Annotated in this window: 51 protein-coding genes and 1 tRNA gene (1 of these 52 running past the window's edge); 39 read left to right on the forward strand and 13 right to left on the reverse strand. The window is 45.5% G+C overall.

Going from position 1 to position 57671, the window contains the following annotated elements:
- Positions 1-421: 421 nt before the first annotated feature.
- Together P364_RS0107395 and gyrA are read right to left on the reverse strand one after the other, a co-directional pair.
- A complete protein-coding gene (locus P364_RS0107395; RefSeq protein ID WP_024629506.1) occupies positions 422-1540 on the reverse strand; it encodes an HD-GYP domain-containing protein in 1119 nt (372 codons plus the stop codon).
- Between the two features lie 217 nt (positions 1541-1757).
- A complete protein-coding gene (gyrA, locus tag P364_RS0107400) occupies positions 1758-4313 on the reverse strand; it encodes a DNA gyrase subunit A (RefSeq protein ID WP_024629507.1) in 2556 nt (851 codons plus the stop codon).
- Positions 4314-4739: 426 nt separating this feature from the next.
- Between gyrA and P364_RS0107405 the strand changes: the two genes are divergently transcribed.
- Positions 4740-5681: a YheC/YheD family protein gene (locus P364_RS0107405; protein ID WP_024629508.1), complete on the forward strand. Its 942-nt coding sequence runs from the start codon at positions 4740-4742 to the stop codon at positions 5679-5681.
- A 91-nt stretch (positions 5682-5772) separates the two neighbouring features.
- On the opposite strand, the gene gyrB is transcribed toward P364_RS0107405, so the two are convergent.
- From gyrB to P364_RS0107450, 9 genes are all read right to left on the reverse strand, one after another.
- Entirely contained in the window at positions 5773-7683 is a 1911-nt protein-coding gene (gene gyrB, locus P364_RS0107410; RefSeq protein WP_024629509.1) for a DNA topoisomerase (ATP-hydrolyzing) subunit B, read from the reverse strand.
- Between the two features lie 146 nt (positions 7684-7829).
- Entirely contained in the window at positions 7830-8078 is a 249-nt protein-coding gene (gene remB, locus P364_RS0107415; RefSeq protein ID WP_017691405.1) for an extracellular matrix regulator RemB, read from the reverse strand.
- A 13-nt stretch (positions 8079-8091) separates the two neighbouring features.
- Positions 8092-9204: a DNA replication/repair protein RecF gene (gene recF, locus P364_RS0107420; RefSeq protein ID WP_024629510.1), complete on the reverse strand. Its 1113-nt coding sequence runs from the start codon at positions 9202-9204 to the stop codon at positions 8092-8094.
- Between the two features lie 57 nt (positions 9205-9261).
- Positions 9262-9477 carry a S4 domain-containing protein YaaA gene (yaaA, locus tag P364_RS0107425; RefSeq protein ID WP_024629511.1) on the reverse strand — a complete coding sequence of 72 codons (216 nt, stop codon included), beginning with the start codon at positions 9475-9477 and terminating at the stop codon, positions 9262-9264.
- A gap of 16 nt (positions 9478-9493) precedes the next feature.
- The gene (gene dnaN, locus P364_RS0107430) at positions 9494-10636 is read right to left on the reverse strand and encodes a DNA polymerase III subunit beta (RefSeq protein WP_024629512.1); all 1143 of its coding nucleotides are present in this window, start codon (positions 10634-10636) and stop codon (positions 9494-9496) included.
- A 221-nt stretch (positions 10637-10857) separates the two neighbouring features.
- A complete protein-coding gene (gene dnaA / locus P364_RS0107435; protein ID WP_024629513.1) occupies positions 10858-12204 on the reverse strand; it encodes a chromosomal replication initiator protein DnaA in 1347 nt (448 codons plus the stop codon).
- Between the two features lie 774 nt (positions 12205-12978).
- The gene (gene gntK / locus P364_RS0107440; protein WP_024629514.1) at positions 12979-14526 is read right to left on the reverse strand and encodes a gluconokinase; all 1548 of its coding nucleotides are present in this window, start codon (positions 14524-14526) and stop codon (positions 12979-12981) included.
- An 87-nt stretch (positions 14527-14613) separates the two neighbouring features.
- Positions 14614-15975: a GntP family permease gene (locus tag P364_RS0107445; RefSeq protein WP_024629515.1), complete on the reverse strand. Its 1362-nt coding sequence runs from the start codon at positions 15973-15975 to the stop codon at positions 14614-14616.
- A 247-nt stretch (positions 15976-16222) separates the two neighbouring features.
- Positions 16223-16897, reverse strand: coding sequence for a GntR family transcriptional regulator (locus P364_RS0107450; RefSeq protein ID WP_024629516.1), 675 nt, complete (start codon positions 16895-16897; stop codon positions 16223-16225).
- 794 nt (positions 16898-17691) lie between these two features.
- On the opposite strand from P364_RS0107450, the gene rpmH reads away from it, so the two are divergent.
- The 12 genes from rpmH to P364_RS0107510 all read left to right on the forward strand — a co-directional run bounded on the left by rpmH (position 17692) and on the right by P364_RS0107510 (position 29969).
- The gene (rpmH, locus tag P364_RS0107455) at positions 17692-17826 is read left to right on the forward strand and encodes a 50S ribosomal protein L34 (protein WP_024629517.1); all 135 of its coding nucleotides are present in this window, start codon (positions 17692-17694) and stop codon (positions 17824-17826) included.
- 267 nt (positions 17827-18093) lie between these two features.
- On the forward strand, positions 18094-18444 hold the full coding sequence (rnpA, locus tag P364_RS0107460) for a ribonuclease P protein component (RefSeq protein WP_024629518.1): 351 nt from the start codon (positions 18094-18096) through the stop codon (positions 18442-18444).
- Between the two features lie 74 nt (positions 18445-18518).
- A complete protein-coding gene (locus tag P364_RS0107465; RefSeq protein WP_024629519.1) occupies positions 18519-19400 on the forward strand; it encodes a YidC/Oxa1 family membrane protein insertase in 882 nt (293 codons plus the stop codon).
- Complete coding sequence (gene jag / locus P364_RS0107470; protein ID WP_024629520.1) at positions 19397-20098, forward strand: RNA-binding cell elongation regulator Jag/EloR; 702 nt, start codon at positions 19397-19399, stop codon at positions 20096-20098. The genes P364_RS0107465 and jag overlap by 4 nt, the downstream gene beginning before the upstream one ends.
- 212 nt (positions 20099-20310) lie before the next feature.
- On the forward strand, positions 20311-21687 hold the full coding sequence (gene mnmE / locus P364_RS0107475) for a tRNA uridine-5-carboxymethylaminomethyl(34) synthesis GTPase MnmE (RefSeq protein ID WP_024629521.1): 1377 nt from the start codon (positions 20311-20313) through the stop codon (positions 21685-21687).
- A 221-nt stretch (positions 21688-21908) separates the two neighbouring features.
- On the forward strand, positions 21909-23798 hold the full coding sequence (mnmG, locus tag P364_RS0107480; RefSeq protein WP_024629522.1) for a tRNA uridine-5-carboxymethylaminomethyl(34) synthesis enzyme MnmG: 1890 nt from the start codon (positions 21909-21911) through the stop codon (positions 23796-23798).
- Positions 23798-24520 (forward strand): 16S rRNA (guanine(527)-N(7))-methyltransferase RsmG, encoded by a 723-nt coding sequence (gene rsmG, locus P364_RS0107485; RefSeq protein ID WP_024629523.1) that lies wholly within the window; start codon positions 23798-23800, stop codon positions 24518-24520. The genes mnmG and rsmG overlap by 1 nt, the downstream gene beginning before the upstream one ends.
- A 785-nt stretch (positions 24521-25305) precedes the next feature.
- Positions 25306-26124, forward strand: coding sequence for a nucleoid occlusion protein (gene noc / locus P364_RS0107490; RefSeq protein WP_024629524.1), 819 nt, complete (start codon positions 25306-25308; stop codon positions 26122-26124).
- A 188-nt stretch (positions 26125-26312) separates the two neighbouring features.
- Positions 26313-27074, forward strand: a complete 762-nt coding sequence (locus P364_RS0107495) for a ParA family protein (RefSeq protein ID WP_024629525.1) — start codon at positions 26313-26315, stop codon at positions 27072-27074.
- Complete coding sequence (locus tag P364_RS0107500; protein WP_024629526.1) at positions 27067-27912, forward strand: ParB/RepB/Spo0J family partition protein; 846 nt, start codon at positions 27067-27069, stop codon at positions 27910-27912. The genes P364_RS0107495 and P364_RS0107500 overlap by 8 nt, the downstream gene beginning before the upstream one ends.
- A gap of 152 nt (positions 27913-28064) precedes the next feature.
- On the forward strand, positions 28065-29216 hold the full coding sequence (locus P364_RS0107505) for an aminotransferase class V-fold PLP-dependent enzyme (protein ID WP_024629527.1): 1152 nt from the start codon (positions 28065-28067) through the stop codon (positions 29214-29216).
- A gap of 252 nt (positions 29217-29468) precedes the next feature.
- Positions 29469-29969, forward strand: coding sequence for a DUF4446 family protein (locus P364_RS0107510; RefSeq protein WP_024629528.1), 501 nt, complete (start codon positions 29469-29471; stop codon positions 29967-29969).
- Here P364_RS0107510 and yyaC read toward each other — a convergent pair.
- On the reverse strand, positions 29944-30549 hold the full coding sequence (gene yyaC, locus P364_RS0107515; RefSeq protein ID WP_024629529.1) for a spore protease YyaC: 606 nt from the start codon (positions 30547-30549) through the stop codon (positions 29944-29946). The two genes, P364_RS0107510 and yyaC, sit on opposite strands and share 26 nt — an antisense overlap.
- 116 nt (positions 30550-30665) lie before the next feature.
- On the opposite strand from yyaC, the gene P364_RS0107520 reads away from it, so the two are divergent.
- The 4 genes from P364_RS0107520 to P364_RS0107535 all read left to right on the forward strand — a co-directional run bounded on the left by P364_RS0107520 (position 30666) and on the right by P364_RS0107535 (position 32287).
- Entirely contained in the window at positions 30666-30929 is a 264-nt protein-coding gene (locus tag P364_RS0107520) for a DUF3343 domain-containing protein (RefSeq protein ID WP_029880815.1), read from the forward strand.
- Between the two features lie 14 nt (positions 30930-30943).
- Positions 30944-31885 carry a mechanosensitive ion channel family protein gene (locus P364_RS0107525; RefSeq protein ID WP_024629531.1) on the forward strand — a complete coding sequence of 314 codons (942 nt, stop codon included), beginning with the start codon at positions 30944-30946 and terminating at the stop codon, positions 31883-31885.
- Positions 31875-32084: a DUF951 domain-containing protein gene (locus P364_RS0107530; protein ID WP_024629532.1), complete on the forward strand. Its 210-nt coding sequence runs from the start codon at positions 31875-31877 to the stop codon at positions 32082-32084. Before P364_RS0107525 ends, P364_RS0107530 begins: the two co-directional genes overlap by 11 nt.
- Before the next feature lie 112 nt (positions 32085-32196).
- Positions 32197-32287 (forward strand) — tRNA-Ser (locus tag P364_RS0107535).
- Positions 32288-32709: 422 nt separating this feature from the next.
- On the opposite strand, the gene P364_RS0107540 is transcribed toward P364_RS0107535, so the two are convergent.
- A complete protein-coding gene (locus P364_RS0107540) occupies positions 32710-32904 on the reverse strand; it encodes a YjzC family protein (protein ID WP_024629533.1) in 195 nt (64 codons plus the stop codon).
- Positions 32905-33105: 201 nt separating this feature from the next.
- On the opposite strand from P364_RS0107540, the gene rpsF reads away from it, so the two are divergent.
- The 22 genes from rpsF to P364_RS0107650 form a co-directional block, all read left to right on the forward strand.
- Entirely contained in the window at positions 33106-33399 is a 294-nt protein-coding gene (gene rpsF, locus P364_RS0107545; RefSeq protein WP_024629534.1) for a 30S ribosomal protein S6, read from the forward strand.
- Between the two features lie 48 nt (positions 33400-33447).
- The gene (ssb, locus tag P364_RS0107550; protein ID WP_024629535.1) at positions 33448-33933 is read left to right on the forward strand and encodes a single-stranded DNA-binding protein; all 486 of its coding nucleotides are present in this window, start codon (positions 33448-33450) and stop codon (positions 33931-33933) included.
- A gap of 55 nt (positions 33934-33988) precedes the next feature.
- Positions 33989-34261 (forward strand): 30S ribosomal protein S18, encoded by a 273-nt coding sequence (gene rpsR, locus P364_RS0107555; protein ID WP_017691433.1) that lies wholly within the window; start codon positions 33989-33991, stop codon positions 34259-34261.
- 220 nt (positions 34262-34481) lie between these two features.
- Positions 34482-35075 carry a M15 family metallopeptidase gene (locus P364_RS0107560; RefSeq protein WP_024629536.1) on the forward strand — a complete coding sequence of 198 codons (594 nt, stop codon included), beginning with the start codon at positions 34482-34484 and terminating at the stop codon, positions 35073-35075.
- A gap of 735 nt (positions 35076-35810) precedes the next feature.
- On the forward strand, positions 35811-36809 hold the full coding sequence (locus P364_RS0107565) for an ABC transporter ATP-binding protein (RefSeq protein ID WP_024629537.1): 999 nt from the start codon (positions 35811-35813) through the stop codon (positions 36807-36809).
- Positions 36810-36813: 4 nt separating this feature from the next.
- Positions 36814-37746: an ABC transporter ATP-binding protein gene (locus tag P364_RS0107570; RefSeq protein WP_024629538.1), complete on the forward strand. Its 933-nt coding sequence runs from the start codon at positions 36814-36816 to the stop codon at positions 37744-37746.
- A gap of 7 nt (positions 37747-37753) precedes the next feature.
- Positions 37754-38716 (forward strand): oligopeptide ABC transporter permease, encoded by a 963-nt coding sequence (opp4B, locus tag P364_RS0107575; RefSeq protein ID WP_024629539.1) that lies wholly within the window; start codon positions 37754-37756, stop codon positions 38714-38716.
- Positions 38717-38745: 29 nt separating this feature from the next.
- Positions 38746-39651 (forward strand): ABC transporter permease, encoded by a 906-nt coding sequence (locus P364_RS0107580; protein WP_024629540.1) that lies wholly within the window; start codon positions 38746-38748, stop codon positions 39649-39651.
- Positions 39652-39670: 19 nt separating this feature from the next.
- The gene (locus P364_RS0107585) at positions 39671-41497 is read left to right on the forward strand and encodes an oligopeptide ABC transporter substrate-binding protein (RefSeq protein ID WP_024629541.1); all 1827 of its coding nucleotides are present in this window, start codon (positions 39671-39673) and stop codon (positions 41495-41497) included.
- A 278-nt stretch (positions 41498-41775) separates the two neighbouring features.
- Complete coding sequence (locus P364_RS0107590) at positions 41776-42666, forward strand: D-alanyl-D-alanine carboxypeptidase family protein (RefSeq protein WP_036664650.1); 891 nt, start codon at positions 41776-41778, stop codon at positions 42664-42666.
- A 111-nt stretch (positions 42667-42777) separates the two neighbouring features.
- Positions 42778-45210, forward strand: coding sequence for a S9 family peptidase (locus P364_RS0107595; protein WP_024629543.1), 2433 nt, complete (start codon positions 42778-42780; stop codon positions 45208-45210).
- A 247-nt stretch (positions 45211-45457) separates the two neighbouring features.
- A complete protein-coding gene (locus P364_RS0107600; RefSeq protein WP_024629544.1) occupies positions 45458-47050 on the forward strand; it encodes an MFS transporter in 1593 nt (530 codons plus the stop codon).
- 319 nt (positions 47051-47369) lie between these two features.
- Positions 47370-48404: an LCP family protein gene (locus tag P364_RS0107605; RefSeq protein ID WP_024629545.1), complete on the forward strand. Its 1035-nt coding sequence runs from the start codon at positions 47370-47372 to the stop codon at positions 48402-48404.
- 188 nt (positions 48405-48592) lie between these two features.
- A complete protein-coding gene (locus tag P364_RS0107610; RefSeq protein WP_024629546.1) occupies positions 48593-49018 on the forward strand; it encodes a CBS domain-containing protein in 426 nt (141 codons plus the stop codon).
- A gap of 260 nt (positions 49019-49278) precedes the next feature.
- Positions 49279-49581: a MazG-like family protein gene (locus P364_RS0107615; protein WP_024629547.1), complete on the forward strand. Its 303-nt coding sequence runs from the start codon at positions 49279-49281 to the stop codon at positions 49579-49581.
- Complete coding sequence (locus P364_RS0107620) at positions 49578-50498, forward strand: DUF2232 domain-containing protein (protein WP_236642445.1); 921 nt, start codon at positions 49578-49580, stop codon at positions 50496-50498. The genes P364_RS0107615 and P364_RS0107620 overlap by 4 nt, the downstream gene beginning before the upstream one ends.
- Positions 50499-50509: 11 nt before the next feature.
- Complete coding sequence (locus P364_RS0107625) at positions 50510-52498, forward strand: DHH family phosphoesterase (protein ID WP_024629549.1); 1989 nt, start codon at positions 50510-50512, stop codon at positions 52496-52498.
- Positions 52495-52938: a 50S ribosomal protein L9 gene (gene rplI / locus P364_RS0107630; RefSeq protein WP_024629550.1), complete on the forward strand. Its 444-nt coding sequence runs from the start codon at positions 52495-52497 to the stop codon at positions 52936-52938. The genes P364_RS0107625 and rplI overlap by 4 nt, the downstream gene beginning before the upstream one ends.
- A gap of 1 nt (position 52939) precedes the next feature.
- Positions 52940-54301 (forward strand): replicative DNA helicase, encoded by a 1362-nt coding sequence (gene dnaB / locus P364_RS0107635; RefSeq protein ID WP_024629551.1) that lies wholly within the window; start codon positions 52940-52942, stop codon positions 54299-54301.
- A 445-nt stretch (positions 54302-54746) separates the two neighbouring features.
- Positions 54747-56033 (forward strand): adenylosuccinate synthase, encoded by a 1287-nt coding sequence (locus P364_RS0107640; protein WP_024629552.1) that lies wholly within the window; start codon positions 54747-54749, stop codon positions 56031-56033.
- 226 nt (positions 56034-56259) lie between these two features.
- A complete protein-coding gene (locus tag P364_RS0107645; protein WP_024629553.1) occupies positions 56260-57048 on the forward strand; it encodes a hypothetical protein in 789 nt (262 codons plus the stop codon).
- A 593-nt stretch (positions 57049-57641) separates the two neighbouring features.
- On the forward strand, positions 57642-57671 hold the start of the coding sequence (locus P364_RS0107650) for a peptidoglycan DD-metalloendopeptidase family protein (RefSeq protein WP_024629554.1). 1503 nt of this gene lie beyond the right edge of the window; the window shows 30 of its 1533 coding nt (coding positions 1-30); the start codon lies at positions 57642-57644; its stop codon lies off the right edge, out of view.

Genomic DNA, 57671 nt, shown 5'->3' on the forward strand with positions numbered 1-57671 from the left:
AGTTTTCAAAGATCAAACTTATTTCGCTACTAAGTTTCATTCAACTCAGCAACTTTTATATCTTATCACATCCGAACCAACTTTGCAAGCTCTTTTTTAAGTTTCTTTCGAAGCTTATTCGTTTCGCTTGCCGCACCGTGTTTCTCGTGTTTTCTTGGCCGGAATTAGAATATACCATGTACAGATTCGAAACGCAAGCTTTATTTTCAATTAATTTATCTCTTCTACGCTCTATTTAATATAGATGCCCCTAATTGGTTATTCATCTCTATATTAACTAGCTCTTTATATCAAGATTGAAAATCTTTCCCCTTCTAATTCCTGCTATCCGCTTGCTTCTCATCCTTTACTTATGGACATCCATTAAAAAAAGCCATTCCTATTCGGAAAGGCTTTTTCTCATATATGAGCTGATAATGGATTAGCCGATGACTTCCTGGATGTGGAGCTGTCTTTGCTGCATCAAATTAATAATCGTTCCCTCTACCGATACCATTGGCCTTGTAGGATGATCCCGATCCGAGAATATGATTTCACCAATTTGATTATTGCTGAGCTTCACTCGGATACCATTATGGATCTGTGTAGAACGCTGAATGAATACATTCACGATAGCAGGGTCCAATTTGCCAAATGCCTCACTCTGAATTTGTTCCAGAACCAGGTACGGTGACTGCGCCTTACGATAGATCTTCTCCAGAGTCATGGCGTGAAAGATATCAGCGATGGCTACAATCTTGGCATAGATATGAATTTGCGTACCGCTGAGCTGCAGCGGGTAACCTGATCCATCCACTTTTTCATGATGCTGCAACGCTGCGAGTCTGGCTCCTTCATTGATGGCCTTTGCCTGTTTCAGCACCTGATAGCCATATTTCGTATGCTGCCGGATCTCTGCCTGCTCTGAGGCCGTTAACGTTGATGGTTTATGGAGGATCTGTGGGTCTACTTTGCTATTACCGATATCATGGAACAATCCTGCAAAAGCTACCTGCATCCAGTCCTTAGACGGCAAATCCATCCACTGGGCCAATTGATAGGATGTCATGGCACTCAATACGGCATGGTGATATACATAATCATGTTCTTGAATAACTCGTGGACTAAAAGTAAGCACATTATATTGTTTGAGATGAACAAACAATGCCTCAAGCTGTGTACGCAGCTCATATACAGGTAATTCAGCCGCCAAGGAGGACAGGAAAGCCTTTTTGGTCAATCCAACCATCTTTTCATACTCTTCGTGCAGGGACGGTAATACCGGGGTTGAGACTGCGCTGCCGCCTTTGCCTGCCCGTTCTCCGTTCTTCTCATTACCTGCATGGCCTGAAGACGTGGATGAAGCCTTGGAACCTGTACTGCTTGTCCCCGTTCTCTCTTGCTCGATGTCTACTTGATGAATCATAAAAGCTCTGAGCACTTCCACATCTTTGGGCAAAATAACTTTGCCTTTCTGAAACAAAACATTTCCACGAAGCGTTTGCACGTCATTTCCCAGTTTAAGTCCTGGTTTGACTTCTGACAGGGTGATTAAGCCCATGTAAATTCCCCCCACTCCTCGTTCTTCTATGATGAAACAAGACCATAGTCCCGGTTTTTCACGTTAATTCCCATTATATTACTCAAGAATCAGGCTGTACATCCTATATTTCCAGGAGAGAGGTCCTGAAGCTGTGAAAATAACAAAGGGCCCCCATATGGGAGCCCTCCAACTTCATTGCAATCATGAAATGATTTTCGTTATAGAAAAATGGATCTTATTCTTCGGAACCTGAATCATCGCCCTCAACTTCAGCATCGGAAACCGAGCCCTCATCCAGAGTTGACTCTTGACCTTCAGAATCAGAGGATTCCTCACCTTCAATCCATTCTTCGTCTTCAGGTTCTTCCTCATTCTTGTCAATTCGGCTGACTGTAGCTACGGAATCTTCATCGCGAATATGAATCAGCTTCACACCTTGCGTGTATCGACCCATGGTGGATATGCCTTCCATACTCATCCGAATTAGCGTACCGCTGGAAGTGATGATCATCAGATCCTCTTCCGTCTTAACCATTTTCAGGCTGACTACTGCACCATTTTTATCTGTGACGTTAATGGTTTTAATCCCTTTACCGCCACGAGTCTGCATCCGATAATCGCTGACAGGGGTACGTTTACCGTAACCTTTGGCTGTAACAATCAGTACATCCAGCTCCTGATCCACAACGTCCATGCCGATTACGACATCCTGCTCATCCAACGTGATCCCTTTAACCCCGGTCGCACTCCGTCCCATGGAACGGACATTTCCTTCCGAGAATCGGATTGACATCCCGTGAGCTGTACCCATAATGATCTCTTGCTGTCCATCTGTCAGCTTAACATCAATAAGGGCATCATCATCACGCAGGGAAATCCCGATCAGACCGCCTTTGCGAATATTGGTGTAATCCTCAAGTGGCGTCTTCTTCACAACCCCTTGACGGGTAGCAAAGAACAGATACTTGTCACTTTCGAATTCCTGAACTGGAATCACGGCATTGACCGATTCACCCTGCTCGATCTGAATCAGGTTGATAATCGGCGTTCCCCGTGCTGTACGTCCTAGCTCTGGAATCTCATAAGCTTTGAGACGGTACACTTTACCTTTGTCGGTAAAGAACATGAGGTAATTGTGAGAGTTGGTCACAAACAGATGCTCAACAAAGTCGGTATCTTTGGTGTCCATACCCACTACCCCACGTCCGCCACGCTTCTGACTGCGGTATGTGGATACCGGCAGACGTTTCACATAGCCTGTATGGGTAATCGTGATGATCACCTCTTCACGTGGAATCAGATCCTCGTCCAGAATGCTCTCTTCACCTACAGTAATCTCGGTACGACGATCATCGCTGAAGCGATCACGGATTTCTTGCAGCTCCGTGCTGATAATTTCAAGCACCAGGTGCTCGTTGGCCAGAATTTCGCGATATTCCTTAATTTTGACCATCAGTTCGTTGTATTCATTTTCGATACGTTCGCGTTCCAAACCTGTAAGGCGTTGCAGACGCATATCGAGAATAGCTTGAGCCTGATCATGACTGAGTGAGAAACGCTCGATCAGACCTTCTCTGGCTGCATCGGTATTGCTGGAAGAACGAATCAACGCAATAATCTCGTCGATGTGATCCAGCGCGATACGCAAGCCTTCCAGAATGTGTGCGCGTGCTTCGGCTTTTTTCAGTTCAAACTGCGTACGTCTACGTATAACCTCAATCTGATGCTGCAAGTAGTGATACAACACTTCACGCAGGTTCAGAATTTTAGGTTCTTTATTTACAATCGCGAGCATGTTAATCCCAAAGGTGGACTGCATCGCTGTATGCTTGTACAGGTTGTTCAGCACAACACCCGGATTCACGTCTCTGCGAAGCTCAATCACAATCCGCATACCGTTACGGTCAGACTCATCACGAAGATCCGTAATGCCATCAATCTTTTTATCACGTACCAACTCAGCAATTTTCTCAACGAGTCTTGCCTTGTTCACCTGATAAGGAAGTTCCGTAACGATAATCCGTGCCTTGTTGTTGTTCTCTTCGATGTTGGTTTTGGCCCGCATCGTTACTGAACCACGTCCGGTTTGATACGCTTGGCGAATTCCGGAGCGTCCCAAAATGTAACCGGAGGTAGGGAAGTCTGGTCCTTGAATGTAATCCATCAATTCCATGGAAGTGATGTCCGGATTTTTGATCATGGCCTGTACGCCGTCAATGACCTCTCCCAAGTTATGAGGAGGAATATTCGTCGCCATACCTACCGCAATCCCGCCAACACCATTGACAAGCAAGTTAGGAAAACGAGCTGGAAGAACGATAGGTTCACTTTCTTCACCGTCATAGTTCGGCTGGAAGTCAATTGTATCCTTGTTGATGTCTCTGAGCATTTCCATTGCAATCTTGGACAACCGAGCTTCCGTATAACGCATGGCTGCTGCCATATCGCCATCCACCGATCCAAAGTTACCATGTCCATCTACGTGCATGTAGCGCAGGGAGAAATCCTGTGCCATCCGTACCATTGTTTCGTATACGGCAGAGTCACCGTGTGGGTGATACTTACCGATAACTTCGCCGACGATTCTGGCTGATTTTTTATGTGGTTTATCGGGTGTCATGCCTAGCTCGGACATTGCGTACAAAATACGCCGGTGAACCGGCTTCAATCCGTCACGCACGTCAGGTAAGGCACGGCTCACAATAATGCTCATCGCATAATCCATAAACGATTCACGCATCTCGACGCCAATATCCCGATCTTTAATCTGCGAGTTCATTTCTTCCGCCATGCTGGACCTCCTTCTTGTCCTTCAACAAACATTCCATTCGGTCATTCAAAAATCGATTATATGTGAAGAGCCTAACAAGGCTAAAACCGCACAAGGACGCTACTCTTTATTATATTACTTTCACAAAAGGTAAACAATTAAACGTCCGCTGGGCAATAGCCTTTCTTCCGGGAACTTCAGAGAGTCTGGGGGTTCGCCCTGCCTTCCTCTCCATTTGCACATACAATGCTAGAAAAAGCGGCAAATGTACTGTGTATATTCAGGCTGAAACTGTTCCCGTTCTACGATCAAACTACATCTGTGCAACAAAACCGCACAAAACGCCATATTTCTCTATTATACCACTGAAATCATCTCTTGTCCTTTGATTTCTCCGCGTCTGTCACTCTTAGAAACCCCATCATAACAGGAAAGGACTGATGGCTCTTGGGTATCCAGCGTGTCTCCAGCAAATGGACCAAGACAGCTGTGTTACAACGCAGCCGTAATGTGAATGGATATATACCGGTAACACGACAGTATAGCCGCCAAGCCCTGGAACGAATGACTGAACTATTTGAGTCAAACTATATCAAACCGGATCGGGGAACTTATGGCAATGGCGTCATGCGGGTAAAAAAAATCCGTAAATTTCCACAGTCAATCCCTTCAGCCGAATCCATCATCGAGGAAACACGATCCGAAAACGTTGACGAGCAATTATCTGCTTCCAGCGATGAAATTAGCGCTGAAATCTCTGCTGCGATCCCCACGACAACATATGAGCTTCGATATGGGACCGACGAGAGATACTTCCATTCCCTAGATGAACTGGACTTGGCGCTCACTAAACGTATTCAGAAGCGTGACTACATCATTCAACAAGGCATTCCACTGATGAAGCATGATGAATTGCCTTTTGACCTGCGGGTATTAACCCAGAAAAATCTACAGCGCAACTGGGAAACGACAGGCATTCTGGGAAGGATTGCTGCACCAGGCAAGATCATTACCAACATTCATGGCGGCGGACGATTGGCCACCTTTGATGAGTTGGTACGCCCTCATTTTGACAAGGATCGGTTTCAGCAACTGCGCATTGAGCTATATCGTTTAGGCATTCATACAGCGGTACAACTGCAGAAGTCATTTCCTAGGCTCAAAGAGATCGGGATTGATATTGCACTGGATGAAGATGGACGGCCATGGATTATTGAAGTCAACACCTTGCCAGGCATCTATGCTTTTGGCCTGTTGCCTGACAAGGAAACGTACCGGAAGATCAAACGTTACGCGAGGGCGTACGGCAGATTACCCTCCAAAAAAGGGAAAACATCTCGTACCTCTCCCAAAGCCCAGGCCCCCTCTGCCAAAAGCCGTATACACTGATAACAGCCACGCCAATGTCCAGACTAAGATTCTCTAGACTATGATCCCATAATGTAAAAAGGCGCCCTCGCAGGCGCCTCATCGAATATCGTTAGATGTCGAGGTTTTTCACGTATTTTGCATTTTCCTGAATGAAGTCACGACGAGGTTCAACATTATCTCCCATCAGGGTATCGAACATGGCATCGGCCAGCATCGCATCGCTGATGGATACTTGTAGCATCGTCCGGCTCTCAGGGTCCATCGTCGTTTCCCACAATTGTCCGGCATTCATCTCACCGAGACCTTTATAACGCTGGATGTTAAACTTCGCATTTTCGCCGAGCGTTGCAATGATTTCATCGCGTTCCTTCTCGGAGCCAGCATAACGAATCACTTTATTGCGCTCAATCTTGAACAATGGCGGTTGGGCAATGTATACATACCCCGCCTCAATGATTTTGCGCATATAACGATAGAGGAATGTCAGAAGCAATGTTCGGATGTGGGCGCCATCGACGTCGGCATCCGTCATCAAAATAATTTTGTGATAACGTGCTTTGGCAATATCGAAGTCATCACCAATTCCGGTACCCATTGCGGTAATGATCGCTCTGATCTCCGCATTGCCCAAAATCCGGTCAAGACGTGCTTTTTCCACGTTCAGAATCTTACCACGCAGCGGTAAAATCGCCTGGAAGTGACGATCTCGGCCTTGCTTCGCTGATCCACCGGCGGAGTCACCTTCGACGATGTACAATTCACTGATTGAAGCATCCTTGGATGAACAGTCGGCCAATTTACCTGGCAAAGAGCTGACTTCGAGTGCACCTTTACGACGTGTCAGTTCACGGGCTTTACGAGCTGCTTCACGTGCACGGGCAGCTTGCAGTCCTTTTTCCAAAATGCGACGGGATACGGAAGGGTTCTCTTCCAGGAATTCCTGCAGCTTCTCAGCAAACAGGGATTCGACAATTCCGCGCACTTCACTGTTACCCAACTTGGTCTTCGTCTGTCCCTCAAATTGCGGTTCAGGGATCTTGACTGAGATGATCGCTGTTAGACCTTCACGTACATCATCCCCGGACAGGTTGCCTGTGCTGTCTTTGATTACGCCCGCTTTGCGCGCATAATCATTGATAATCCGGGTAAGAGCGCTCTTGAAGCCAGATTCATGCGTTCCGCCCTCATGTGTGTTGATGTTGTTCGCAAAAGAATAAATATTCTCGGTGTAGCTGTCATTGTATTGCAGCGCCACTTCCACTTGAATGTTGTCTCTTGATCCTTCCACGTAAATCGGGTTTTCGTGCATCACTTCACGCTTCTGGTTCAGGAAGGAGACATACTCGATAATACCGCCCTCATACAGGAAAGAGTTGGTTACACCTGTACGTTCATCGGTTAAAGTCATGCCAATTCCCTTGTTCAGGAACGCGAGCTCACGAATACGAGTCAGCAAAATTTCATAGTCATACACTCTTGTTTCCGTGAAAATCTCCGGATCCGGATGGAACGTAACTGTTGTTCCCGTTTCCTCCGTTGTACCGATCGTTTTCAGATCGTACTGAGGAGCACCGCGACGGTATTCCTGTTGATACACATGGCCGTCAACCTTAACTGTAACAACAACTTTCGCAGATAGAGCATTGACGACGGATACACCTACCCCATGTAGACCACCGGATACTTTGTACCCGCCACCGCCAAATTTACCGCCCGCATGCAGAACAGTCATTACAACCTCAAGCGCAGGACGTTTCATTTTGGCATGTTCGCCGACAGGAATTCCCCGCCCATTATCGACTACAGTGACGCTGTTATCTTCATGAATAGTAACTTCGATATGATCACAATAACCTGCGAGTGCTTCGTCAATACTGTTGTCCACTACTTCCCAAACGAGATGATGCAGACCTTTGGCACTGGTGGAACCAATATACATCCCCGGTCGTTTACGTACGGCTTCCAGCCCTTCAAGTACCTGAATTTCATCTGCACCATATGACGGTTGATTCATAGACATGCCTTTCACCTACTTCTATAGATTCAATATCGTAAATATGCGTTAACTAAGAATGCATGCTGAAACGAACAAATCCCCTTAATTCCAGTAAGCAATCTAAATAAAAACAAGCAGCAAAAGGTACAATAACTCGTACCGCCGATAGGCTAGAGATCAGGAAAAATGTGAGCTCGCTTCTTGAGCGTAGCTGAGGAAATAGGCGAGTAGTACACAATGTTTTTGGTCACAACAATGGACTTGGCTTCCTCTTCACCAATATGCTCCACTGTTTTTTCCTGCTCGGCATGCGTGACATACTGCTTGGAGATTTTTGAGGATTTTTCAATCGATATATCAAAAATAGCAACCAATTCGGAAGAACGGATGATCTTCTCACCGCCCAGATGAATGTACATAAGCCCTCACTCCTTAGCGTTCAACCTGTCCGGCATGAACGTGATAAATACTGGCATCTTTGAGTTTGTCAACGTTCAGACTCTCGATACCGGTAGCCGTAATAAAGGTTTGCACCTTGCTCTGGAACGTTTCGATCAGCTGCGTCTGACGAAAAGGATCCAGTTCAGACAGTACATCGTCCAGCAGCAGGACCGGATATTCTCCGATTTCTTCGTGAATCAGTTCAATTTCCGCAAGTTTAAGGGACAACGCCGTTGTGCGCTGCTGCCCCTGCGAGCCATACGTTTGTACTTCCCGATCGTTAATGAAAAAGGACAGGTCATCCCGATGCGGCCCACTAAGCGTTGTGCCTCGGCGAATCTCCTGCTCTTTCATTTGTGATAATTTTATCATAAATTGGTCCATTAAGACAGCTTCATCTTCCTCAGCGGCTTCGCTGAAGGAAGGAAGGTAGGCCAGGCGCAGGACTTCTCCGCCTCCGGTGATGCCCTGATGAATCGTTTCGGCCCACTTTTGAAGTTTCTTTATGAATTGTTTCCTTTTTTTGACGATTTTAACACCGTGCTCCACCAGCTGTTCATTCCACACCTCAAGCATGGTCTGGGCTGAAGCATTCTGTCCCCATAATTGCTTGAGCAGATTGTTACGCTGGACGAGCACTTTTTGATATTGCTGCAAATGATACAGGTAGCCCGGAGCCACCTGGCCAATCTCCATGTCAAGAAACCGACGGCGGACCCCCGGTGTGCCTTTGACAATCTCAAGATCTTCCGGTGCAAACATCACCACATTGAGCGCTCCGACAAAATCACTCAGCTTGCGCTGTTCCAGTCCGTTGATTTTTGCTTTTTTGCCTTGTTGCGACAAAGATAGCTCGAGCTTGACTGATCCGTACTTTTTGTCGACCTCTGCTGCAAGCCTGGCACGTTCTTCACCGAAACGAATCAGTTCCTTGTCGCGGGATGTACGGTGGCTCTTGGTGAGTGCAAGCACAAAAATGGCTTCTGCAAGATTGGTCTTGCCTTGGGCATTTTGCCCGATTAATAGATTCACAGGACCAAAAGAATCCAGTCTCAGATGTTCATAATTGCGGAATTGCTGCAGATCTATGCTGTTCACAAACACGCGGTAACCTCCCTTTTATCCCGTCCGTCAGGAGGCAGCAGGATCTAACTGGTCTTCTTATTGTGCGACAACTTCGAACGAACCTTCTCCATCCACCTCAACGATATCCCCAGGGTATAACTTGCGTCCCCGGCGTTCCTCAGGCTCTTTATTCACACGTACTAGTCCGTCCTGAAGCAGAGCTTTGGCCATGCCTCCGGTTGGGATGCAATCGGCCAGTTTCAAAAATTGGTCAAGCTTAATATATTCCGTACGAATCGCTACTTGGTTCACTATGATCTTCCTCTCGTTAGTTGGTCGTCCGGTAAGGCAATATGACGTACAAGCTGTGACTGTCGTCCAGCGGTTTCAGGATGATCGGGCTCATGACGCCAGTGAAAGCGATCATCAGCTGCTCACTCTCCACCACTTTCAGCACATCCAGCATATATTTGGAATTGAACGAGATTTTCAGCGGTTCGCCGTTAAAGTCGGCAGGTTCGATCTCTTCTCTTACTTTCCCCAGCTCGGAAGAGCTTGATGAAATTTCGATCGATCCGGAATCCATCGTTTGCATCCGCACAATGTTTGTTTTTTCTTCACGCGACAGCAAATAAGCCCGGTCGATAGATTCGCTTAATTTTCTGGTATCCAAAACAAGTTCTGTTTTGTACGAAGTCGGAATAATTCTAGAAGTATCCGGATAAGTTCCGTCCAAAATACGCGAATAGAACAGAACACGGTCGATTTTGAACAGGACTTGATTATCAGCAACAACGATATCCACAAGTGTATTTTGATCCGGCACAATTTTGCTGAGTTCGTTCAGCGTTTTACCCGAGATCACGACATTGTTGAATCGCACACCTTCTGCATTATCCAGCATTGCTGAACGAGTAGCAAGACGGTGACGGTCCGTTGCCACAAATTTCAGTTCATTGTCACCCAAACTCCAAAGTACACCTGTCAGAATCGGCGTCGTTTCATGGGTGGAAATGGAGAATACAGTTTGTTTAATCATATTTTTGAGCAAATCTCCTGGGATGGAGACGGTTTGGTTTTCTTCGATGCTTGGCAATACTGGGAATTCTTCCGGATCAAGACCAACCAGTTGAATTTCGGTAGCTCCTGCGGAGATAAAGGTGTTGAAGTTTTCTTTGACCTCCATGTGCACTTCTTGCGAAGGCAGCTTTTTGATGATCTCGACAAAAAACTTGGCTGGCAGTACAACACTACCTGGTTGTTCTACCTGAACCACACTTTTATCTCCATCTTCAAGCGGGATGAAGGATTGAATTGAAATATCGGTGTCGCTTGCTGTCAACGTCACACCTTGATGATTAACGTCGAATTTGATACCGCTCAGAATCGGAATTGTCGTACGGCTTGAGATGGCTTTGGAAACTTGCTGGATGGATTCGTTCAAGTAGCTTTTCATTATGCTGATTTTCATGGTTTCACTCCTAGCGGGTTTTTTGGGTGTTGAGGTGTTGAAATGTGTTTTTCAAAAGGCCGGAGGCCGAGCTTCAAAATCGCTTATTTGGAGATGATATCTTTTAGATCTTTATAGTAATAATAGTAATAGGGGCACTGAATATGTGGATAAGTGGGTATAAACCCATAAGCCCAAGCCTATCCACATGTGTATACGTTGTGCACAGGCTTGGGACTTATTCAGGTTGGATTCTTGATTTTTTCGGTTAAGTTGTTGATAACTTTATAGAGATCTTGATCGACTTTAATCGCCTGGGAGATCTTTTCATGCGCATGTATGACCGTGGTGTGATCTCGGCCTCCGAATGCTTCTCCAATCTTGGGCAGAGAGAAGTCAGTTAGCTCACGAGAGAGATACATGGCGATCTGTCTTGGAAAGGCAACAGCCTTGGTCCGCTTCCGTGCTTTGAAATCTTCAAGTTTAAGGCTGTAATACTCGCCGACCTTTTGTTGGATGTCATGAATAGTGATCATTTTCGGACGACTGGAAGGAATAATATCCTTCAGTGCTTCAGCTGCCAGATGAGTGGTTACATCTTGATTCGTCAACGAAGAATAGGCAACAACCCGAATCAGGGCACCTTCCAGTTCGCGAATATTGGTATCAATCTGGTTGGCGATGTACATCATCGCCTCATTCGGAATATCCAGATTTTCCGCACGCGCTTTTTTACGCAAAATCGCAATCCGTGTCTCCAGATCTGGAGGCTGGATATCCGTAATTAGCCCCCATTCAAAACGGGAACGAAGCCGTTCTTCCAGGGTCGGAATTTCCTTCGGCGGTCTGTCGCTGGAGATGATGATCTGTTTCCGTTCCTCATGCAGCGCATTAAACGTATGGAAAAATTCCTCTTGCGTCGATTCTTTTCCCGCCAAGAACTGAATATCATCAATGAGCAGAATATCGACACTACGGTATTTGTTACGGAAGCTCTCCCCGCGGTTGTCACGGATCGAGTTAATGAATTCGTTCGTGAATTTCTCAGATGACAAATAAACAACTTTGCTGCCCGGATCATGCTCCAGGACGTAATGCCCGATTGCATGCATCAAGTGAGTTTTGCCGAGACCTACCCCTCCATAGAGAAACAGAGGATTGTATGCTTTGGCGGGCGCTTCAGCGACCGCCAGCGATGCGGCGTGGGCAAAACGGTTGCCCGGCCCAATGACAAATGTATCGAATGTATATTTTGGATTCAGCATGCTGAGTACCGCTTCTTCCTGAACAACTGTAGGCGTTGGCGCTGGCAGTTGAGGATCCGGTTCAGCAGGCTTGTTCTCCTCGATGACAAATTTCACATCGACCTGTTTGCCAAGCAGCTCATATACCGTCGATCCGACCAGTTTGGTGTAACGGCTCTCCAGCCATTCGACGGCAAACGTGGTTGGTGCGGATATGACGATCGAACGATCATTCAGCTTGGTCGCTTTGGTTGCTTTGAACCAAGTGTCAAAGCTGGGTTTGCTGAGCTTGTTTTGTATAATTGATAAAATTTGCTGCCATAAATCAGAAGTATGGCTGTCCACAGACTGTCACTCCTTTTACATGTTCCAAGTGTGGCTTAAGCCATGATGCAGTGTCGAAATACGAGATATATTGTTGAATTTATCCCCAAACCCCCGCAGGTCAAAAACAAAAAAAGAATGAACAACGGAAAATTGTTCACAACTTTATCCACAGGCTGTTGATAATATTATGGGTCAGATCACATATTCACATCCAAAAGTAATACAATCATAGCAAAAGAAGCCCGGCATTTCAATGTATCACGTGATTTTATCCACAAATTCAATAACTTGTGTATAATTTTTAATCACAACACAATATATTGTTTATAAATTGTTTAACTTTCGACAAGATGACCCAAAAACCCAAATTATTTTATACACAGGTTATTCGTCAAATAATGCTGAATTGTGTGTAAAAGTATTCTCGGTTTGTGAATAACCTCTCTGTGGATAACCGTAAAGTGAAAATGGTCGTATTGGCGATTTACAGGAGGGTGCCTCTTCATGCTCGTTTTCCTTTTTTTCGAAAAGCGGAATGGAGGAACGACAAAATGAATGGGATGGGAGATCAAGGAGAGGCCTGATAGTACGTGAGGAACGTTTACTGATTTGTATGATCTGAATGAAGAATTTATACCCAAAAGAGGTAGGATACTAGATATGCACGCAAACATTGAAGATGGATGTGACTCCATTGCAGCAGATTGGTTTATGCCAAAAAGAGGTTGTTCTTTAAGACCGAAATGGTGGTCAAAGAGAACAACCTCTTTTTGGTGGTTATAAGAGGAGGATTTACTCGATATGAGCGGAAAATTTACGCTGGAATTCAGCGATATCTGCATATTCTTCTTCCAATTTTCGCGAAATGCGAATAAAGATAGGGAGCAGCTCTTGGTAGATCGATGCATGTTCTTTGATAGGGGTATGCTTGTGCGTTGTACCTACCATAGATGAAACGGCATGAAGCGACTTAATTCGCCCTGTAGCATAGAGACCGAGCACAACGGCCCCTAGACAGGAACTCTCAAAGCTCTCGGGCACAATGACTTCCTGGTTGAATATATCGGACATCATCTGACGCCAGAGTGGGGAACGAGCGAAACCACCGGTTGCCTGAATGGAGGTTGGTTGTCCGATCTGTTCTTCCATGGCCAGCAGTACCGTATACAGGTTGAAAATAACCCCTTCCAGCACAGCACGGATCATATGCTCTTTCTGATGATGAAGGGTCAAACCAAAGAAGGAACCTCGGGCGTCCGGATTCCATAAAGGGGCACGTTCCCCTGAAAGGTACGGATGGAATAGAAGTCCTTCCGAACCGGGGCTGACGCGTTCAGCAATCTTGGTGAGTACATCATAGGAATTGATGCCGAGCCGTTTGGCTGTTTCCACTTCCGAGGCAGCGAATTCGTCTCGTACCCAGCGGAAAAGCATACCACCGTTATTCACAGGTCCTCCGATGACCCAAAGATTCTCGGTGAGCGCATAACAAAAGGTTCTGCCTTTCGGATCGGTAACGGGACGGTCCACAACGGTGCGGATGGCACCGCTGGTGCCGATCGTTGCTGCCACAACGCCAGGCTCAATGGCATTCACGCCCAGATTGGACAAAACCCCGTCACTTGCACCGATGACGAAGGGTGTAGAGGGGGAGAGAGCCATTTGTTCAGCCCATGTCCGATCCATTCCTTCTATAGTATGTGTGGTCGGGACGAGTTCCGATAGATGGTCAGCTGTAATGCCTGCAACCTCAAGGGCTTCGGCATCCCAATCCAGTTGTTCCAGATTGAGCAGGCCGGTACAGGAGGCGATGGAGTGATCCACGACATATTGACCAAACAGACGGAAGAACAAATATTCTTTAATAGAAATAAATTTGGCCGTGCGTTGAAAAAGTTCAGGTTCGTCATGGCGCAGCCACATTAATTTGGTCAGTGGCGACATGGGATGAATCGGTGTACCTGTTCGCGAATAGATCCGATGTCCCAGTCCATTCTCCTGCAGCTTGGCAGCCCAAGCTGCACTCCGGTTATCAGCCCAAGTGATGCAGCGGGTGAGGGGAGTATCATCCTGCCCCATCGCAATGACACTGTGCATGGCAGAGCTGCAGGACACGAACATAATTTGTTCCGCAGCTACGCCACTATTATCCATCACGCCGCGTACGGAGCGAAGGGCAGCTTGCACAATTTGTTCTGGATCCTGCTCAGCCACATCCGGAGCTGGGGTGTATAAAGGATATTCCTGAGTTGATGTGCTTACCACTTCACCCTGCTCCGTAAATAGTACGGATTTGGTACTGGTTGTACCAATATCCATACCAATCATATAGTTGTTCATATTACATAAACCTTCTTTCTTTTGAACCCGTAAAATTAAAACTCTAAGTGTGTGAATTTAAATTCTTCTTCTATATAGATATTCAATTTACAGGACTGTATTTAGCAGCAAAATAAAGATCAGTCCAACGACAGATAGTAGTGTTTCCATAACGGTCCACGTCTTCAACGTCTGTGAGACGCTCATATTGAAGAATTCCTTGATCATCCAGAAGCCTGCGTCATTCACGTGGGAGAGAACAAGTGAACCTGCACCGGTAGCGAGTACAACCAACTCAATATTGGCACCTGGTGTTAGTGCAAGAACCGGAGCTACAATACCAGCAGCTGTCGTCATTGCCACAGTTGCTGAACCGGTAGCAACCCGAATCAGTGCGGCTACAAGCCAGGCGAACAGGATTACATTAATATTGGCATGTGTGGCGACCTCAGCAATGGCATTACCTACACCACTGTTAATCAACACCTGTTTGAACGCACCGCCTCCGCCAATAATGAGAATGATGGTCGCCGTAGGCGCCAGACATTCACTGGTGAAGCGGGAGATGTCATGTTTGTTGAACCCGCGTGAGAATCCGAGTGAAAAGAGGGCGAACACGACAGAGATCAGCAAAGCTATAATTTCATGGCCGATAAATTCACAGAAAACGGTAAATCCGCTTGTGGCGTCCGGGTCTACGATATTGGCGATAGAGCCAATGAGCATTAGAATGACCGGCAGCAAGATGGTAAACAAGGTTATTCCGAAACCAGGCAGGTCGTTACTTTTTTTCGTAGCGAATTGTTCAGCCAGCTCTGCAGGCGGTTCGGTATGTATTCTTTTACCGATAAATTTACCGAACAGAGGTCCAGCGATAATAGCAGTAGGGATACCTACAATAAGGGAGTACAAGATCGTTTTACCTAAATCGGCGCTGAACGCTTCGATGGCAATCATGGGTGCCGGATGAGGTGGAACCAGACCATGTACGGTAGAGAGACCTGCCAAAATCGGAATACCGATCTGCAGCAGCGACATATTGGTTTTACGTGCAACGGTGAAAATGATCGGGATCAGCAGAATGACGCCGACTTCGAAGAATACAGGAATACCGACGATAAAACCGACAATCATCATCGCCCAGTGCACACGTTTCACACCGAAACGATCCACAAGTGTGGTAGCTATACGCTCGGCTCCGCCGGATTCAGCCATCATCTTACCAAGCATGGTGCCCAGACCGATAACGATGGCGATCGTTCCAAGTGTGCCGCCAAGTCCGCCAGTAATAGAAGTAATTACATCGGCAGGCTTCATACCCGCGAGTAAACCAAGCATTAATGCTGATAACAAAAGAGTAATGAAAGGATTCCATTTATATTTGGAGATCAACACGATTAGAAATACAATTGCAATCAATGTCCAGACCAATAACGTTGCATTGTGGGATAGCCCAAAAAGAGTGCTCATGAGGTTTGCTCCTTTTTTTATGATATATAGCGCTTACAACTGATCTATGATCAGGTGGAGGGAATTTGCTCTACGTTTCAAGTAGCGTGGGCTGCTTAAATCCTCCTTAATATGCCCCAAAAAATTGAAACAAATCGCATTTTGTATACTTGTCGACAAGTTGGAGAGCAATCATTCACAATGGATATGATTGCAAACTCCCTGCACGATATGCCATTCAAGTGAATGAAATTTCACCACCGTGTCATTAGGAATCAAAGCTTTCGTGCAGCGTCTTGCCTGAATCCTGGAAATACGTGCGGACTCCAGATTGAATCCGTGCCTGGTCGCCTGATTCAAGGGCCTCAATTAGCAGACGGTGTTTATCAATAACAGCGCTTACTTTCTGCTCGCCCTGAATAAATACCCTGCGGGTGGTGAGGAGCATGACTGTCATGACAACATAACGAATGCTTCTCCATAGATGTAAAATACGGGAATGCTGGGCGGCTTCAATTATGGTCTCGTGAAAGACCAAATCCTGATAAGCGAATTCAACCGCATCTTGGTGGCGTCCAGCCAAATCCATTTTGTCTATTACATTACGAAGCTGGGTAATCAATTGTTCTGGCACATCCCCGGCAAGTCGTTGCTGTACAAAACTTTCAATCAGGAAACGGACGTCATACAATTCCTCGACATCTTTAATTTTCAATCCAATGACAACGACACCCATACGCTCCAGCCGAATAAGTCCTTCATTCGACAATGTTCTTAATGCTTCACGTACAGGTGACCGACTGCTGTCAAAATCAGCGGCAATTCGATTTTCTGACAAAATTTCGCCAGGGCGAAGGGTTCCGCTAATGATCCGCAGCCTTAATTCGCAGGCAATGGCTTCCCCGCGGGAAGCTCCCTGAAGCCAGGATGATGGAAACAGCATAATGGCTAACGCTCCTATTATAAGTAATCAGTTCAATACTGATCATAGCACAACTATTTTGTGGATTGAGCATAATGAATCAATCCTTATAACGAGAATAAATGGCAGCTTCTCTGTGCGCGTGCAGAATTATAGGAACGTCATACTGTTTCCAATGGATTTTTCAAAGAGCTTGAGGACGTAATGTCTTCCCTTAGATAACGCTAGATATTCACTTCATTTTGGATGTGTATACTTGTATACAAGATGTGATTTTTTTATCCTACACCTTTCTCGAAAACTTGTAAACCATAATAATAAAGCGGATACATTAAATTTTAAGAATATCATTTTCTAAAGCCATAATTCATTGGTCTCTTAAGTTATAACTTATCTATAGCTAACTACTACAGTCTTCAGAAACGTATCTATATTAACCGAAAGTAGATCCAGTGAAACAAACTTGAATCGGTAAATATTCCTTATCCACATGTGAATAACTTGGAAAAGATAATCAAACTTAGAATGAAGGGGTTTAAAGGGTGTGGATAACCGTATACATTGATTTTCGGTGAATGAAACGGGAGTTGGGGATAACTTTTGAAGCTTCTACATGCTGCTGTAAGAAGGTTGTAAACAGGGGGATGTATCCATGGCCGTTTAGGCAGGGTGGAATAGGTATTAAAAGGAGAAAGGAGGCAAGAGGCTCACAGTTGACTTTTCCAGGTGTTCGTGGTTAAATGTATAAAGGTGTTTTCTGTGAAGATGAAAGTGATTCATCACATAAGTATTTCCTTGTAAGGAGGTGCAATACATTGAGACCTACATTCAAACCGAACGTTAGCAAACGTAAAAAAGTTCATGGTTTCCGGAAAAGAATGAGCACGAGCAACGGACGTAAAGTTCTGGCTGCACGTCGCCTTAAAGGCCGTAAAGTCCTGAGTGCTTAATGCATGTGAAGACCACCGAGGTGGTCTTTTTTTTCTTAAATAGGTCATTTCAGACTGGATGCTGGTATAGGTCAGGTCTGAATTGGCTGCGCAAAAGCATAAGTGCATATTGATGTTCAATGAATGAGATGTCCGTTTTTTCGAAAACGTTCCTTATATAATGAAGTTGCCGCCAAGACGGTTTATCGTTATTCAAGAAAGCCTATACTAAATCAGTAATGAGGCCTTCGTCAATAATGTTGGTGGAAAACAGCAAGGAGAAGCGCCGTGTATAAAAGACTGCGTTTACGAAACCGGGCGGACTTTAGCCGCGTATACCGGTATGGGAAATCGTTTGCCAATCATCAGTTTGTGGTGTATGGCTGTCGTCGTAAAGATACAGAACAATTCCGAGTGGGTGTATCCTGCAGCAAGAAAATCGGAAACGCTGTCGTACGCAACCGGATGAGACGCATGATAAAGGAAATTGTACGTCATCATGAGAAAGAGATTGTCACGCAGATGGATCTGATCTTTATCGTCAGAAAAGGTGCATTGGACATGTCCTATAAGGATATGGAAAAAAGCCTGCTGCATGCGATGCGCAAGGGCTCTCTTTTGAAGTCGGGCAAGCGGTAAGCTTCGGTTTATTTGTCCTCCTAATTATGGTATGATTTACGGTGGAATGGAATGGTTAAGAGAGGGGTTATGAAGTGTCGCGATTGAAGACATCAAAGGGGAAGTGGATTCTCCTCATTGCAGTCATTGCAATGGTCACCGTGCTCGCCGGATGTACTCCGCAAGGGGCCGGGGTCACTACGGAAGATCTAAGAAACGGATCATTCTGGCAAAGCAATGTTATTTACTGGTTCTCCCTGGCGCTCGATACATTTGCCAACTGGTTTAACGGTGAATATGGACTAGCCGTCCTTGTGATGGTGTTGATTGTACGGACGTTAATCTTGCCGCTGACAATGAAGCAGGTACGCAGTTCCAAGGCGATGCAGGCTATTCAACCGAAATTGAAAGAAATTCAAGCCAAGTATAAAGATACACCTGAGAAAGTTCAGCAAGAAACAATGAAGTTGTTTCAGGAGAACAAAGTTAATCCGATGGCGGGTTGCTTACCACTTCTGATTCAGATGCCGATTTACATCGCACTTTATAACTCAATTTACGGAAACTCGAGTCTGAGAACGCATGATTTCTTGTGGCTTCAACTCGGATCGCCGGATCACCTATTTATTTTGCCAGTGCTGGCTGCCATCACAACATTCGTGCAAACGTGGATGATGATGCGCATGAATCCTGCACAGCAAGTTGGACCAATGCAGTTCATGCTGTGGGTTTATCCGATATTGATCTTCGTAATGTCGTATCAGTTCCCGGCTGCATTGCCGTTGTACTGGTTCTACAGTAACATTTACACGATCGTGCAAAACTATTTCCTTTACCGGAATAATGATAAAGTCGTGGCTGAGGTCAACGTGAAGCAGAGCAGCACTTCCAAAAATGGAAATGGAGCTAAACGCAAAAACGGTGGCAAGGCAACTGTCTCTGGAAAAGGGTCGAAAGGGGCCAAAAAATCGAAATGACCAAAGTCATTGCGTCAGGAAAAACCGTTGAAGATGCTGTAAACCAAGGATTGGCTGAGCTTGGCGTGAGCCGGGACAAGGTCGAGATACAAGTGTTAGAGCAGCCGTCAAAAGGATTCCTGGGTTTGATCGGGGTAAAGGCCGCTAAAGTGGAAGTGAAACTTCTGTCTGTGCCTGAACCTGTTCCACAGCCGATCAAGCCGGCCGCACAGGTACCTCAGGTGGAAGCAACACTTGAGGGTGTGGCTGCTAAAAATCCCTATGAGGAAGCGGCTGCTTTCTTAAAAGAAGTGGCAGCAGGTATGGGACTGGATGTTGAAGTGCATATCAAAAAACAGCGTGATGGACATATCTTCAATATTGCCGGTGAAGACCTGGGCATGATTATTGGCAGACGTGGACAGACACTGGATGCCCTTCAATATTTAACAAACATTGTAGCCAACCGTTATTCGGAAAGCTTCGTTCGCATCGTTCTCGATGCTGAGAACTTCCGCCAACGTCGACGCAAGACGCTGGAGGATCTGGCTGAACGTTTGGCTGGACAGGCCATTCGCACCGGCAAGGAAGTTGTGCTGGAGCCTATGCCCCCGCTCGAACGCAAAGTCATTCATGCGAAACTGCAAAATCACTCGCAGATTAAGACATACAGCAAGGGCGAGGAGCCCAATCGGCGCGTGGTCATTACGACGAAATAACACTAAATTGAAGACGCAATGGCTTCCTGCTCGGTGCAGAAGCCATTGCTTTTTTCGTAGAGAAGTATATTTTACAGAACCAAAAAGTGGCTTTAATAAAGTCATTTAAAGATTGAATGATGCGGTTAGAAGCATTGTGAACTGAACTTATATTGAAATTAATATGGCGTCCCGAGGGGCGCAATTTTAAAATAGAGCAAGGAGAGATAACCATGTTTAGTGATACGATTACAGCGATATCAACAGCTGTCGGAGAAGCGGGTATCGCTGTAATCCGGGTAAGCGGCCCGGATGCAGTGACGGAGACGGAGAAGATTTTTCGCAGCAAAACCCCACTAACGCAGGCAGCATCCCACACGGTTCATTACGGTCATATTATAGATCCAGAGACCAGCGAGAAGATTGAGGAAGTATTGGTTACAGTTATGCGGGCACCACGTTCTTTCACAACAGAAGATGTCGTGGAGATTAGCGCTCATGGCGGAGTGGTTTCGGTTAAGCGTGTGATGGATCTGTTGTTGCAGCTCGATATTCGTCTTGCTGAACCTGGCGAGTTCACGAAGCGTGCTTTTCTCAATGGAAGGATTGATCTGTCCCAGGCAGAAGGGGTCATGGATCTCATTCGTTCCAAATCCGATCGAGCCTTCTCGGTTGCACTCAAGCAAGTGGAGGGCAATTTGTCATCCAAGCTGCGTGATCTAAGATACACATTAGTCGAGACGCTTGCTCACATTGAAGTCAATATCGACTATCCCGAGCATGATGTAGAGTCACTAACCTCTGAATTTATTAAAGAAAAATCCAGTCAAGTGATGACTGAAATTGATAAATTGCTGGTAACTGCAGAGCAAGGTAAGATACTGCGGGAAGGGATTACAACCGCTATCGTAGGCCGTCCAAACGTAGGGAAATCTTCTTTGCTCAATACGTTGGCCCAGGACAATCGCGCAATTGTAACGGATATTCCGGGTACCACGCGTGACGTTATTGAGGAGTTTGTTACGATTAACAATATACCGCTCAAGCTGCTCGATACGGCAGGTATTCGGGAAACGATGGATGTCGTGGAGAAGATCGGCGTGGAGCGTTCCCGGTCTGCTGTGAACGAGGCGGATCTGTTATTGATGGTTATCAATGCTGCCGAGCCGCTGCACCCGGACGAGATTGAATTATTGGAACAAATACGCGGTAGACAATCCATTATTATTATGAATAAAATGGACTTAGCGCCGCAGGCGGACCGCAATGTGCTGCTTCGTTATATCCCCGAGGAACGGATTGTTCCGATGTCGGTGAAAGATGATCTGGGCGTGGACCGATTGGAAGATGCCATCTCAACGTTGTTCTTCAGTGGCAAGCTGGAATCGGCCGATCTGACATATGTCAGCAATGTGCGTCATATTGCTTTGCTCAAAAAAGCGAAGCAGTCGCTCATTGATGCTTATGAGGCGGCAGAGCAGCTGATACCCATTGATATGATTCAGATTGATGTTCGTCTGGCATGGGAGCAGTTGGGTGAAATCGTGGGCGATACAGCGCATGATGCATTAATTGATCAAATTTTCTCTCAATTCTGCCTTGGAAAATAACCTGGGGTAAACATACTGGCTCTGAAAAGTAGTATGATAATAAAGTCCATCTGTGGGTGGTCAAAGAATCCGCGAAAATGTCTGAAGTACGTATAGACTTGATGGCTTAATATAGATCGAAATGCATTCCGTGGCGTATGGATCGTGTTTCGTGATTTTTACAAAAAATTGATCGTATGCATGAATTTAGGCGTGCAGCGGCAAAAAGGAGGTAAACTGGAATGGCTTTTGATGGCGGAAGTTATGATGTAATCGTCGTTGGAGCAGGACACGCTGGTGTGGAATCGGCACTGGCTGCAGCTCGTATGGGCTCTAAAACGCTAATGATTACAATCAATCTGGATATGGTGGCCTTCATGCCTTGTAACCCATCTATTGGGGGACCGGCAAAAGGACATGTGGTACGTGAGATAGATGCACTTGGTGGAGAGATGGGACGGAATATTGATAAGACCTTTATTCAGATGCGAATGCTCAACACAGGTAAAGGACCTGCTGTTCATGCGCTTCGTGCTCAGGCCGATAAATTCTCTTATCAGCATACGATGAAAGAAACGATGGAGAATGAACGCAACCTGACGATGCGTCAAGGCATGGTTGATCGCCTGATCGTTGAAGACGGTCAGTGCGTAGGTGTAGTTACTCAGACAGGTACAGAGTATCGGGCCAAAGCTGTTGTTCTGACAACAGGTACGTATCTGCGCGGTAAAGTAATTATGGGTGAGTTGATGTACGAGAGTGGTCCGAACAATCAACAGCCTTCACTTAAGTTATCCGAACATCTGCGTGAGCTTGGTTTCGACCTGGTTCGTTTTAAAACAGGTACTCCACCACGTGTGCATAAGGATACGATTGATTTTAGCAAAACGGAAATTCAGCCTGGCGATGACAAGCCAAAATTCTTTTCCTATGAAACGGAATCTTCCGATAACGAGCAGCTGCCTTGCTGGCTGACATATACGTCTGTGGAAACACACCAAATTATTAACGATAATCTTCACCGTGCACCTATGTTTTCAGGGGTTATTGAAGGTACCGGACCACGTTATTGTCCATCGATCGAGGATAAAATTGTGCGTTTCAGCGATAAGCCGAAGCATCAGATTTTCCTGGAGCCAGAAGGCAAAAATACATCGGAATACTACGTACAGGGTCTGTCCACCAGTCTGCCTGAGGATGTTCAATTGGCGGTTTTGCGTTCTATCCCTGGTATGGAAAAAGTAGAAATGATGCGTAACGGTTACGCCATTGAATATGATGCGATGGTGCCTACACAGCTGTGGCCTTCACTGGAAACAAAACGTCTGCCAGGTCTGTTTACAGCAGGGCAAATTAATGGTACCTCCGGGTATGAAGAAGCGGCAGGACAAGGCGTAATGGCCGGTATCAATGCTGCACGTAAAGTACAGGGTAAAGAGCCTGTCGTACTTGATCGCTCCCAAGGGTACATTGGTGTACTGATTGATGATCTCGTAACCAAAGGTACGAATGAACCTTATCGTCTGCTGACTTCCCGTGCAGAATACCGTTTGTTGCTTCGTCATGATAATGCAGATATGCGTTTGACGGAAATAGGCCACGATATTGGATTAATTCCTGAAGAGCGTTACGCCAAATTCCTGGACAAAAAAGCTAAGGTAGAGCAGGAAGTGGCTCGTCTGAAGGCAGCCAAAGTTCGTCCTGTCGAAGTGAATCGGAAACTGGAAGAGATCGGCTCTACACCGATTCAGGATGGCAGTACACTTCTGACATTGATGCGTCGCCCAGAGATCGGGTATGACTGGATTGAGCAGATCTCACCGTCTGAGGTGGAGCTGACTGCTGACATGAAAGAGCAAGTGGAAATTCAAATTAAATATGCGGGTTATATTGAGAAACAATTGATCCACGTGGAACGTTTGCAAAAAATGGAGAAAAAGAAAATTCCGGACACGATTATATATGACGAAATTCATGGCCTTGCCATGGAAGCAAAGCAGAAACTCGCTACAATTCGTCCAATCTCGATCGGGCAGGCATCCCGTATTGCCGGAGTTACTCCTGCCGATATCTCCATTCTGCTGGTTTACCTGGAGCATTATAACCGTGTAACCGCAGCAAGGGGACAATAATGGACGATATTCAACAGCAGCTACAACGACGCCTGAAGAAACATGGATTGGAGCTGGATGAACGCCAGCTGGAGCAATTCGAGTTGTATTTTCAGGAGCTGGTAGCTTGGAATGAAAAGATGAATCTAACCGGCATTACCGAACGTGAGCAAGTATATACCAAGCATTTCTATGATTCGGTATCGTTGGCGTTTTATACGGATATGTCGAAGGTAAACAAACTTGCTGACATTGGTTCAGGGGCAGGGTTCCCTGGACTACCGCTTAAAATTTGTTTTCCGCATATCAAGCTGACCATCATTGATTCGCTGAATAAACGTATTGGCTTTCTGCAGCATGTTGTGGATACGCTTGGCTTAACGGATGTGGAACTGATTCACGGGCGTGCGGAGGAGCTTGGACGCAAAGAAGGATATCGTGACAGCTATGACCTTGTTACTGCTCGTGCAGTTGCTAAGCTAGCGGTGCTTAACGAATTCTGTCTGCCATTTGTTCGCAAAAGCGGAATATTCGCTGCTATGAAGGGTGGAGATCCGCGCGAAGAAATGAAGGAAGCCGAGTTCAGCTTTAACCAACTGAAAGGACGGGTAAAAGCTGTTCATCCGTTCCAGCTACCTGTTGAAGAATCGGCACGTCATATCATTCTGATTCAGAAGTTTGATAAGACACCATTTAAATATCCGCGTAAACCAGGAACACCACTAAAAACACCTTTGGTATAGGTCTGTTATAGGTTCAACTGTTTTTAGTTGGGAAAGTTCTTTATGCAATATCGGTTGTGTATAAAAGGTAAGATGATATTTGTTCGGTTTCTCGGTTTCTCAACGACGAATGTAGAATAAGAGAGAGAGGATGTTTCACGTGAAACATCCTCTTTTTGTGTTTTAATTTATTAATCTATGAGTAGATCGTTTCTCCATCTCCATTTCCATTACATAATTAGAGAAAAGTAATTTAAGATTCATTTCGGGTTTGAAAGTTATTTTGTTATAGCTGTCTTCTAGTTAAAGATATGCTTTATTGAATAATGTGCTGCTTGTAGGAGAAAGGCAGAGGATTTTACAGGCGTATCAAACAAGCGCAAATTTGTTTTGCCACGGACGCTATCTTGTGAAATTCAATATCAAGTGGTACTAAACCAGTACACAATTGTAGCTGCTAGGAGCAGGTGCTGTGGGTCGAGAACTTCCATATCTTATTGTGTATAAGCAGTCATATCGCTAATGTTCATGAAGAAAAAGCAGGAAAATTAGAAGAGTTTAAAGAATAGGTAAACATAGGATTATGGAAGAAAAGATGATAGAATAGAAGTAGCCGATCCTGGATTACAGAGATCATAGATTATATGTATAGATAGATTTTCTAGCAATACGGACTAGGATACAGAAAGCGTCATGAAAGGCAAAACTTATTCGAAGAACGACAGCATTTGAAAGGGTCGCATTTTGAATAAGAAGCACCTGCAACTCTGCGGGAGCTATTACGAAACTAGGTGGTAATATACGGAATGAAAGAACAATTTTCGAAGTTGTTTGGTTTGGCGGAGCGCAATAACGGAGATGAGATTAAACAAATTCCGGTCAACGAAATTGTGAGCAGCCCATATCAGCCCCGTACTATCTTTGATGATGATAAAATTGATGAGTTGTTGCAGACGATCAAGACACATGGAGTTATACAACCGATTGTCGTCCGCGTACGAAATGGATCATATGAGATTATCGCCGGGGAACGTCGCTGGCGTGCAGTTCGGAAACTTGGCTTGGATCATATTCCGGCCATTGTACGTGAATTCAACGACTCTCAGGCAGCATCCATCGCATTGATTGAAAACCTGCAGCGTGAGGGGCTCACTTCAATTGAAGAGGCTGTTGCTTATCAGAAATTGATTGACCTGCACCAACTTACACAGGAAAGTCTTGCGCAGCGATTAGGCAAAAGCCAATCGACGATCGCCAACAAAATCCGATTGTTACAGCTTCCGGATGGTATTAAGACAGCGCTAATGGAACGTAAAATTTCGGAGCGCCATGCCAGAGCGTTACTTTCATTGGATACGGAAGAGTTGCAAATGAAATTGCTCGGCGAGATTATCGATAAAGAGTTGAATGTAAAACAAACGGAAGCGAGAGTTGCCTTTTACAAGGAATCCTCGAAGATCAAAAAATCCAAACGTATCTCATTCACGAAGGATGTCAGACTCGCACTTAATACGATTCGTCAATCCATTGATATGGTATCGGGCTCCGGTCTGGACATCAAAACCAAGGAAGCAGACCATGAGGACCATTACGAGATCGTTATCCATATTCCGAAACGCAAATAATTGAAGCTTCAGGCGGCAATGGGCCGCTTTTTCTGTCTATAAAGTTGAGTGTGGCATGAACAGCGTAGAATATAGCAGCATAAGAAGGAACGGTAGTTGAGGTTTTGTGGATGGTAGCCACCTGCTTTTTGTTAACTGTAGCTCACAACCTACAAGAAAAGACTCCTATTTTATTTGAGGTGAAGGTATTGTCTAAGATTATGGCCGTAGCAAATCAAAAGGGCGGTGTAGGGAAAACGACGACATCTGTTAACTTGGGTGCAGGACTGGCTTCGCTCGGGAAAAGAGTATTGCTTGTCGATATTGACCCCCAGGGGAACACAACCAGTGGAGTCGGAATCAACAAAGCAGACGTGGCCAATTGTATATATGATGTCATCATTAACGAGGTCCCTCCACAGGAAGCTATTGTGGAAACTCAGATTGAAGGCCTTCATATCATACCTGCAACGATTCAGCTTGCCGGAGCCGAGATTGAGCTGGTATCCACGATATCACGGGAAGTTCGCCTGAAAAAATCACTCGCCATGGTGAAAAAAAACTATGACTACATACTGATCGATTGCCCACCCTCCCTTGGTATGTTGACGATCAACTCGTTGACAGCTTCCGATTCGGTGATCATTCCGATTCAGTGTGAGTATTATGCGCTCGAAGGATTGAGCCAATTGCTCAACACGGTTCGTTTGGTGCAGAAACATCTGAATACCTCGTTGCAGATTGAAGGGGTGTTATTGACGATGTTTGATGCACGTACGAATCTGGGCATTCAAGTGATTGAAGAAGTGAAGAAGTATTTTCAACAAAAGGTGTATCAAACGATTATTCCGCGCAATGTGCGGCTTAGTGAAGCACCATCACATGGTCAGTCCATCATTACGTATGATCCTCGATCCCGAGGGGCTGAAGTGTATTTAGAGCTCGCAAAGGAAGTGATTTCTTATGAGTAAGCGGCTTGGAAAAGGTCTTGATGCCCTCATTCCTTCGCTTTCAATTAATGACGATGATAAAGTCGTAGAAATCCCGATTAGTCAGCTGCGGGCAAACCCTTACCAACCTCGTAAAGTATTTGATGAGGATGCAATACATGAACTAGCCGAATCAATTCGCCAACATGGTGTCATTCAGCCTATTATTGTACGTCCAGTTTTGAGAGGTTATGAGATCATTGCTGGTGAACGGCGTTTCAGAGCTTCCCAATATTGCGGCAATGCCACTGTGCCTGCCGTAGTTCGTAATTTCAGTGATCAGCAGGTTATGGAGATTGCTTTAATCGAGAACCTGCAGCGGGAGAATCTGAATGCGATGGAGGTTGCAGTTGCTTATCAGGGGCTGATGGACCAATTCGGATTAACTCAGGAAGAGCTCTCCGTAAAAGTGGGTAAATCACGTTCACACATCGCAAACTTCCTGCGTTTGTTATCATTGCCCGAAGAAGTGAAGGATCATGTTTCACGTGGAACATTGTCAATGGGGCATGCACGTGCTATCGTCGGTGTTAAAGATGAGAGCCTTGTGAAACAGCTGGCAAAACAAACCATTGATCAGCAATGGAGTGTACGTGAGCTGGAAGAGGCTGTTCAACAATTGGATCGTTCCAAAACGGGTGAAGCGAAAGCCAAATCCAAGTTGAAGAAAAAAGATCCATTCATTGATACATTGGAAGAGTCTTTGCGTGAACGATTCAAAACAACGGTGAAAATTAAGCATAACAAAGATAAAGGCAAAATCGAGCTCAACTACTACAGTAAACAAGATCTGGAGCGACTGTTGGAACTGTTGCAGTAACAGTTGGGATTCCATGATTGATGAACAACATGCGGGGCTTTTTCATGTGATGACATATCGCCTCTGTACCATGGAGAAACGATATGTCATTGTTTGTTTTTAGGGAATCTATTCAAACAGAACAATCAATTAGGGACAGAGGTGGGTATGAGGTGGAGGGAGTTATCTATCTGGATCATGCAGCGACATCTTGGCCTAAACCACCTGCTGTCGGGGAAGCCATGATGAAGGCTCTGGATGTTGCAGGAGCCAACCCAGGCAGAGGCAGTCATCGGATGGCAGTACAGGCAAGCCGAGTTTTATTTGGTGCCAGAAAAGCGATATCCACTCTGTTGGGTGTTCGTAATGCCAACGATATCGCTTTGGGTTCGAATACGACAGAAGCTTTGAATTTGGCTATTCAAGGATGGTTAAGAGAAGGCGATCACGTTATTGCTACGATGGCTGAACATAATTCAGTAAGACGGCCCCTGGAGTACATGCGTCGAGCTCGTAATGTAGAGGTTGATTATGTGGCTGTTAATGCTGCCGGGCAGATCGATCTGGCCCAATTCACACGGTTGTTTCGTTCCAATACAAGATTAGTTGTCTGCACGCATAGTTCGAACCTGTTGGGCAGTATTCTGCCCATTGGTGAAATTGCGCTGATGTGTCAAAAACATCAGGTGACTTTGCTTGTTGATGCTGCTCAAAGTGCTGGGATTCTGCCTGTGGATGTGAAGCAGCTCGGCATTGATATGCTGGCCTTTCCAGGACATAAAGGATTGTTGGGTCCGCAGGGAACGGGTGGTCTCTACATCGCTCCTGAACTGGATGTACAGCCCTTGCTTCACGGAGGGACAGGAAGCCAGTCTGAGGCGATTGAACAGCCGCATGTTCGGCCTGATCGTTATGAAGCGGGTACGCCAAATACAGTGGGTATAGCAGGTCTGGCAGCCGGAGTGCAGCATGTGCTTGAACTGACACCTGAAATCATATATAAACAAGAGTGGGATTTGACTCAGCATATGATGGATGGTTTATCATCAGTACAGGGGATTCGAATGCTTGGTCCTGAAATTGGACAGCCGCGTACCGGATTGTTATCTTTTACTGTTGAAGGATATGATTCGGCACAGCTCGCTTTTCAATTAGACCGAAATTATGGCATCGCTGTGCGTTCGGGCTTTCATTGCACACCTCTTGCCCATGAGTCGGCTGGGACAACGGCAAGTGGGGCTGTCAGAGCGAGCGTGGGATATAACACATCCATAAATGATGTTAATGCCCTGATCGAAGCAGTTATTGAATTAACAGCGAATTAACAGCGTCCAATTCTGTATGAAGCATCCCTGATAAAACATGAATTATAATCGCTTGAATAGCAAAATGAAAAAGAGGCAAGTAGCCCAAACGAATGATTAGCCCTAAGGGTTATCTGGTGAATAATAGGAGTAAGCTTGAGGGTTACATTAGACGTTGGATGGTTTAACTTGGCTGAATGATCGATGATTTGGAACACGTTTGATGCTACAAACGTTAACCTGAACAAACCAACAGAGGGGTAGTTGCACTACATGGCTGAATTAAATGGGCTGATTCTGGAACAGCTGATATGGATTATTGGCGGCATGGCAGTACTTATGGTGATTTTGCTTATTATAAGTATTGCTCAAGGCGCAAAACTACGGAAGTTTAAACGGAAATATGAGGCCATGATGGCTGGCAGTGGAGTGGAGGATCTGGAGTCGCTGTTGATCAATCTGAAAATCCAGATGGACAGCATCGAGGATGAACACATGCTGCAAACGAATCAGTTACAGGTTGTGATGCAGAAGCTGACCCGCATTCAGGGTAAAGTGGGTGTGAAAAGGTATAACGCCTACGGAGAAAATGGCAGTGACCTGAGCTTCTCGATGGCGATGGTTAACGATAGCCAGGACGGTATGGTGCTTACGGGCATTTATAACCGTGATGGTTCCTATGTATATGCCAAACCTCTTAAAGGGGGAGAGTCCACGTATACACTTTCCCCTGAGGAAAAAGAAGCCATTACTCTGGCACAGCAAGCAGAGTAGAGCGTGTATGCCATTCGCGAATGGCGGAATAGAGACTGCTGGATATAATCTCGGACATGCGCATGACGAGACTGAGACGTGTGTTTTGCAAAACAAAGTATTCCATAAAGCCGCCGACGTTAACGATACCTGTAAGATGGATATCGCCGACCGGCGGTAATTCTTTATTTACACCTGCTCCTGGTTTGAGAGGTCCATTCACGACCTGGATACATCCAACACTTGAAGACTGTCCGAGACAGGCATCAATCCCGATCACATAAGGGTTGTGATGTGTGGTATGTATTTTGTGAAGAGTGTCCTGCAGGTTCATTGCGTGTACGGGTTCATCCAATGTGCCATAGAGATGGAATAGAGGGCTGTCCCACTTAGCAAGTGACGAACCAACGAGCGGGCCAAGGCAGTCTCCGGTAGAGCGATCTGTACCGATACAGACGACAACTACATTTTGCAAAGAATGGGCTTTATAGAGATGGAACATTAAACGATGAATGATGGCAGAGTGAATGCCCGGATCTGTATGTGGGATTTTCAGGCTGGCCATGTCTTGAGATGAGAAGGAATGCGAAATGGGATTCATAGGATCTATCCTTTCCCTTGGAATAGTAGTAACAGTATATGGAAGGATAGAACGTTTTATACTTCGTGAGGACAAGCTTTTTCAAAGGGATGAATGTATCGTGAAAGGAGCCACACATGGACGAGTGGATAGATGATTGGATGCTGATTGCTTTTGATTCCACCCAGCAGGCGCTGCGTGCAGAAATGCTGCTGGAGTTTGCAGAGATTGAGATCGACTTATTTCCTACCCCGAAAGAGATCACAGCGGGCTGTGCTCTATGTATTCAGTTTCCAAAAGAAGATCTGGAGAGAGTAAAACAGATCATTCGTAACGAATTTGTGGAGATCCGTGGCCTCTATTTCAAAACCGCTGACAGCTATGATAATATACCCATGTAGAGGAGGTTTGATCTATGTTGCCATTTAAGTTTGTTACGACAACAGACAATGAGTCTCCGACGGACGTCGTAAAAAGTGCTATAAGCTGGACTGATAAATTATGGGATAAAGTCGCCGATGCAGATATGTGGTTTAATATTCTGTTTAGCTCGATCCGCATCGTTATTATTTTCATTATTACGCGTATTGTGATCAAGATTGTATCACGTATTATAGATCGTACGATGGCACGAAAGCAGGAAGGCAAGATTCGCGTCAATCCGCGGAGATTTATAACGGTAGGAGAGTTGATGAAAAATGCGACCTCCATAACATGTAATTTCATTATGATTCTGTTACTGTTATCTGAGATCAATGTAAAAGTCGGACCATTGCTAGCAAGTGCGGGTGTGCTCGGACTGGCGATCGGTTTTGGTGCCCAAGGCTTGGTGAAGGATGTTATTACCGGTTTCTTCATTATACTGGAGGATCAATTCGCAGTAGGCGATGTTATTCAAACAGGTACCTATAAAGGAACGGTTGAGGTCATTGGACTAAGAACAACCAAGTTGGTTAGCTGGCAGGGTGAGGTGCACATCATTCCAAATGGTACGATTGCAAGTGTCACCAATTTCTCGATGTCGAATTCCCTTGCGGTAGTGGACATTCCCATGAAGGGTGATCAGAGCCTGGACGAGTCTGTACACTTGGTGAAACGAGCGTTGGCTGGGATTGAGGATCGCGATCTGAACATCGTTAAAATACCTGACGTGCTTGGTATTCAGTCGATGTCTACCTCGGAATATGTGGTTCGCATTGTTGCCGAGTGCCTGCCGAACTCCAGAGCCTCTGTAGAGCGTCAAATTCAGGGTGATGTGAAAAAAACACTGGAGTATCATGAGATGAGCAATCAGGCAGCGTTAGAGCAAGCAGCAGCTCAGGAGAAGGATGAGGGGGATGGCACAGGTGGAGCGTAAAATTTTCCAGCTTGGGGACATTGTGCAGATGAAGAAGCAGCATCCATGTGGCAGCAACGAGATGGAGATTATCCGAATGGGCATGGATATTCGCATCAAGTGTGTAGGGTGTAAACACAGCGTACTAATTCCCAGAGCAAAATTCGAGAAAAACATGAAAAAGGTACTTCGTTCAACAGAGGATTCGACTGAATCCTAATGCAATAACAGGGCAATTTTTACTTGTTTTCTTGCCTGTAACACCGTTTACATGTAGGTGTGGCTTGGGTATTGCGTTCTGTAAATGATCATGCTATAATCATTATTGCTGCGGAAAGGTACCCAAGAGGCCCAAGGGGGCTGACTCGAAATCAGTTAGGCGTGTCACAGCGTGCGTGGGTTCGAATCCCACCCTTTCCGCCACTCATAGATCTTGCTTAATTAAATGAAATTCACAATTTACTCAACGTGTGTTGAGTTCTATACATGCAAAAAGACCTTCCAACCTGGAAGGTCTTTTCATTTTCAATGTTGTTGTCGAGCAATCATTTGTAATTGAAAAAACAAAGAGCCCCTAAGGGCTCTTCATTCGGCGATGCATTCGGTTTGTTAGGAAACAATCGGTCGTAACAATCAGAAACCAGGCGTATTGCGATTAACAATACTCGTGCTTCAGACATAGGCCTTACACACAACCATCGTGCTTCTTAAATTACGTGATGAATCTCCAACATTAAATGTTCGGCTTCGTTGTCCAACGGAACCACACCTCTCTCGTGCATCGCCTGATTGTATTATGTGCATTAGTTCGTTTTATATACAGCAATCTGAAAAAATCTTTACGCTTAGTGAACGCGGGCCTTGGTAAGCTTCTTCCACTTACGATTCTGGTTACTTGTTTCAGGGAAAGCTTCACCTTTTTGCAGGGTTACCCGTTTCGGGTTGTTAATCTCCGTATGAAAGCTTTTCTCACCAACTTCGGTGTATTCACCATCGTTTGGAGCTTTGTCTCCTGGTTCAAACTCGGTTTTTTCACCCATGATAAGACCTCCTTGGCATAATGGATTTCAATGTTGCTTCTGTAGTGTGCTCCATTGGAGTTATGATCATGTGTAATAAGAAGAGGGAACGTTTGCTTGCATTGAGACGTCATTTTTGTTATATTAATATAGTTCGAGTTTGTGCTCGTTCCTTGCTCTCAACGTAGATTGAGGGCCAGAGTCCATAAGGAGGTGAAAATTATGCGCAAATATGAAGTGATGTACATTATTCGTCCTGATGTTGAGCAAGAAGTTGTTCAAGCTACAGTCGATAAATTCCAAGGCATCATCTCCAACGGCGGTGGTGAAGTTACAGCTCACGACGTTATGGGTAAACGCCGTCTTGCGTATGAGATCAAGAAATTCCGTGATGGTGTTTATGTTCTGGTACACTTCACTGCTGAACCAGCAGTAGTTACTGAGCTTGAGCGTCTCATGAAGATTTCTGACGAAGTAATTCGTTATCTCATTACAAACGACGTTAAGTCTGCTTAAGACGACTCGTGATCAACGCACCAATACGCTCTGAAGGAGGGGATTACATTGTTGAACCGTGTCATTCTGATCGGCCGGTTAACCCGAGATCCTGAGTTGCGTTATACTCCAGCTGGAGTAGCAGTTACGCAATTTACTTTGGCAGTGGACAGACCGTTTACAAGCCAAGGGGGAGAACGGGAAGCGGATTTCATTCCGGTCGTAACCTGGAGACAGCTTGCTGAGACTTGTGCAAACTATTTGCGCAAAGGACGCCTAGCTGCAGTCGAAGGACGCATTCAAGTACGGAACTACGAAAATAACGAAGGAAAACGTGTATACGTGACCGAAGTCATTGCCGATAACGTCCGTTTCTTGGAGTCAGCTAACCGTGATAATAACGGTGGTGGCGGTGGGCAACCGATGCGTGAAGAGCCTTCTTACGGAGGCGGCGGGCGCGCGAACAATAACAATAATTCGCGTAGCAACAATCAGGATCCTTTTTCCGATGACGGAAAACCGATTGATATATCGGATGATGATTTGCCATTTTAACGTGAACCGACACTCTTAGAGTGATTGGTTAAACGATAGGAAAGGACTGAAAAGCATGGGCTTCAAGCAAAGAGAAGGCGGAGACAACGATAAAAGACCGGCACGTCGTGGCGGCCGTAATAAACGTCGTAAAGTGTGCTTCTTCACAGCCAACAAAATTACTCACATCGATTATAAAGATACGGACTTGCTTCGTAAATTTATCAGCGAACGTGGAAAAATTTTGCCACGCCGTGTAACAGGTACTAGCGCTAAATATCAACGCATGCTGACGATTGCCATCAAACGCTCCCGTCAAATCGCATTACTGCCATACACAACTGAGTAGTCTTACTCAGCATGGATACAAAGCAGTCGGCTTATAGCCGGCTGCTTTTTTGCATTCAAAAAATATTAGAGTTGTCTCTCCCTGGTGCTTGGGTTTAATAATGAGCTGCAACGGTGGAAGCAATTAAGACGTAAATGATTTATAATAGAGTCTATTATATCGCTGGTATCTCAGGTAGCATAAATATGAATGAATATAGATTCCACCATCAGGAGAGAGCATGAATACACCCAAACGTAAAGTAAAACAGAGACGAAAGAGTAATCTGAGATTTTGGATCGTAGCTACGTTGTTGCTATCCATTATATATGTGTGGTTACAGCAAAAAGGAGACACCTATGATATATGGCCACGAACGAACGTGCAAGAATTGGTGCCGATTACAGGGCTTCACCCGGTAGTAGCTGAAAGTGAGAAGCTGTTGGTTCGAAAGGCGGCTAGACGAGGGATTGAAATCGTGATTACTCATGGTTTTCGCAGCAATGAAGAACAGGATGCTCTGTTTAATCAAGGACGTTCGATTGCCGGTAATATTGTGACCAATGCCCAGGGGGGAGAGTCCTATCACAATTACGGTTTGGCCATTGATTTTGCTTTGCGGACGCCTGAAGGAGATGTGGTCTGGGATATGGAACGTGATGATAACGGCAATGGGCAGGCGGACTGGCTGGAAGTTGTAGAGCTAGCCAAAGAACTAGGGTTCACATGGGGTGGAGACTGGGCTAACTTTCCGGATTACCCTCATCTGCAGATGGACTTTGGGTTAAGCATCAACGATTTGAAGCGTGGTAAAAGGCCTCCAGAAACACAGTAAATACGGTATTATATATTCATCTATATGTATAAATATTAGAAAAGCCTTGCATTTTGCAGGGCTTTTTGCTTGCTTTTGTAAAATAAATGATAAAAGATGACAATTTGTTCTTTACATAAGCGAATAAATGAAACTATACTATAATAACTAGAATTTTAACTTCAATCCTATAGCAATATCTAAACAATGCCTCTAATCGTACAAATTATGGTTAGAAATTAATTTCACTTCCAAATTGAAGATTTCCTCTACAAATCCCTCAAACCTAACATAATAGTTGGTTATATCTATAATTCTAACATTTAACTACACATAACGTGTAATATTAATGTCATATATCTGGAGATTCGGTTTTTCTGAAATTTAAACTCTACCATTCAAAGCATCCAACTGGCTCTAGAATCCGTTGATACATTCCCTTTAAAGTATAACTAATACCCAAAACTGTAGTATAAAAAACATTTATACCATAAATCTCAAATAAACATTGACGTCATCTAAATTTACACGTATGATTACATTAATTATTTGGCTTTATTATTCCGCTAGGAATTATCAGCATTAATTGACCATCGGTCTAAATAGCAGTATGAAAAATGGATTCTCCTAATGATTTGGTATTTTGTATACATTTTCGTTCGTTATCTTCAAGAACATGGAAATATACAGTGGATGCATTCTTCTACACAGAATACAGTCTGCAGAAATAGAAATTATGGGGTTAGGGTGATTGATTTGAATACAGAGCTATTGGAAGTCAGAAATCTAACTACATCATTCAGAATTGAAGATGACTATTATGCAGCAGTTGATCACGTTAACCTAACGGTTAAAAAAAATGAAGTATTGGCTATTGTGGGAGAGTCGGGCTCAGGCAAAAGTGCCTTTGCATTTTCAATTATGGGACTGCATAACAAAGCCAAAATTGATGGCGAGATTTTGTACAAAGGGCAGAATATAGCGAATATATCTCCCAACAAATTAAACAAACTCCGCGGTAAAGAAATGGGAATGATCTTTCAGGACCCACTTTCCGCACTAAATCCTCTGATGGTGATCGGTGAACAGATCGAAGAGATTCTGACACTGCATCAACCCAAGCTATCTTCGAAAGAAAAGAAAGACAAAGTAATTGATTTACTTAACCAAGTAGGGATTCCGCGTCCCGAACAATTATACAAGCAATATCCTCACGAACTATCGGGTGGTATGAGACAGAGAGTTGTTATCGCGATTGCGATTGCCAATAAACCTGAATTGCTGATTGCCGATGAACCAACGACGGCGCTTGACGTTACGATCCAACTTCAAATTCTGGAGCTTATCCGCGAATTGAAGAACGAGATTAACGCAGGAATCATCCTGATCACGCATGATCTGGGAGTCGTTGCCGAGATGGCTGATCGCGTGGCAGTTATGTATGCAGGTGAAATTGTTGAGATTGCAGATATCTATACTCTAATGACGAATGCCAAGCATCCATATACACGGTCTCTACTAAACTCTATTCCTACCATTTCTGAAGAAAAATCGAAGCTTCATGTCATTCAAGGCATAGTTCCTTCACTGAAAAATCTTCCTCGCCAAGGGTGCCGATTCAAGGCTCGAATTCCATGGATAAGTGATTCGGCTCATGAAGAAAACCCACAGATGCATGAAATTGCACCAGGTCACTTTGTAAGGTGTACCTGTTATCAGCACTTTCATTTCCCTGATCAAGCTGAGGAGGAATAACATAATGGCATTACTCGAAGTAGAAGGACTAAAAATACACTTTCCGATTCGCGGAGGGTTGCTCAAGCGTGAGATTGGCAACATCAAAGCGGTTGATGATGTGAGCTTCTCCATTGAGCAAGGGAAAACGTACGGACTTGTAGGGGAGTCAGGCTCAGGCAAAACGACAACGGGGCGAGCCATTATTGGTCTCAACCATGTGACGGCTGGTAAAGTTCTTTTCAATGGAAAAGATCTGGCCACCGAGCGGCGTAAAGACCGTCAGCTACAGCGGGATGTCCAGATGATCTTCCAAGATCCGTACTCTTCGTTGAACCCCAAGAAACGGGTTATCGACATTATTGCCGAACCATTCCGCAATTATGAACGAATGACGGCTACGGAAGAGAAACGCCAGGTTCGAGACCTCCTGGAGAAGGTCGGTTTGAGTCCAGAGTCGATCTATAAGTACCCTCATGAGTTTTCCGGAGGACAGCGGCAACGGATTGGCATCGCTCGTGCGATTGCATTAAAGCCTAAGCTGATCATCGCAGATGAGCCAGTATCCGCACTCGACGTATCCGTACAAGCCCAGGTGCTCAACTTCATGCAGGAAATACAAAAAGAGTTGAATCTGACTTATCTGTTCATCAGTCACGATCTCGGCATTATCCGTCATATGTGTGATCAGATCGGAATTATGTACAAAGGCCGATATGTGGAGCAAGGCACAACGGATGATATTTTTGAGAATCCACAACATATCTATACCAAGCGTTTACTTGCAGCCATTCCGGATATGGACCCAACCAAACGTGAAGAAATGGTAGCCTTCCGTCAGCAGGTCAAATCCGAGTATGAACATTCATACCGAAATTTCTTTGATGAGGAAGGGCTGGCATACTCGCTCCAATCCATTTCCGATACTCACCGAGTAGCTCTACCTCAGAAAGGTTGAAGACCATATGTGGAAAACGATAGTACGCAGAATTATCATTATGATTCCTCAGATCTTTTTGCTTAGCCTGTTGGTTTTTCTAATGGCTAAGGCGATGCCTGGGGATGCACTCACCGGATTACTCGATCCGAGTATTGATCCAAAAGCGTTGGAGGAACAGCGTGAACGACTGGGATTAAATAATCCATGGTATGTACAGTATTGGGATTGGATCAAAAATGCTGCACAAGGCGATTTCGGACAATCTTTCCGATTCAAAATGCCTGTATCTGATTTGATTGGTCAGCGTGTTGCTAATACATTTTGGCTTGCACTGGCAACACTCATCTTTACGTATCTGATTGCCATTCCACTTGGCATTATCAGTGGTCGTTACAACGATACTTGGTCTGATCGGTTGATCACAGGTTACACCTATTTGGGCTTTGCAGCCCCGTTGTTTATCTTCGCACTGGTGATGTTATGGATTTTTGGATTTCATTTTGGCTGGTTCCCAACAGGGGGCAGTGTGGAACCTGGACTTACACCAGGTACATTCAGCTATATAACAAGCAAATTCTATCATTTGTTATTACCATCACTATCCATGGCTTTAATTGCAACGGTATCTACCGTCCAATACTTGCGTAGTGAAATTATTGATATCAAGCATAAAGAATTCGTTCTTACTGCGAGAGCCAAGGGCGCCTCGGAATCTCGAATCTACAACAGGCATATTTTAAGAAATTCCCTGTTGCCGATCGCCGCATTTTTCGGTTATGAGATTACGGGACTTATCGGAGGTACCATCTTCATTGAGAGTATATTCAGTTATCCAGGTATGGGACAGTTGTTCCTGAATTCTATTTCTCTTCGGGATTTCAGTGTAGTAACTGCGCTCGTCTTGTTATATGGCATAGCTACAATCCTGGGATCGTTGCTGTCTGACATTATTCTGGGTATTGTTGATCCGCGTATACGGATCAAGTAAGAACTTGAAGATTTCGGGGTGAAAATAAGATGAGCAAGGCCAATGATGTCGTTATAACTTCACAGAAGATTGATAAGAGCCCCTCCAGCTTGAGTATCTTATGGCGGGAGCTTGTCAGAGATAAGGTGGCACTAATCTCGCTCATATTTTTGGGACTGATCATATTGCTGGTTTACGGTACTTCTTTAATCCTGGATCAAGCTGAGATTGTAAAGGTAGATTTGTTCGCCTTGTATGAACCACCCTCCGCACAGTATTGGCTGGGAACTGATTACGGCGGTCGTGATGTGTTCGGACAACTGATCATCGGTACGCGTAACTCTCTAACCATTGGTATTATCGTCACGCTAATGACGGGTTGTATAGGTATCCTGGTTGGTCTGTTATCCGGTTACTTCGGTGGAATGATCGATAACTTGTTTATGCGTGTTGTTGATTTCTTCATGATTCTTCCGTTCTTGATGATCGTAATCGCGTTTGTTACAGCAGTACCCAAATATAATATCATCTCGTTTTCTTTAATCATGACAGCCTTTCTCTGGATGGGAATCGCCAGACTGATCCGTTCTAAGGCATTACAGGAGCGTGAACTCGATTATGTCAATGCTTCAAAAACGTTGGGATCATCCCATCTGAAGATTATGCTCTCACAGGTACTTCCTAATCTTAGCTCCATCATCATCGTCACGATGACGTTGAATCTCGCTGCCAACATTGGCCTCGAATCGGGACTTTCCTTCTTGGGATTTGGATTTCCGGAAAGTACACCCAGTCTTGGAACACTCGTAAGCTATGCTCGTAATCCGCAAACACTGGAATTCAGATGGTGGATATGGCTACCTGCGTCAATACTAATTCTGTTATTGATGTTGAGTATAAATAATGTCGGACAGGCCCTGAAGCGTGCGACTGATGCAAGACAAAGAAGAGGTTAAAAAAAGGGAGGAAAGATTCATGAAAAAGGGATTATTTTCACGGGGACTATTTTTCACGATGATGTTGGTCTTTGTACTGGCGCTTGCGGCGTGCTCGGAGAAAGAGGCGGCAACACCAACGCCTTCTTCGAACACAGGGGAAACAAAGACAGAGGAGAAGCCTACTAAAGAAGAGGGCGTTTACTCGATCGAAGATTTCAACAATGTCAAAACGAATGAAGGTACTGCTATTGAGGGTGGGTCCATCACATATGGACTGGTATCTGATACTGCGTTTGAAGGAACATTGAATTTTAACTTCTACTCCGGTAATCCGGATGCAATGGTTCTGCAATGGTTTGACGAAGGTTTGCTGACTTGGGATAAAGACTATGTATATACCAACGATGGTGCAGCAACGTATGAAACATCGGAAGATGGCAAAACGTTCACACTGACGATTCGTGATAATGTAAACTGGCATGACGGCAAGCCTGTAACGGCTGAAGATTTACAGTTTGCTTATGAAGTGATCGGTAACAAGGCTTATGATGGCCCACGCTATGATTCCAACTTTACAAGTGTAGTAGGTATGGATGATTATCACGCTGGAAAAGCAAAAACGATCTCTGGGATCAAGGTTCTTAGCGAAAAACAAATCAGCATTACGTACAAGGAATCTACACCTTCCCTGCTGACAGGTGGCGTATGGACATATCCGCTGGCTAAACATATCTTCGGTGATATGGATGTAGCAAAAATGTCTTCTTCCAAAGAAGTACGTGAGAAACCAATCGGTTACGGTCCATTCAAAGTGGAAACAATCACTCCAGGTGAGTCTGTAACTTTCGTTAAAAATGATGACTACTGGCGTGGAGCTCCAAAACTGGACAAAGTGACTTTGAAAGTAATCAACCCAACAACGGTTGTTCAAGAATTGAAATCTGGCGGGGTAGACCTCGTGGATTCATTCCCGACAGATCAATATAAAGACAATGCCAATATGTCCAACGTTGAATTCCTGGGTGCAATCGATCGTGCTTACACCTACATCGGTTTCAAACTGGGCACATGGGACGCTGACAACGGCAAAGTTGTAACAAACCCAGATGCAAAAATGGCTGACAAAATCCTGCGTAAAGCAATGTGGCAGGCTGTAGATAACGACCAAGTTGGTAAACGTTTCTATAACGGTCTGCGTTGGAATGCAACAACCCTGATTCCACCGTCTCACCCAGAATTCCATGATTCCAACAATCCGGGTGTAACTTATGACCCAGAAGCAGCGAAGAAGTTGCTCGACGAAGCAGGTTACAAACTGGATGGAGAATTCCGTACGAAACCGGACGGTTCCCCACTTGAAATCAACTTCGTATCCATGACAGGTGGCGACACCGCTGAACCACTGGCACGTTACTACGTTCAGTCATGGGCTGCAATCGGTCTGAAAGTAAATCTGGAAATGGTTGAGTTCAACAATTTCTATGACCGTGTAGGTAATACAGGTAAAGACGATCCTAAAGTTGACGTGTATCAAGCTGCTTGGGGCGTAGGTATTGACGTAGATCCAGCAGGTCTGTATGGCCGTGATGCACTGTATAACTTCTCCAGATTCTCCAGCGAAGAAAACGACAAATTGCTGGCACAAGGTGTATCTGCTGAAGCGTTTGACGTAGAAAAACGTAAAGAAATCTATAATCAATGGCAGCAGTACATGGTTGATGAAGTTCCTGTATTCCCGACACTGTACCGTGCTGTTGTAGCACCAGTGAACAAACGTGTAATGAACTACGCGATTGGTGATGGAACTGGCATTTACCTGAGCGATCTGGCAGTTAATGCGGATAAAGCTGCTGTAGCAGAATAATAAAAAAGCACTTGATCTATCACTAAGTGCCCTGGTTTCAGGAAAAGGTTACTCTCGATGATGTAGCAGCAATAAGGATTGGGGTCCTTTAAAGCGTTCGGTTGCTAGATCTAATGGATAAGATTCAAAAAACATGGATTCCGTACACTCTGGCATGGGGGTATGGGGTTCATGTTTTTTTTGGTAACAAATAAATAAAAAAAATTTAACTTTTTTTATAAAAATTGCAGACAAAATGCCTCTTCACTTCGTCTATATCTGTAAGAGGTGATTTTCTGATGAAAAGATGGTGGATACGGGCAGGAATGCTGCTGGCTCTACTGGTCATTATATATTTGGGTTTAAAACCGGACATGCTGGTGGGCAAACCGGGAATTAAAGCTGAGTCGGCTGTATTAATGGATATGAACTCGGAACAGATCTTGATCAATTTTAATGGTTCAGAGGAAATTGCCCCTGCAGGGATCAGTAAATTGATGACAGAACTGTTGGTCATGGAAGCGGTCATTAACGGAGAATTACGCTGGGATGACCCTGTTAATATCAGCCTGTATGCAAGTTCAGTAGGTGGCAGCCATCTGGGTTTGAAACAAGGGGAGCAATTTACAGTACAGGAGCTATTCCAGATTGTAGCCGTCTATTCCGCAAATGACGCGGCTATAGCTCTGGCTGAACATATTAGTGGGACAGAGCAGACTTTTGCACAAAAGATGAATCAGAAGGCTGCCGAGATCGGACTGTCTGACAAGACGGTGTTTACCAATGCAACAGGTTTAAGCGAAAAACTACTTGGTCCGAATCGTCCGAAGGACATACAAGGGCAGACTGTAATGACCGCTGTAGATGCATGCAAGCTTGCACGTTATCTGCTGAATAACTATCCCGAAATATTGAGAGTTTCCAGCCAAATGCAGGTGTCGATCCACCAAAAAGGAATGTACATGAGCAACACCAACTGGATGTTATCCTCGATCGGCGGGTCATACGCATACGACGGAAACGATGGATTGAAGACCGGATATGATGAGGATTCTGGCTATCACTTCGTGGGTACGGCTGAGCGAAATGGTAAGCGGCTAATTTCAGTTGTATTAGGTTCAGATAGTCGTGAGGGACGTTTTATCGAGACACGAAAGCTGTTCAATTATGGATTTTCCGGTTCAAAGTAAGGGGGAATGGAACTTCGGAGGGCTATGCTGTTAACCTATGGTTGACCATGGTAAAATAATTTACGTATAGTTCCAAATTATTATGTAATTTACTTTAAAGGGGGAAATGATTTGAAAGCAATAAGTAAAAAGGTATATGCTCTCACCCTTAGCATGGCGATGTCAATCGCTTTGATTCCACCAGCGGTCCAGGCAGCAGAAGCGGTGAAGCCTACGGCCACAGTTGCTGAGTCCATTGCTTCGAAGGCAACACAGACATTACAGCAACTGGGATACATAGATGGCACAACAGATGGAATGAAAGAATCACAAACGCCAATTACGCGTGCTCAGGCGGCAATCATCCTGCAGCGTGTACTTCAACTGGATGCTCCAGCGACTCTTACAGGTTTCGCAGATGTATTGGCTAAGGATGAAGCTGCTCCTGCCATTTACGCCCTGAAGCAAAGTGGTCTTATACAAGGACAAGCCAAAGGATACGCACCAGATGCACCTCTAACAAGAGCACAGATGGCATCGTTATTTACTCGGGCGTTCGAACTGAAAGATAATGGAATTCAGGTTGTATACAGTGATATGGCGCAGATTCCGAAGGTACATACGGAGGATGCCATTCGTCTGAAACAGCATTTTATTATCGAAGGCAGTGCGTTTAACGCCAAAAATTCGGTGACCCATGGCGAGTTCGCTGATGCGCTGTATCTCGCTCTTGGACTTGATGTGCAGTCAGAAGGCCTCACACCGCTGGAAGACTTCTTCAAACAGCCGGCTCAAGCAGCATTCCAAATGTCTCCGGATGGTAAACATCTGGCCTACATGGAGCCTTGGAACAACCGAATGAATATTGTGGTGAAAGAGAATGGTCAGGACAAGTCGGTACGTATCACGAGTGAGACTGAGCGCAGTATAGCCGCATTTGTATGGGCGACAAAGGATAAGCTGTTGTATGTCAAGGATGAGGCAGGGGATGAGAACTATCATATTTATGTAACGGATATGGATGGTAAGAACAGTAAGGATCTGACGCCCTATCCGAATACAAGGGCGATCCTGGTAGACTCCCTGGAGAATATTCCGGATGAGATTCTGGTAGGCATGAACAAACGAGATCCGCGGATCTTTGACGTGTACCGGATTAACATCAAGACAGGTGAGGCGGTGCTTGCTGCGGAGAACCCGGGCAATATTACGGGCTGGCTTACGGACCATGAGGGTAAAATCCGTGTGGCCATATCCAGTGATGGTAATGTCTCTTCGTTGATGTATCGTGAATCGGAAGATAAACCATTCGAAAACTTGATGACCACCAAGCTCGGAGAAACATTTGCTCCGGTGATGTTCACGTATGATAACAAAAACATCTATGCTGTATCCAATCTGGAACGGGATAAAACAGCTATCGTAGAATACAGCCCAAGCAGCAAAAAAGTAACGAAAACCATCTATCAAAACAAAGACGTGGATGTATCCAGTTTCGTTCCTTCCAAAGAAAAAGGAACCATCCTTGCAGCTATTTATGAGACGGACAAGATGAACTATGAATACTTCGACAATGATTTCAAAAAATTGATGCAGGAGCTTCAGGCAAAGGTTCCGGGTAAAGAAGTAAGTATCTCAAACATGAGTGAAGAAGGTCAGGTTCTGTTCGTAGCGTATAGCGATAAATCGATGGGTACGTATTACTTCTATGATTCCAAGACGGGTAAGCTCGATAAATTAGCTGACGCGGCACCTTGGATTGATGAGAGTAAAATGTCGGATGTAAAACCCATTACGTACAAGTCGCGGGACGGCTTAACACTTCATGGTTATCTGACGCTCCCCCAAGGGGCCGAGGCTGCCCAATTGCCACTGGTTGTTGTTCCACATGGTGGACCTTGGGCCCGTGACTCGTGGGGCTTTAATCCGGAAATTCAATTTCTCGCAAGCCGGGGCTACGCGGTACTACAGGTGAATTTCCGTGGGTCTACTGGATACGGCAAGGAATTCCTGGATGCCGGGAACAAAGAGTGGGGTAAAGCGATGCAGAACGACCTCACAGACGGCGTGAATTGGCTGGTAGAAGAGGGAACGGTTGATGCGAAGCGTGTAGCCATCTATGGTGGATCTTATGGTGGTTATGCAGCCCTGGCAGGACTGGCATTCACACCGGAAGTGTATGCGGCAGGAATTAGCTATGTTGGACCTTCCAATCTGTTCACGCTGCTGGATTCACTGCCACCTTACTGGGAATCGGAGCGCAACATGTTCTATGAACGGATGGGTGATCCGGTGAAAGACAAGGAGCTGCTGACAGCTGTTTCACCACTGTTCCATATTGATCAGATGAAAGCCCCATTGTTCGTGGTTCAGGGCGCAAATGATCCACGTGTCAAACAGGCCGAGTCTGATCAGATCGTGGAGGCTCTGCGCAAGCGTGGCGTGGATGTGCCTTATATGTTAAAAGCAAATGAAGGACATGGCTTCGGCAATGTTGAAAATCAATTGGATTTATATCGTGCGATTGAGAAATTCCTGAACCGCCACCTGATGCAGCAATCGTAGTTTAGTTCAACAAGAAGGCCGTCCCACAGGTTCTAATTAACCGGAGGGACGGCTTTTTGTTGTGGAGTAGGGTGTTGAATGAACGTGGTGTCCAAAATGGGTTCCAAGCATATCAACAAATTGACATATGGGATGATTGTATTTTAAAATGACCAATGAGTCATTATTGTTCGGTTTAGTTTAATATATATGTATCATTACAGCCTTACACTACTGGATTGCAATCTGATCGGGGAGGAAACATGTGATGCAAAAACAAATGAAATGGCCGCTTATCCTATTTGCTATCGGGGTGTTTATGGCTGCGCTGGATAACGGAATTATCACCTCGTCCCTAACCACTCTAAATGCATCGTTTGGCGTGTCGCCGACGTGGGGAGCATGGACAATTACCCTCTATACGCTTGGACTCGCGGTGAGTGTGCCGATTGCAGGCAAGCTTTCCGACCGTTATGGACGCAAGAAGCTGTTTCTGATTGAAGTAGCTTTGTTCGGAATCGGGTCTTTACTCGTTGCGCTAAGCACATCGTTTACCTTCTTCCTGATGGCTCGTGTCATCCAAGCGTTGGGTGGTGGCGGGATATTTATCATTGCGAGCTCTTACGTATTAAGCAAGTTCCCAGCGGAGCGTCAGGGCACAGCCTTGGGTCTTCTGGGAGGGATGAACGGGGTTGCCGCGATTCTTGGGCCGAATATTGGTGCCTTTATCCTCGATATCACGGGGAATTGGCATTGGTTGTTCTTGATCAATGTACCGATCGCCATTTTGCTGTTTATTGCAGGTATTCGTTATATTCATGAAGAACAGGAGTTGAGCCGTAAGGCGGTGGACTGGAGCGGTATAGCGGTCCTGACGCTGGGTGTGCTCAGTCTGATGTACAGCTTCAGCAATCTGGATGGCGTAAATATGCTGCAAAGTCTTGGCTCGCCGATGTTCTATGGCTTTTTCCTGGCAGGTGTGGTCGTTCTGGTTCTCTTCTACTTTCTTGAAAAAAGGCTTGAAGGATCACAACGTGAACCTGTTGTATCTACACAGCTTCTGGGCATTGCGTCCTTTCGTTGGACGCTGCTGATTGCCTTTTTCTCCGGAGCCATTCTGGCATCCGTGATCTTCATTCCAGGCTTTGTTGAGCAATACCTCGGGGTATCCAACACAGCCTCCGGCTACTGGTTTACGCCGCTTGCACTGGCTTCGGGAATTGGTGCAGGGGGTGGGGGTTATCTGGTTGACCGCAAAGGGCCAATCTGGACCTTATCCGTGGCAGGAGTGCTGTCGGCTATCGGTTTTCTGCTCTTCCCGCTGTGGGTAGAGCATATCTGGCAATTCGTAATTGCGAGTGTGCTCGTGGGGGTCGGCTTCGGTATGATGCTGGGAGCTCCGGTGAACGTGCTCGTTACCGAACAGGCGGGTGAGAACAACAAAGGTATTGCGGTGGCGACCAGTTCCTTGTTCCGTCAGATGGCTATGGCAATCGCGCCAACCATTTTTGCCGGCTTTCTGGCTCGTTCCTTCTCCAACCTGGGATCCAATATTCAACAAGGTCTCGCAGATCAGGGCATTCAGGTGCCACCCGAAGCGCTTCAACAATATGCATCTGGTGGCAGCGCAGCTTCAGGAAGCGATATTTCCAGCATAACCGAAGGACTCTCTCAAATTCCGGATTCGGGCATTCGAGATGTGCTGCTACAGGCTCTGCATCAGACAACCGGTGAGGGGTATAGTGGGCTGTTCTGGTCTGCGGTCATTTTCAGTGTGCTCACGCTGGTGGCTGCGCTTATTACAGGACGTCAGCGTCATAAAGAGAAACGGAATCTTGTAGAGACCGCATCAACAAACTGAATGGTTGGACATTCCACATCAAGAGAACAGTGCTCTTTTTGCCAGTAAAAAAGGGGGCTGTTCTTTTCAATTTAACCGTATTGTAACTTTTCATCATCCAGCAATGATTACAATAGAACGAGCGTGAGCGGCGTTTTCTTTTCAGATAGAGAAAACTTCAGAGAACACCGTGTCACAAGCCAATCCGCACGTTTAATGGTAATTATATAAGTTGAACAAATAATTAAAACTGGACCATTGCGGGGTCAGGACAAGTTATATTCAGCTTATATAGAGGCAGTATCGAATTTCATTTTGACAGTGAAGAAGGAATCGATGGATGAAAAGCAGAACTAAAGATAAGAAGAAGAAAAGAAGAAAAGGTCTATATATAACGCTCGTTTCGCTCGTTGTTTTGTTAATCGGGGGCTATTTGTTTCGTCAGCAGCTTGCTGTAGCAGCCTTCGATCTGTTTCTCGCTGGTTCAGTTGAAGATCAGTTGTCCCGTTCCTATGTTCCCCAGGAGGGTAACAATACGCCAGATCCAACCGTATATCGCAAAGAACCGTTCTCGGTGCTGCTGCTTGGTTCGGACAAACGTGCTTATGAGAAAACACGTGGACGCTCTGACACGGTCATCTATGCCGTTGTTCGTCCGAAAGAATCCCGTGTACTTCTGGTATCCATTCCGCGTGATACCTATGTTCAGATTGTTGGCCGTGATGCCAACAAGGATGGCGAGGATGATTATGACAAGCTTGCGCATGCCTACGCCTTCGGTGGGGAGAATATGTCTATCAATACGGTGGAGAAGTTTCTCGATGCGGATGTAGGCTACTATGCAACGATTAACTTTGACGGGATCAAAAAAGTCGTTGATGCACTTGGTGGCGTGAAGCTGCCGATCGATGAGGACATTGTGAACAAGAATCCGGAACATGTGCAGTTCACGATAGAAGGCGGCAAGCCGATCTATGACGGACAGGAAGCACTTTACTATGTGAGATACCGCGAGGATAGCGATTTTAATCGGACCAAGCGGCAGCAAATCTTCCTGAATGCGATGGCGAATGAGATGCTTAATCTGAATGCCATCAGCAAAATTCCGGAATTGATTCAGATTATGGGAGACAGCTTCCAGACGGATATGCAGCCTTCCTTCATTATTGATCTGGCCAAACAGGTACTGACGCAGGAAAAACCGCAAATCTCAAGCTTCACTATCTTGGGCGAAGGGATGCGGAAAGACGGAATTTATTACGGCAAGGCAGATGAGAAAGACGTCCAATATGCCAAAGAGCTGATTAACAACTGGATGGATGAATCGACCCCAGCCGGTGAAGTGATGATTCCTGACCGGCAGAAGATCGAATAACCAATTCCATACAGGTGTTATGTTTCAGAGAATGATCAGCAGTGCGTTTATTGGCGGACTGCTGTTTTTTTTCTTTGTAGAAGGAATTGAATGTTGTCCTTTTGGAACATCTGGCGTTCTGATTCGTATGATATAAGTTGAGTGAGATAAGCTGAATGATGAAATTCACAAGGAGGATACGTACGGGTATGAACATCGCATTTTTTTTGCTGCCCAAACAGGAAGTTACATGTGTAACGTCGGATTCTACTCTGCGGCAAACGCTGGAACGGATGGAATATCATCGGTTCACGGCGGTGCCCATTTTGAATAAGGAAGGCAAGTATATTGGAACGGTAACTGAGGGTGACCTGTTGTGGTATATGAAGAACTCCGAGGGAAAGATCTCATTTGAAAACGCTTCAAAATTTTTGCTCAAAGACGTCCCACTTCGCCTGGATATCAAGCCCGTATCCATTGAAGCCAATATGGAGGACTTGATTAATCTGGCCAAGGTTCAGAACTTTGTGCCGGTGGTCGATGATATGGAGCGCTTCATTGGTATCGTAAGACGGAGTCAGATTATTGAATATTGCGAAGGCATTGTAGCGAAGGAATCCATGAAAGTGAAGTAGCCGAAAACAAATTTCAATATTGTTGCAACCGCGTGGATAATCACAGCCGTCCGGTATCATGTTAAACTTAAGAAGAGCTGAACAAGATCGAAATTAAATGAATTTTCCAAGTTAAAATGCGAATTCGTTGTATGGGGTCCCCGCAAAGTTCCTAAAATGAGTTTCGGAGGACTTCTCCGCTTTTTGGGTAATTTTGCGGCCCCCCTTTTTATGCTATAATGGAGAATAAAGCTTTTTCGGGGAGAGTGACTTTCGCCAATATGCCTAAAGAACTGGATGTAGCCAAACGCGCTAAAGTGATTGAATGGCTTAAAACCGAAGTGCTTGATCAGGTATCCCGATTGTTCAAAGCGTTATGGGAAGGCAGCACAACCCGAATCGGGGACAGTCTCGCCAGTTTGATGATGAGTAGTTACATATTGGGCCGCAGGCTCGGTATTCCTTTCAAGGATCTGGATGCACTGCTTGTTGAGAAATTGAAAAAGCATAAACAGGAAGGTCACCAGCTGGAAGACTGGTACCAGGATATTTCCGCGCTAGAAGATCACATGCGTAAGAGGTGAATTTGTTGAAATTTAGCTTTAAATCAGCTGTCTGGAGCGTAGTCTATCTGCTCTTGCTACTTTCGCTGTTAACTCCTTTATCGGTTTTGGCCATATTTTTCATGATGATACCAGGAGTTATTTTGTTTGCTTCATTACCGGTAAAATCATTTATATGGCATCTCGTCCCAGTGGCGATTATTTTGGTGGTGTTTAGCCCGATTTATCTGTTATTACTGCTTTTGTTCACCCTGCCCGCGATCGTTATGGGCAATGCGTATAAGAAAAAGAAATCGGCCCTGTTCGCCCTAATGGTTGGAAGTGGAGCCATGCTGGCCGAATATCTGTTGCTTTTGTTGATTGGAAGTGTAATCTTCCAATTTGATTTGTCGAGTTATATTGATGATGTGGTTAGATTGACGATTGAACCCCTGACGAATACATCCAGTCAGATGGTAAATGGGTTTGTATGGACACCTGAAATGACTCAGGATGTTGCTAGGCAGACGCAGCTTATGATTCCGTTCGCCCTGGTGGTCACGTCTCTGGTCATGGCTCTAATTACACATCTCATTGCACGTCCGATTCTGAACGTTATGGGCGTGGCTGTACCGAAATTTCCACCTGCGCGTGAATGGCGTATGCCGCGTGCACTAATCTGGTATTACTTCCTGGCATTGTTGTTCGAGGTGATATCCAGACAAAGTGATGGAACGTACTGGACCATGATTGCCATGAACCTGTCGCCTCTGATCAATCTGGGCTTCATGATTCAAGCTATCGGCTTCTTCTTCTTTCTCTCACATGCAAAGAAATGGAATCCGGTTGTACCGTATTTGCTGGCGGCGGCAGTCTTCTTCATTGGACCGCTGCGGATTATCGGGATTATCGATCTGGCGTTCCCGCTTCGCGAGGCAATATCGAAACCAAAACGATAGGGTGATGAGTCATGCCTAAATTTCTGAAGAAACGCTGGCACGGCTACTATACCGTATGGGCGTTCATACTGCTGCTTCTGCTTGTTATGTCCGTGACCATCTATAACTGGACGCTTGGTTTGATTAGTCTGATACTGGCTTCGGCGCTGGGAATCGTCATGATTAAGGCGGAGCTCGCGTTCCGTCGTGAGCTTAACGACTACATTAATGGCCTGTCCATTCGGATTAAGAGGATGGAGGGGGAAGCGGTCAGCATGCTTCCATTCGGTATTGTGCTGTACAGTGAGGATCGTACAGTAGAGTGGCATAACCGCTTCGTCGCGGACATGTTCCAGGAAAAGACGATGGTGGGCAATCCGCTGCAAAATTTGTTTCCCAAACTTCCTCAACCGAAGGAAAAGAAGGATGGAACCAAGGAGTCGTCCAAGGAACTTCATGACGAATTTCAACTGGATGACCGTTATTATGGAGTCATTCATAATCCGCAGGAGCGGTATGTATATGTCTACGAAATTACGGAGCTAGCCATTCTACGTGATAAATATGAGAATGAACGCATTGCACTGGGCATTCTGGTTCTCGATAACCTGGACGAGGCTTCTCAAGGCATGGACGACCAACAGCGGACTGCGCTGATTGCTCGTGTAACCAGTGAGATTACGTCCTGGGCGAAGCGGTATGAGGTTTACCTGCGCCGCCTCTCCTCTGATCGGTATCTCATGATGCTGAATTATAAGTCTTTGCAGGAGCTGGAGCAGAGCCGATTCGTCATTCTGGATGAAGTCCGGGAGATGACCGCTGATCTTAAAGTACCGATGACGCTAAGTGTTGGACTGGCATTTGGTTCGGATACCATCAGTGAGATGGGAGAACTGGCTCAGTCCAGTCTGGATATGGCACTTGGTCGTGGTGGCGATCAGGCTGCTGTAAAATCTGGACAACGGTTGTCCTTTTACGGTGGAAAGTCCAACGCGGTGGAGAAACGAACACGTGTAAGAGCCCGGGTTATCGCCCATGCATTACGTGATCTGATGCAGGAGAGCGACCGGGTAATCATCATGGGCCACAAAATGCCCGACATGGATGCGATTGGCGCGTCTATTGGGGTATGGAAAGCGGCGAGTCTCTACAATGTAGAGGCACGAATTGTGCTGGACGGGCCCAACCCATCCATTGAACGAATGATGGAACAGGTGAACAAGGATGAGAAATTGTCCAAAGCTTTTGTGTTGCCAGAACAGGCTACTCAGATGATGACAGAACATACGCTGCTTGTTGTAGTGGATACGCATAAGGCATCCATGACCATGGAGCCGAAGCTGGTGCAATCCGCTACACGTGTCGTGGTTGTGGATCACCACCGTCGGGGTGAAGAATTCATTAACGATGCAGTGCTAATCTATCTTGAGCCATATGCTTCCTCGGCTGCGGAACTGGTGACTGAGCTTCTTCAGTATATTCATGACAAGGTACAATTCACTCCGCTGGAAGCGACGGCGTTATTAGCCGGAATTACAGTGGATACGAAGCATTTTGCACTTCACACAGGTTCGAGAACGTTTGAAGCGGCAGGCTTCCTGCGTCGTAGTGGTGCAGACACAATTATGATTCAGCGGCTCATGAAGGAAGATCTGTCAGAATATATTGCTAAGGCAGAAATCATAAAGCATGCTAAAATGGTATACGGGAACATTGCGCTGGCGGTCACGGACCCTGGCAACAAGATTCCACAGATGATGATCGCTCAAGTGGCGGACACATTGCTAAATATGACCGACGTGGTCGCTTCATTTGTCATTAGTGAACGTCCGGATGGACTGATTGGCATCAGCGCGAGATCGCTGGGGCGCATGAATGTTCAGGTGGTTATGGAACGACTGGGCGGTGGCGGACATTTGACGAATGCTGCCGTACAGCTTGAAGGAACGCTTGGAGAGGCAGAAAAACGGCTGACGAACGTACTGGCTGAAATCGAAAAGGAAGAGGGGCTGTTCGAATGAAAGTCATTTTTATAAAAGATATGAAGGGTCAAGGGAAAAAAGGGCAAGTGAAGGAAGTGTCCGAGGGATACGCACAGAACTTCCTTCTGCCACGGGGAATCGCACGTCCAGCAACAGACGGAAACATGAAAACACTGGACAACCAGAAGGCAGCGGAAGACAGACGTAAACAGGAAGAGAAAGCAGAAGCGGAAGCTCTGGCTAAAAAGCTGGAAGCTGAAGTGACTGAACTAAAAGCAAAATCCGGCGAAGGCGGCCGTCTGTTCGGTGCAATCACGAGCAAACAAATCGCTGAAGCTCTGGCAGCGAAAGGTCTGAAAGTCGACAAACGCAAAATCGAACTGGACGAGCCTATTCGCACACTCGGCGTAACGCAAGTCACCGTCAAGGTTCACCCTGAAGTGAAGGCAACCTTGAAGGTACAGGTAACGGAGGAGTAAGATGGGCGGCGAAATGTTATTCGACCGGATTCCCCCACAGAACCTGGAAGCCGAACAGGCCGTGCTGGGTGCAATCCTGTTGCAGGGCGAAGCCCTGATTACAGCGATGGAACGGGTGCAAACCGAGGATTTCTATGATAAACCCCATCAATTAATCTTTGAAGCGATGATCCAGCTGGGCGAGGGAAACCAACCGATTGACCTCGTGACACTGACTTCGCTTCTGAAGGATAAAGGCGAGCTTGAGGACATTGGCGGCGTCAGTTATCTGGCGAAGCTGGCTCATGGTGTACCGACTGCCGCGAACGTGGATTATTACGCTCAGATTATTGAAGAGAAATCCATGCTGCGTCGCCTGATTCGTACGGCTACGCAGATTGTAAGTGAAGGATACACGGGCGGCGAGGATGTTGCGGCTATGCTTGGAGAAGCAGAGCGGCGCATTCTGGAAATTTCCAACCGGCGTTCCAGTAGTGGTTTTATAGCCATTCAGGATGTACTGATGGAAGTATTCGATCGTGTGGAGACGCTGCATCAGAACAAGGGCACCACAACGGGCATTCCGTCCGGGTTCATCGATCTGGACAAGATGACCGCCGGATTCCAACGGAGTGACTTGATCATTGTAGCGGCACGTCCATCTGTAGGTAAGACCGCCTTTGCCTTGAATATCGCTCAGAATGTAGCCATTCGGGCGCAGGAGACGGTTGCGATATTCAGTCTGGAGATGTCAGCCGCACAGCTCGTGCAGCGTATGATCTGTGCAGAGGCCAATCTGGATGCGGGTGTCATGCGTATGGGTGATTTCAAAGGTGATGAAGATTGGCAGAAGCTCACGATGGGTATTGCAGCTTTGAACGAAGCAAACATCTACATTGATGATACACCAGGGATTACCGTAGCCGATATTCGTGCCAAATGCCGTCGTCTCAAGAAAGAGAAAGGTCTTGGCATGATTCTGATCGACTACCTTCAACTGATTAGTGGACGCGGTAAAGCCGGGGAGAACCGTCAACAAGAGGTATCCGAGATCTCACGTACACTGAAACAAATTGGCCGGGAATTGGAAGTTCCGGTTATTGCTTTGTCTCAGCTGAGCCGGGGTGTAGAGCAACGTCAGGATAAACGTCCGATGATGAGTGACTTGCGGGAATCGGGATCGATCGAGCAAGATGCTGACATCGTAGCGTTCCTGTACCGGGATGACTACTATAACCAGGAGACCGAGAAGAAAAACATTATCGAGATTATTATCGCCAAACAACGTAATGGTCCGGTAGGCACGGTAGAACTGGTCTTCCTGAAGAACTTTAATAAATTCGTTAACTACGAGCGGGCACATAATGATGCCTTTGCCATGTAGGGGACAGGCACAGACTGCCTTCGATAGGGAAGTGAAATCGTCTGTCCCGAGATCAACCATTAGATCCCTATGAACTCATAAATACGTTGTGAATACGATATATAGCGTTGGATGGGAATACGTATTGTATAACCGGGGTTAGCCGTCAAGCAAGTTTTGACTGGCTTCGCCGGTTTTTTGTGGCGGAATATTGAGTCAATTCCGAACATTAAGGTTTTACTATATCTAATTGTTCGCCATTTGATTTGACTTTGAAAAAAGGGACTGGTACACTAGTACTGCTGCGTTAAAGCAGCGAAAACCTTCCCTTGGATGTAAATAGAGGGGGATTTTCACTGTCCGTTAGCACGCTTCTCCGCTGGTAATTTCACTTCAAATTCCTGCCGAGATAGAGGACGGACAGACCAATACAAAGGTGCGCAAGGCACCCACGGAGGTATGTACTATGTCAACGGTAGTTGTAGTGGGAACGCAATGGGGAGACGAAGGTAAAGGCAAGATTACGGATTATTTGGCGGAATCCGCAGATGTGGTTGCTCGTTACCAAGGCGGTAACAATGCAGGACACACGATTCTGATCGATAACAAAAAATATAAATTGACGATGATCCCATCGGGTATCTTCTACACGGATAAAGCATGTGTAATTGGTAACGGTATGGTTATCAACCCGAAGGCACTCATCGAAGAAATTAACTATATTCATGACAATGACTTTACTACGAAAAACCTGTCTATCAGCGAACGCGCACACATCATCCTGCCATATCACATGGTATTGGATGCATTGGAAGAAGAGAGCAAAGGCCCGAACAAAATCGGTACAACAGGCAAAGGAATTGGCCCATGTTACATGGACAAATCAGCTCGTATCGGTATTCGTATGGTTGATCTGCTTGATGCGGAAGAGTTCGAGCTGAAACTGCGTCATTTGGTTAAAGAAAAGAACCGCGTAATCGAGCAAGTTTATGGCGGCGAGCCTGTAGATGTAGAAGAAATTCTGAAAGATTACCTCGGATATGCCGAAATTCTGCGTCCTTATGTTCGTGATACATCAGTAGTGCTCAATGAATACATCGATGAGGACAAAAAAGTATTGTTCGAAGGTGCACAAGGCGTTATGTTGGATCTTGATCAAGGAACTTATCCATTTGTTACTTCATCCAATCCGTCCGCAGGCGGGGTATGTATCGGCTCTGGCGTTGGCCCAGCTCGTATTCAGCAAGTTATCGGTGTGGCTAAAGCCTACACAACACGTGTAGGAGATGGTCCTTTCCCGACAGAGCTGCATGATGCGATTGGTGACCAAATCCGTGAGACGGGACATGAGTACGGTACGGTAACGGGACGTCCACGTCGTGTCGGCTGGTTCGACAGTGTCGTTGTTCGTCACGCACGTCGTGTTAGTGGCATTACAGGTCTTTCCCTGAATTCCCTGGATGTAATGACAGGTCTGGAAACGGTGAAAATCTGCACAGGATACAAATTCCGCGGCGAGGTTATCACTCACTATCCAGCAAGCCTGAAAATGCTGGCAGAATGTGAAGCAGTATACGAAGAGCTTCCAGGCTGGAGTGAAGATATCACTACGGCGAAGAAGCTGGAAGATCTGCCTGTGAACACACAGAACTATGTGAAACGTGTTTCCGAATTGACAGGTATTCCAATTGCGATCTTCTCTGTAGGCCGTAATCGTGAACAAACGAATCAGGTTCTTCCTATCTACGAATAAGCAGTTAGGCTAACCCGGCAACGCTAAGGTAGACATTTACTAATTAATTTGCCTAAACGGGCACCATAGAGCCCCAGTTATCGCTTGATTTTAGCGATGGCTGGGGTTTTTCGCGTGCCTTCCTGATATAATCCCCGAATTTCCGTCAATACTGGGTAACAGTAGACTCATAGATCCTGAATATTAAATGTGATATGGGGTCGGAAAACGGAGGGAGAGAACGGGAATGAAGTTGTTTCAATGGTTTATTAAAGTTGTACTTACCGTGATGCTGGTCAGTTCGTTGACTTTGCTGACAACCGGATTAATTGTTCAGTCATATGTAAAATCGCTGCTGGCGAGTTTCAATATTCAGTGGGAAGGCCAGCCTATGGGGTTAACGGCTATGTTTCAGGGGGCACTGGGAGGTAAAGCTGTTGAAGAAAAGAAGCCCGGAACGGGCACGACAGACCAGCCGGCAGGAGCGGAAGAGGAACATGTTCCGGAAGATGCGATATCTGTCATGGGCAATGGGACAGGGAGTGGAGAGTCCGGCGCCAGCACAGGCAACAACAGCACTGGACAGGATACAGGCTCAGACGGGGATCAAGGGACAGGTTCAGGAACAGACTCTTCCGCTACCGGGTCTAGCTTAGCGGGCGGCTCTGGTACGGGAACAGACGCAGATGCTGGCACAAATACGGGCACCGATTCAGGAACAGCAGCTGGCAATAGTACAGCATCAGGAAACGGAACAGGTACGAGTTCCGATGGTACGGCTTCTTCAGGGAATGATGAGATTGTAGTATCCCCGGATGACATTACAGGCAAGAAGGATAAGCTCCCGTTGGAGGAAAAAGAAAAGATATTCAGTCTGCTGATGAACAAGCTGCCTCAGAAAGAAATGCAGCAGATTTCAAGTGCCATGGAAGGTGGCCTGACCGAACAGGAGCTGCGTGACATTGAGCAGGTGATTTCTAAGTATCTGACCAGTGAAGAATACGATAACCTGATGGAAGTCCTTCAGGCGGAATAAATCAAAAGGTTGTAGGAGCAGTTCGGCAATCCTTTGCTAGATATATATTCCATAGAAATCGAACAGATCGTATTCGGGGAATTGAGGCTGAAGCAAATTAGGTTTCTAGTAATGAAAATGCAAAAAATGGTTAGCATATAATCCTACCAATTCGAGGCATCCTATAGCATGACTTTCATGAAATCCCTTACCAGAGATGATCTGGCAAGGGATTTTTCACTTGTATTTTTATGAAAAAGAAAACACATTACAGTGGGTCTTAGAACCTAGTCTTAAAAAATGATCAAAAGTACATAGTATACCTGAAAAAGGGGCAATATGGGGAGAAGTATCGATCTGCCATCTTATGGATAATACAGGAAAACCGTGCGTGGCGCGGCTTTGCGCTGTGATGAGTACAGTTGAAATGAGTGTAAAACCTGTGTTAAAGTATACGGGTGTGATAAAAGGTTAAAATTTTGACACTTTTATGTGCGCAGCTAAAGTCCTGATTTGCGGACACCCGAATACAAATATCGACAAGCATGGGACAGACACAATGGGTGATGTCTTGACAGAAATGCGAACTAAGAAGTGCTGAAAAGGAGAGAATCATGAAAGGTTTCAGAGGCATACGCCAACCG

Source organism: Paenibacillus sp. MAEPY2 (assembly GCF_000499205.1).
Taxonomy (GTDB): domain Bacteria; phylum Bacillota; class Bacilli; order Paenibacillales; family Paenibacillaceae; genus Paenibacillus; species Paenibacillus vandeheii.

Bases quoted from the DNA above. Each gene is read 5' to 3' on its own strand.
- rplI (WP_024629550.1), top strand. From the start codon at position 52,495: ATGAAAGTCATTTTTATAAAAGATATGAAGGGTCAAGGGAAAAAAGGG.
- P364_RS0107605 (WP_024629545.1), top strand. From the start codon at position 47,370: ATGAAAAGCAGAACTAAAGATAAGAAGAAGAAAAGAAGAAAAGGTCTA.
- P364_RS0107590 (WP_036664650.1), top strand. From the start codon at position 41,776: ATGAAAAGATGGTGGATACGGGCAGGAATGCTGCTGGCTCTACTGGTC.
- P364_RS0107580 (WP_024629540.1), top strand. From the start codon at position 38,746: ATGAGCAAGGCCAATGATGTCGTTATAACTTCACAGAAGATTGATAAG.
- P364_RS0107610 (WP_024629546.1), top strand. From the start codon at position 48,593: ATGAACATCGCATTTTTTTTGCTGCCCAAACAGGAAGTTACATGTGTA.
- rpsF (WP_024629534.1), top strand. From the start codon at position 33,106: ATGCGCAAATATGAAGTGATGTACATTATTCGTCCTGATGTTGAGCAA.
- P364_RS0107510 (WP_024629528.1), top strand. From the start codon at position 29,469: ATGGCTGAATTAAATGGGCTGATTCTGGAACAGCTGATATGGATTATT.
- yyaC (WP_024629529.1), bottom strand. From the start codon at position 30,549: ATGAATCCCATTTCGCATTCCTTCTCATCTCAAGACATGGCCAGCCTG.
- P364_RS0107560 (WP_024629536.1), top strand. From the start codon at position 34,482: ATGAATACACCCAAACGTAAAGTAAAACAGAGACGAAAGAGTAATCTG.
- P364_RS0107645 (WP_024629553.1), top strand. From the start codon at position 56,260: ATGAAGTTGTTTCAATGGTTTATTAAAGTTGTACTTACCGTGATGCTG.
- P364_RS0107445 (WP_024629515.1), bottom strand. From the start codon at position 15,975: ATGAGCACTCTTTTTGGGCTATCCCACAATGCAACGTTATTGGTCTGG.
- opp4B (WP_024629539.1), top strand. From the start codon at position 37,754: ATGTGGAAAACGATAGTACGCAGAATTATCATTATGATTCCTCAGATC.
- gntK (WP_024629514.1), bottom strand. From the start codon at position 14,526: ATGAACAACTATATGATTGGTATGGATATTGGTACAACCAGTACCAAA.
- P364_RS0107625 (WP_024629549.1), top strand. From the start codon at position 50,510: ATGCCTAAATTTCTGAAGAAACGCTGGCACGGCTACTATACCGTATGG.
- P364_RS0107585 (WP_024629541.1), top strand. From the start codon at position 39,671: ATGAAAAAGGGATTATTTTCACGGGGACTATTTTTCACGATGATGTTG.
- P364_RS0107450 (WP_024629516.1), bottom strand. From the start codon at position 16,897: ATGCTGTTTCCATCATCCTGGCTTCAGGGAGCTTCCCGCGGGGAAGCC.
- mnmG (WP_024629522.1), top strand. From the start codon at position 21,909: ATGGCTTTTGATGGCGGAAGTTATGATGTAATCGTCGTTGGAGCAGGA.
- remB (WP_017691405.1), bottom strand. From the start codon at position 8,078: ATGTACATTCATCTGGGCGGTGAGAAGATCATCCGTTCTTCCGAATTG.
- gyrA (WP_024629507.1), bottom strand. From the start codon at position 4,313: ATGGCGGAAGAAATGAACTCGCAGATTAAAGATCGGGATATTGGCGTC.
- dnaN (WP_024629512.1), bottom strand. From the start codon at position 10,636: ATGAAAATCAGCATAATGAAAAGCTACTTGAACGAATCCATCCAGCAA.
- mnmE (WP_024629521.1), top strand. From the start codon at position 20,311: ATGTTTAGTGATACGATTACAGCGATATCAACAGCTGTCGGAGAAGCG.
- P364_RS0107540 (WP_024629533.1), bottom strand. From the start codon at position 32,904: ATGGGTGAAAAAACCGAGTTTGAACCAGGAGACAAAGCTCCAAACGAT.
- rpsR (WP_017691433.1), top strand. From the start codon at position 33,989: ATGGGCTTCAAGCAAAGAGAAGGCGGAGACAACGATAAAAGACCGGCA.
- rsmG (WP_024629523.1), top strand. From the start codon at position 23,798: ATGGACGATATTCAACAGCAGCTACAACGACGCCTGAAGAAACATGGA.
- noc (WP_024629524.1), top strand. From the start codon at position 25,306: ATGAAAGAACAATTTTCGAAGTTGTTTGGTTTGGCGGAGCGCAATAAC.
- P364_RS0107640 (WP_024629552.1), top strand. From the start codon at position 54,747: ATGTCAACGGTAGTTGTAGTGGGAACGCAATGGGGAGACGAAGGTAAA.
- P364_RS0107395 (WP_024629506.1), bottom strand. From the start codon at position 1,540: ATGGGCTTAATCACCCTGTCAGAAGTCAAACCAGGACTTAAACTGGGA.
- P364_RS0107520 (WP_029880815.1), top strand. From the start codon at position 30,666: ATGGACGAGTGGATAGATGATTGGATGCTGATTGCTTTTGATTCCACC.
- jag (WP_024629520.1), top strand. From the start codon at position 19,397: ATGACCAAAGTCATTGCGTCAGGAAAAACCGTTGAAGATGCTGTAAAC.
- gyrB (WP_024629509.1), bottom strand. From the start codon at position 7,683: ATGTCTATGAATCAACCGTCATATGGTGCAGATGAAATTCAGGTACTT.
- P364_RS0107525 (WP_024629531.1), top strand. From the start codon at position 30,944: ATGTTGCCATTTAAGTTTGTTACGACAACAGACAATGAGTCTCCGACG.
- P364_RS0107500 (WP_024629526.1), top strand. From the start codon at position 27,067: ATGAGTAAGCGGCTTGGAAAAGGTCTTGATGCCCTCATTCCTTCGCTT.
- P364_RS0107570 (WP_024629538.1), top strand. From the start codon at position 36,814: ATGGCATTACTCGAAGTAGAAGGACTAAAAATACACTTTCCGATTCGC.
- P364_RS0107615 (WP_024629547.1), top strand. From the start codon at position 49,279: ATGCCTAAAGAACTGGATGTAGCCAAACGCGCTAAAGTGATTGAATGG.
- P364_RS0107600 (WP_024629544.1), top strand. From the start codon at position 45,458: ATGCAAAAACAAATGAAATGGCCGCTTATCCTATTTGCTATCGGGGTG.
- dnaB (WP_024629551.1), top strand. From the start codon at position 52,940: ATGGGCGGCGAAATGTTATTCGACCGGATTCCCCCACAGAACCTGGAA.